Source organism: Pseudomonadota bacterium, from assembly GCA_018823135.1.
In the GTDB taxonomy this organism is placed as follows: Bacteria; Desulfobacterota; Desulfobulbia; order Desulfobulbales; family CALZHT01; genus JAHJJF01.
This window is the reverse complement of sequence record JAHJJF010000083.1, coordinates 1-57,123: the sequence shown is the minus strand read 5'-3', so window position 1 is coordinate 57,123 and position 57,123 is coordinate 1. Positions and strand designations below refer to the sequence as shown.

The 57,123-nt window shown below is 46.3% G+C and carries 64 protein-coding genes and 1 tRNA gene (1 of these 65 only partly in view); 51 read left to right on the top strand and 14 right to left on the bottom strand.

Annotation, left to right across the window (positions count from 1 at the left end; translation table 11 throughout):
* From rpoB to KKE17_08530, 42 genes are all read left to right on the top strand, one after another.
* Positions 1-3,436, top strand: the 3' portion of a protein-coding gene (rpoB, locus tag KKE17_08735) for a DNA-directed RNA polymerase subunit beta (protein ID MBU1710074.1). 644 nt of this gene lie to the left of the window's left edge; the window shows 3,436 of its 4,080 coding nt (coding positions 645-4,080); its start codon lies beyond the left edge, outside the window; the stop codon is at positions 3,434-3,436.
* An 83-nt stretch (positions 3,437-3,519) separates the two neighbouring features.
* Positions 3,520-7,584 carry a DNA-directed RNA polymerase subunit beta' gene (rpoC, locus tag KKE17_08730; protein ID MBU1710073.1) on the top strand — a complete coding sequence of 1,355 codons (4,065 nt, stop codon included), beginning with the start codon at positions 3,520-3,522 and terminating at the stop codon, positions 7,582-7,584.
* 146 nt (positions 7,585-7,730) lie between these two features.
* Positions 7,731-8,102 (top strand): 30S ribosomal protein S12, encoded by a 372-nt coding sequence (gene rpsL, locus KKE17_08725; GenBank protein MBU1710072.1) that lies wholly within the window; start codon positions 7,731-7,733, stop codon positions 8,100-8,102.
* A 32-nt stretch (positions 8,103-8,134) separates the two neighbouring features.
* Complete coding sequence (gene rpsG, locus KKE17_08720; GenBank protein ID MBU1710071.1) at positions 8,135-8,608, top strand: 30S ribosomal protein S7; 474 nt, start codon at positions 8,135-8,137, stop codon at positions 8,606-8,608.
* A 154-nt stretch (positions 8,609-8,762) separates the two neighbouring features.
* The gene (gene fusA, locus KKE17_08715) at positions 8,763-10,847 is read left to right on the top strand and encodes an elongation factor G (GenBank protein ID MBU1710070.1); all 2,085 of its coding nucleotides are present in this window, start codon (positions 8,763-8,765) and stop codon (positions 10,845-10,847) included.
* Positions 10,848-10,879: 32 nt separating this feature from the next.
* Entirely contained in the window at positions 10,880-12,070 is a 1,191-nt protein-coding gene (gene tuf, locus KKE17_08710; GenBank protein MBU1710069.1) for an elongation factor Tu, read from the top strand.
* Between the two features lie 14 nt (positions 12,071-12,084).
* Positions 12,085-12,393 (top strand): 30S ribosomal protein S10, encoded by a 309-nt coding sequence (rpsJ, locus tag KKE17_08705; GenBank protein MBU1710068.1) that lies wholly within the window; start codon positions 12,085-12,087, stop codon positions 12,391-12,393.
* Between the two features lie 98 nt (positions 12,394-12,491).
* Entirely contained in the window at positions 12,492-13,121 is a 630-nt protein-coding gene (gene rplC / locus KKE17_08700) for a 50S ribosomal protein L3 (GenBank protein ID MBU1710067.1), read from the top strand.
* A gap of 35 nt (positions 13,122-13,156) precedes the next feature.
* Positions 13,157-13,780, top strand: a complete 624-nt coding sequence (gene rplD / locus KKE17_08695) for a 50S ribosomal protein L4 (GenBank protein ID MBU1710066.1) — start codon at positions 13,157-13,159, stop codon at positions 13,778-13,780.
* Complete coding sequence (locus tag KKE17_08690) at positions 13,777-14,067, top strand: 50S ribosomal protein L23 (protein ID MBU1710065.1); 291 nt, start codon at positions 13,777-13,779, stop codon at positions 14,065-14,067. Before rplD ends, KKE17_08690 begins: the two co-directional genes overlap by 4 nt.
* 68 nt (positions 14,068-14,135) lie before the next feature.
* On the top strand, positions 14,136-14,957 hold the full coding sequence (gene rplB / locus KKE17_08685) for a 50S ribosomal protein L2 (GenBank protein ID MBU1710064.1): 822 nt from the start codon (positions 14,136-14,138) through the stop codon (positions 14,955-14,957).
* A 17-nt stretch (positions 14,958-14,974) separates the two neighbouring features.
* Positions 14,975-15,238 carry a 30S ribosomal protein S19 gene (gene rpsS, locus KKE17_08680; GenBank protein ID MBU1710063.1) on the top strand — a complete coding sequence of 88 codons (264 nt, stop codon included), beginning with the start codon at positions 14,975-14,977 and terminating at the stop codon, positions 15,236-15,238.
* 43 nt (positions 15,239-15,281) lie between these two features.
* A complete protein-coding gene (gene rplV / locus KKE17_08675) occupies positions 15,282-15,614 on the top strand; it encodes a 50S ribosomal protein L22 (GenBank protein MBU1710062.1) in 333 nt (110 codons plus the stop codon).
* A gap of 63 nt (positions 15,615-15,677) precedes the next feature.
* Entirely contained in the window at positions 15,678-16,322 is a 645-nt protein-coding gene (gene rpsC / locus KKE17_08670; protein ID MBU1710061.1) for a 30S ribosomal protein S3, read from the top strand.
* 72 nt (positions 16,323-16,394) lie between these two features.
* Positions 16,395-16,811 (top strand): 50S ribosomal protein L16, encoded by a 417-nt coding sequence (gene rplP, locus KKE17_08665; GenBank protein MBU1710060.1) that lies wholly within the window; start codon positions 16,395-16,397, stop codon positions 16,809-16,811.
* Positions 16,808-17,005, top strand: a complete 198-nt coding sequence (gene rpmC, locus KKE17_08660) for a 50S ribosomal protein L29 (GenBank protein MBU1710059.1) — start codon at positions 16,808-16,810, stop codon at positions 17,003-17,005. The genes rplP and rpmC overlap by 4 nt, the downstream gene beginning before the upstream one ends.
* 40 nt (positions 17,006-17,045) lie before the next feature.
* Positions 17,046-17,312 carry a 30S ribosomal protein S17 gene (gene rpsQ / locus KKE17_08655; GenBank protein MBU1710058.1) on the top strand — a complete coding sequence of 89 codons (267 nt, stop codon included), beginning with the start codon at positions 17,046-17,048 and terminating at the stop codon, positions 17,310-17,312.
* A 128-nt stretch (positions 17,313-17,440) separates the two neighbouring features.
* Entirely contained in the window at positions 17,441-17,809 is a 369-nt protein-coding gene (rplN, locus tag KKE17_08650; GenBank protein ID MBU1710057.1) for a 50S ribosomal protein L14, read from the top strand.
* 88 nt (positions 17,810-17,897) lie between these two features.
* Positions 17,898-18,233 carry a 50S ribosomal protein L24 gene (rplX, locus tag KKE17_08645; protein ID MBU1710056.1) on the top strand — a complete coding sequence of 112 codons (336 nt, stop codon included), beginning with the start codon at positions 17,898-17,900 and terminating at the stop codon, positions 18,231-18,233.
* Between the two features lie 28 nt (positions 18,234-18,261).
* Positions 18,262-18,801, top strand: a complete 540-nt coding sequence (rplE, locus tag KKE17_08640; GenBank protein ID MBU1710055.1) for a 50S ribosomal protein L5 — start codon at positions 18,262-18,264, stop codon at positions 18,799-18,801.
* A 30-nt stretch (positions 18,802-18,831) separates the two neighbouring features.
* A complete protein-coding gene (locus KKE17_08635; protein ID MBU1710054.1) occupies positions 18,832-19,017 on the top strand; it encodes a type Z 30S ribosomal protein S14 in 186 nt (61 codons plus the stop codon).
* A 97-nt stretch (positions 19,018-19,114) separates the two neighbouring features.
* The gene (gene rpsH, locus KKE17_08630; GenBank protein MBU1710053.1) at positions 19,115-19,513 is read left to right on the top strand and encodes a 30S ribosomal protein S8; all 399 of its coding nucleotides are present in this window, start codon (positions 19,115-19,117) and stop codon (positions 19,511-19,513) included.
* Between the two features lie 99 nt (positions 19,514-19,612).
* Entirely contained in the window at positions 19,613-20,149 is a 537-nt protein-coding gene (rplF, locus tag KKE17_08625; GenBank protein ID MBU1710052.1) for a 50S ribosomal protein L6, read from the top strand.
* A gap of 35 nt (positions 20,150-20,184) precedes the next feature.
* A complete protein-coding gene (gene rplR, locus KKE17_08620) occupies positions 20,185-20,550 on the top strand; it encodes a 50S ribosomal protein L18 (protein ID MBU1710051.1) in 366 nt (121 codons plus the stop codon).
* Between the two features lie 42 nt (positions 20,551-20,592).
* Positions 20,593-21,096, top strand: coding sequence for a 30S ribosomal protein S5 (gene rpsE, locus KKE17_08615; GenBank protein MBU1710050.1), 504 nt, complete (start codon positions 20,593-20,595; stop codon positions 21,094-21,096).
* Positions 21,097-21,156: 60 nt separating this feature from the next.
* On the top strand, positions 21,157-21,336 hold the full coding sequence (gene rpmD / locus KKE17_08610; GenBank protein MBU1710049.1) for a 50S ribosomal protein L30: 180 nt from the start codon (positions 21,157-21,159) through the stop codon (positions 21,334-21,336).
* Between the two features lie 2 nt (positions 21,337-21,338).
* Positions 21,339-21,779: a 50S ribosomal protein L15 gene (rplO, locus tag KKE17_08605; GenBank protein ID MBU1710048.1), complete on the top strand. Its 441-nt coding sequence runs from the start codon at positions 21,339-21,341 to the stop codon at positions 21,777-21,779.
* Between the two features lie 3 nt (positions 21,780-21,782).
* Positions 21,783-23,093 (top strand): preprotein translocase subunit SecY, encoded by a 1,311-nt coding sequence (secY, locus tag KKE17_08600; GenBank protein ID MBU1710047.1) that lies wholly within the window; start codon positions 21,783-21,785, stop codon positions 23,091-23,093.
* A 19-nt stretch (positions 23,094-23,112) separates the two neighbouring features.
* The gene (gene map / locus KKE17_08595; GenBank protein ID MBU1710046.1) at positions 23,113-23,874 is read left to right on the top strand and encodes a type I methionyl aminopeptidase; all 762 of its coding nucleotides are present in this window, start codon (positions 23,113-23,115) and stop codon (positions 23,872-23,874) included.
* A 147-nt stretch (positions 23,875-24,021) separates the two neighbouring features.
* A complete protein-coding gene (infA, locus tag KKE17_08590; protein ID MBU1710045.1) occupies positions 24,022-24,261 on the top strand; it encodes a translation initiation factor IF-1 in 240 nt (79 codons plus the stop codon).
* A gap of 22 nt (positions 24,262-24,283) precedes the next feature.
* Complete coding sequence (gene rpmJ, locus KKE17_08585; GenBank protein ID MBU1710044.1) at positions 24,284-24,397, top strand: 50S ribosomal protein L36; 114 nt, start codon at positions 24,284-24,286, stop codon at positions 24,395-24,397.
* A gap of 37 nt (positions 24,398-24,434) precedes the next feature.
* The gene (gene rpsM / locus KKE17_08580) at positions 24,435-24,803 is read left to right on the top strand and encodes a 30S ribosomal protein S13 (protein ID MBU1710043.1); all 369 of its coding nucleotides are present in this window, start codon (positions 24,435-24,437) and stop codon (positions 24,801-24,803) included.
* Positions 24,804-24,871: 68 nt separating this feature from the next.
* Positions 24,872-25,264 (top strand): 30S ribosomal protein S11, encoded by a 393-nt coding sequence (gene rpsK, locus KKE17_08575; GenBank protein MBU1710042.1) that lies wholly within the window; start codon positions 24,872-24,874, stop codon positions 25,262-25,264.
* A 63-nt stretch (positions 25,265-25,327) separates the two neighbouring features.
* Complete coding sequence (gene rpsD / locus KKE17_08570; GenBank protein ID MBU1710041.1) at positions 25,328-25,957, top strand: 30S ribosomal protein S4; 630 nt, start codon at positions 25,328-25,330, stop codon at positions 25,955-25,957.
* Between the two features lie 9 nt (positions 25,958-25,966).
* On the top strand, positions 25,967-27,025 hold the full coding sequence (locus KKE17_08565) for a DNA-directed RNA polymerase subunit alpha (GenBank protein ID MBU1710040.1): 1,059 nt from the start codon (positions 25,967-25,969) through the stop codon (positions 27,023-27,025).
* A 12-nt stretch (positions 27,026-27,037) separates the two neighbouring features.
* The gene (rplQ, locus tag KKE17_08560; protein ID MBU1710039.1) at positions 27,038-27,421 is read left to right on the top strand and encodes a 50S ribosomal protein L17; all 384 of its coding nucleotides are present in this window, start codon (positions 27,038-27,040) and stop codon (positions 27,419-27,421) included.
* A gap of 192 nt (positions 27,422-27,613) precedes the next feature.
* Positions 27,614-28,483, top strand: a complete 870-nt coding sequence (galU, locus tag KKE17_08555; GenBank protein MBU1710038.1) for a UTP--glucose-1-phosphate uridylyltransferase GalU — start codon at positions 27,614-27,616, stop codon at positions 28,481-28,483.
* 51 nt (positions 28,484-28,534) lie between these two features.
* Entirely contained in the window at positions 28,535-30,994 is a 2,460-nt protein-coding gene (priA, locus tag KKE17_08550) for a primosomal protein N' (GenBank protein MBU1710037.1), read from the top strand.
* A gap of 250 nt (positions 30,995-31,244) precedes the next feature.
* The gene (gene def, locus KKE17_08545) at positions 31,245-31,769 is read left to right on the top strand and encodes a peptide deformylase (protein ID MBU1710036.1); all 525 of its coding nucleotides are present in this window, start codon (positions 31,245-31,247) and stop codon (positions 31,767-31,769) included.
* Between the two features lies 1 nt (position 31,770).
* On the top strand, positions 31,771-32,718 hold the full coding sequence (gene fmt, locus KKE17_08540; protein MBU1710035.1) for a methionyl-tRNA formyltransferase: 948 nt from the start codon (positions 31,771-31,773) through the stop codon (positions 32,716-32,718).
* Positions 32,719-32,796: 78 nt separating this feature from the next.
* Entirely contained in the window at positions 32,797-33,972 is a 1,176-nt protein-coding gene (larC, locus tag KKE17_08535; protein MBU1710034.1) for a nickel pincer cofactor biosynthesis protein LarC, read from the top strand.
* A gap of 2 nt (positions 33,973-33,974) precedes the next feature.
* Positions 33,975-34,430, top strand: a complete 456-nt coding sequence (locus KKE17_08530) for a phosphatidylglycerophosphatase A (GenBank protein MBU1710033.1) — start codon at positions 33,975-33,977, stop codon at positions 34,428-34,430.
* Here KKE17_08530 and KKE17_08525 read toward each other — a convergent pair.
* Entirely contained in the window at positions 34,416-34,889 is a 474-nt protein-coding gene (locus KKE17_08525) for an alpha/beta hydrolase (protein MBU1710032.1), read from the bottom strand. The genes KKE17_08530 and KKE17_08525 overlap by 15 nt on opposite strands.
* Before the next feature lie 164 nt (positions 34,890-35,053).
* Here KKE17_08525 and KKE17_08520 point away from each other — a divergent pair, with 164 nt between their 5' ends.
* Positions 35,054-35,929, top strand: a complete 876-nt coding sequence (locus tag KKE17_08520) for a hypothetical protein (GenBank protein ID MBU1710031.1) — start codon at positions 35,054-35,056, stop codon at positions 35,927-35,929.
* A gap of 20 nt (positions 35,930-35,949) precedes the next feature.
* On the opposite strand, the gene KKE17_08515 is transcribed toward KKE17_08520, so the two are convergent.
* Both KKE17_08515 and KKE17_08510 read right to left on the bottom strand, forming a co-directional pair.
* The gene (locus KKE17_08515; GenBank protein MBU1710030.1) at positions 35,950-36,711 is read right to left on the bottom strand and encodes an SDR family oxidoreductase; all 762 of its coding nucleotides are present in this window, start codon (positions 36,709-36,711) and stop codon (positions 35,950-35,952) included.
* Positions 36,712-36,879: 168 nt separating this feature from the next.
* A complete protein-coding gene (locus KKE17_08510; protein ID MBU1710029.1) occupies positions 36,880-38,958 on the bottom strand; it encodes a cache domain-containing protein in 2,079 nt (692 codons plus the stop codon).
* A gap of 629 nt (positions 38,959-39,587) precedes the next feature.
* Here KKE17_08510 and KKE17_08505 point away from each other — a divergent pair.
* The gene (locus tag KKE17_08505; GenBank protein MBU1710028.1) at positions 39,588-40,031 is read left to right on the top strand and encodes a hypothetical protein; all 444 of its coding nucleotides are present in this window, start codon (positions 39,588-39,590) and stop codon (positions 40,029-40,031) included.
* On the opposite strand, the gene KKE17_08500 is transcribed toward KKE17_08505, so the two are convergent.
* Entirely contained in the window at positions 40,032-41,171 is a 1,140-nt protein-coding gene (locus tag KKE17_08500; GenBank protein ID MBU1710027.1) for a class I SAM-dependent RNA methyltransferase, read from the bottom strand.
* Positions 41,172-41,397: 226 nt separating this feature from the next.
* Here KKE17_08500 and KKE17_08495 point away from each other — a divergent pair, with 226 nt between their 5' ends.
* A complete protein-coding gene (locus tag KKE17_08495) occupies positions 41,398-41,733 on the top strand; it encodes a hypothetical protein (protein MBU1710026.1) in 336 nt (111 codons plus the stop codon).
* Between the two features lie 9 nt (positions 41,734-41,742).
* Here KKE17_08495 and pyrF read toward each other — a convergent pair whose 3' ends face one another.
* The 5 genes from pyrF to KKE17_08470 form a co-directional block, all read right to left on the bottom strand.
* A complete protein-coding gene (gene pyrF, locus KKE17_08490) occupies positions 41,743-42,456 on the bottom strand; it encodes an orotidine-5'-phosphate decarboxylase (protein MBU1710025.1) in 714 nt (237 codons plus the stop codon).
* 47 nt (positions 42,457-42,503) lie between these two features.
* A complete protein-coding gene (lptC, locus tag KKE17_08485) occupies positions 42,504-43,064 on the bottom strand; it encodes an LPS export ABC transporter periplasmic protein LptC (protein ID MBU1710024.1) in 561 nt (186 codons plus the stop codon).
* Positions 43,061-43,705, bottom strand: a complete 645-nt coding sequence (locus KKE17_08480; GenBank protein ID MBU1710023.1) for an HAD-IIIA family hydrolase — start codon at positions 43,703-43,705, stop codon at positions 43,061-43,063. Before KKE17_08480 ends, lptC begins: the two co-directional genes overlap by 4 nt.
* Before the next feature lie 15 nt (positions 43,706-43,720).
* On the bottom strand, positions 43,721-44,545 hold the full coding sequence (kdsA, locus tag KKE17_08475; GenBank protein MBU1710022.1) for a 3-deoxy-8-phosphooctulonate synthase: 825 nt from the start codon (positions 44,543-44,545) through the stop codon (positions 43,721-43,723).
* Between the two features lie 127 nt (positions 44,546-44,672).
* Entirely contained in the window at positions 44,673-46,328 is a 1,656-nt protein-coding gene (locus KKE17_08470) for a CTP synthase (GenBank protein MBU1710021.1), read from the bottom strand.
* Positions 46,329-46,605: 277 nt separating this feature from the next.
* Between KKE17_08470 and KKE17_08465 the strand changes: the two genes are divergently transcribed.
* From KKE17_08465 to KKE17_08455, 3 genes are all read left to right on the top strand, one after another.
* Positions 46,606-47,403, top strand: a complete 798-nt coding sequence (locus KKE17_08465) for a septal ring lytic transglycosylase RlpA family protein (protein MBU1710020.1) — start codon at positions 46,606-46,608, stop codon at positions 47,401-47,403.
* Positions 47,404-47,589: 186 nt separating this feature from the next.
* Positions 47,590-49,830, top strand: coding sequence for a response regulator (locus KKE17_08460; GenBank protein ID MBU1710019.1), 2,241 nt, complete (start codon positions 47,590-47,592; stop codon positions 49,828-49,830).
* Positions 49,802-50,020 (top strand): hypothetical protein, encoded by a 219-nt coding sequence (locus tag KKE17_08455; GenBank protein ID MBU1710018.1) that lies wholly within the window; start codon positions 49,802-49,804, stop codon positions 50,018-50,020. Before KKE17_08460 ends, KKE17_08455 begins: the two co-directional genes overlap by 29 nt.
* A 24-nt stretch (positions 50,021-50,044) precedes the next feature.
* Here KKE17_08455 and KKE17_08450 read toward each other — a convergent pair whose 3' ends face one another.
* From KKE17_08450 to thiF, 5 genes are all read right to left on the bottom strand, one after another.
* Positions 50,045-51,334, bottom strand: a complete 1,290-nt coding sequence (locus KKE17_08450; GenBank protein MBU1710017.1) for an IMP cyclohydrolase — start codon at positions 51,332-51,334, stop codon at positions 50,045-50,047.
* A gap of 93 nt (positions 51,335-51,427) precedes the next feature.
* Positions 51,428-52,579: a 2-iminoacetate synthase ThiH gene (thiH, locus tag KKE17_08445; protein ID MBU1710016.1), complete on the bottom strand. Its 1,152-nt coding sequence runs from the start codon at positions 52,577-52,579 to the stop codon at positions 51,428-51,430.
* 128 nt (positions 52,580-52,707) lie between these two features.
* Entirely contained in the window at positions 52,708-53,475 is a 768-nt protein-coding gene (locus KKE17_08440; GenBank protein MBU1710015.1) for a thiazole synthase, read from the bottom strand.
* A 2-nt stretch (positions 53,476-53,477) separates the two neighbouring features.
* Positions 53,478-53,681 carry a sulfur carrier protein ThiS gene (gene thiS / locus KKE17_08435; GenBank protein ID MBU1710014.1) on the bottom strand — a complete coding sequence of 68 codons (204 nt, stop codon included), beginning with the start codon at positions 53,679-53,681 and terminating at the stop codon, positions 53,478-53,480.
* 2 nt (positions 53,682-53,683) lie between these two features.
* Positions 53,684-54,487 (bottom strand): sulfur carrier protein ThiS adenylyltransferase ThiF, encoded by an 804-nt coding sequence (gene thiF, locus KKE17_08430; GenBank protein ID MBU1710013.1) that lies wholly within the window; start codon positions 54,485-54,487, stop codon positions 53,684-53,686.
* 386 nt (positions 54,488-54,873) lie between these two features.
* On the opposite strand from thiF, the gene KKE17_08425 reads away from it, so the two are divergent.
* The 3 genes from KKE17_08425 (at position 54,874) to KKE17_08415 (ending at position 57,029) form a co-directional block, all read left to right on the top strand.
* Positions 54,874-55,305, top strand: a complete 432-nt coding sequence (locus KKE17_08425; GenBank protein MBU1710012.1) for an ACT domain-containing protein — start codon at positions 54,874-54,876, stop codon at positions 55,303-55,305.
* A 159-nt stretch (positions 55,306-55,464) separates the two neighbouring features.
* Positions 55,465-56,898 carry a tRNA lysidine(34) synthetase TilS gene (gene tilS, locus KKE17_08420; GenBank protein MBU1710011.1) on the top strand — a complete coding sequence of 478 codons (1,434 nt, stop codon included), beginning with the start codon at positions 55,465-55,467 and terminating at the stop codon, positions 56,896-56,898.
* A 54-nt stretch (positions 56,899-56,952) separates the two neighbouring features.
* Positions 56,953-57,029: transfer RNA gene (locus KKE17_08415), tRNA-Arg, on the top strand.
* Positions 57,030-57,123: the final 94 nt, after the last annotated feature.

Sequence of the window (57,123 nt, the reverse complement as noted above, 5' to 3'; positions counted from 1 at the left end):
CCCTGAAGAATTGTTGCAATATTATTATGGGATTGAGAAGATAACCATTTCTGGAAAGAAATTTACCAAGCAGTTTGACGAGGCAACTATTGTCGGTCAAAGAGTACCCAGTGATATCATCCATCCTAAAACCGGGGAAATTCTTGCTAAAAAGAACAGAAAAATCGGCAAGACCCTTGCGAGCAAAATTATTGAGGCCGGCATTGACACATTTCAGGTCGAAATTGATGAGATTATCGGCAAGGTTGTTGTCAGGGACCTAGTTGATCCGAAAACCGGTGAAGTAATTGTTCAGTGCAATGAAAAACTTTCTGAAACCGCACTGGATGAAATTATCGCCGCAAAGGTTAAAGAGTTTGAAGTACTCTACATGGATGGTTCAAAAGTTTCCGATTCTTTCCATAAAACTCTGGCCATGGACAAGGCAAGCACTACTGAAGAGGCTTTGGTTGAAATCTATCGCCGTCTTCGTCCAAGCAGTCCTCCGACAATAGAGGTGGCCACGACATTCTTTAATAATTTATTCTTTAATCCGGACACATATGACCTTTCTATTGTTGGTCGCTTTAAGATCAATGCCAGGTTGAACGTCAATATTGATGTCGAAATTTCTACCTTGAACAAAGAAGATATCATGCTGGCCGTCAGGCAGTTGGTGCGCCTGAAAGACAGTCAGGGTCCCATTGATGATATTGACCATCTTGGAAATCGTCGTGTTCGAACAGTAGGCGAGCTCATTGAAAATCAATACAGAATGGGTCTTGTCCGGATGGAAAGAGCTATCCGTGAGCGTATGAGTCTTCAGGAAGTTGAAACCTTGATGCCTCATGACCTGATTAATCCTAAACCGATCACCGCGGCGATTAAGGAATTTTTTGGCACCAGTCAGCTTTCACAGTTTATGGATCAGACAAATCCATTGTCCGAGGTTACCCATAAACGCCGATTGAGCGCTCTTGGACCCGGCGGACTTTCCCGCGAAAGGGCCGGTTTCGAGGTTCGCGATGTTCATCCCACACATTATGGAAGAATTTGTCCGGTTGAGACACCGGAAGGGCCAAATATCGGATTGATTGTTTCGCTTGCTGCTTACGCCCGTGTCAATAAATATGGCTTTATTGAGACGCCATATAGAAAAGTTGAGAAGCGGCGGGTCACCGATAATGTTGAATTTATGACCGCCCTTGATGAAAAAGATTTTGTAATCGCTCCGGCCAAGGTCGAAACGAACAGTAAGGGAAAAATTGTTCCCGATACAATTATTGCCAGGGAAGAAGGAGAGGTCATAATTACCTCCTCTGACCGGATTACTCATCAGGATGTTTCGCCGAATCAACTGGTCAGCGTTGCCGCCTCTTTAATCCCTTTTTTGGAAAATGATGATGCCAACCGTGCATTGATGGGTTCTAACATGCAGCGTCAGGGCGTGCCGTTATTGCGGTGTTCAGCCCCTCTTGTTGGTACCGGCCTTGAGAGCGCTGTTGCCAGAGATTCCGGGGTCTGCCTTCTTGCCGGTGGTAACGGCGTAGTGGAAGAAGTGGACGCAAACCGGGTAGTAGTTCGCTACCAAGAACCTGGAACCGATGGGTTTTCTTCCGGGGTCGGAATATATCGGCTGGATAAATACCGCAAATCAAATCAGAACACTTGTTTTAACCAGAAACCGGTTGTGTTGCCTGGACAGAAAATCTCCAAAGGTCAGGTGTTGGCTGACGGTCCCGCTTGCGACCAGGGTGAACTGGCGCTGGGGAAAAATGTGACCATAGCCTTTATGCCATGGCGCGGGTTCAACTTTGAGGATTCCATTCTTGTCAGCGAACGGCTTTTGAAAAACGATACTTACACCTCGGTGCATATTGAAGTATTTGAAACTGTTGCGCGGGATACAAAGCTCGGCAAGGAAGAAATTACCAGGGATATCCCGAATGTCAGTGAAGAGTCTTTGCGTAACCTTGACGACAGTGGTGTTGTGCGTATCGGCGCAGAAGTAAATCCTGGCGATACACTGGTTGGTAAAGTTACTCCGAAGGGTGAAACACAGCTTTCGCCTGAAGAAAAACTGCTTCGAGCGATATTTGGAGAAAAAGCCGGTGATGTTAAGGATACCTCACTGAGAGTCCCTCCTGGTGTGGAAGGATTTGTCATTGACGCGAAAGTATTTTCACGCAAAGGCGTTGAAAAGGATGAACGAGCTCAAGCCATTGATAAAGTAGAAATCAAAAGGCTGCAAAGAGACCTGGATGATGAATTGAATTCCCTTAAGAAAGGTGCCCGGGCCGGTCTTTCGGATCTTCTTACTGGGAAGACAGTGAAGACGTCGGTCAATATTAAAGATGGCACTGAAATTCTGGCAAAAGGTAAAAAAATTACTACGGAAGTCCTTGATCAAATGCCTCTGCGTGATATCCGCATGCTGGATTACACGGATCGCCAGAAACTGGAAGGCGAAGTAGAGCTGTTGTTCGAGAGATATAATAGCCAGGTTCAGACTGTCAAAGACGTCTATGAAGCCAGAATTTCCCGTCTCATGAAAGGAGATGATCTGCCTCCAGGTGTCATAAAGATGGTAAAGGTTTACGTGGCAATCAAACGTAAACTGTCTGTCGGCGATAAAATGGCCGGACGTCATGGAAATAAAGGTGTTGTCTCAAGAATACTTCCTGAAGAGGATATGCCGTATTTCGCAGATGGCTCTTCAGTGGATATCGTCCTTAACCCACTCGGTGTGCCTTCACGTATGAACGTCGGCCAGGTTCTCGAAACACATTTGGGGCTGGCAGCAATGAAACTAGGCGCCCGTCTGCAGGTGTTTGCTGAAAAGAACGAGATCAAGGCATTAAAGCAGCTTTTGCAAAAACATTATTCGAAAAAAGAATATGAAAAATTGACTGATGGACTTACTGATGCCGATATCATTGATCTGGCAAGGAAGATGGGAACCGGGATTAACATGGCAACGCCGGTATTTGACGGTGCCAATGAAGCGGAAATCCGTAGCCTGCTTGTCGATTCTGGAATTGACGAAATCGGCCAGTCAACCCTTTTTGATGGGTTGACCGGTGAGAAATTCGAAAATCAGGTCACCTATGGTGTGATGTATATGATGAAATTACATCATTTGGTTGATAACAAGATTCATGCCCGTTCAACAGGTCCATACTCGCTGGTTACTCAGCAGCCCTTGGGCGGTAAGGCTCAATTCGGTGGCCAGCGCCTCGGTGAAATGGAGGTTTGGGCTATGGAAGCTTACGGTGCCGCATATACCTTGAAGGAATTCCTTACGGTTAAATCGGATGATGTAAGCGGCCGGACCAAGATGTATGAGAAAATAGTTAAAGGAAATAATTTCCTTGAAGCGGGTCTTCCCGAGTCATTCCATGTTCTTGTTAAAGAGCTGCAGGGATTATGTCTCGATATGGAGCTGATCGACGAGTAACAAATCGTTGAACAGCAAAGTGTAACTTAATTGAAGTAAATCCCATTCATTAAACGTAATGAAAGGAAATAAAAGGTGCTGCCGTGGAAGAACTTTTTAGTTTTTTTACCAAGGAAAAGAAGCCGGTAAGTTTTAAATCCGTAAGAATATCACTTGCCTCCCCGGAAAAAATCAGGGACTGGTCCCATGGAGAAGTGAAGAAGCCTGAGACCATTAACTACAGAACTTTCAAGCCTGAAAGGGAGGGGTTGTTCTGTGCCAAGATTTTTGGACCGGTTAAGGATTACGAATGTAATTGCGGAAAATACAAGCGGATGAAACACCGCGGTGTTGTCTGTGAAAAATGCGGTGTTGAAGTTATCCAGTCCAAAGTTCGTCGTGAGCGAATGGGGCATATTGAGCTTGCTGCGTCCGTAGCCCATATCTGGTTTCTGAAAAGTCTGCCGAGCAAGATTGGTAATCTGCTTGATATGACTCTCAAGGAGCTTGAGAAGGTTCTTTACTTTGATTCCTACGTTGTTGTTAAATCCCAGGGAGGTGGCGCGCCTGCAGTCGGGCAGCTGCTGAACGAAGAGAACTACCGTCAGGCTGTGGAAGAGTTTCCAGGTAAGTTTGTTGTTGGTATCGGTGCAGCGTCTATCAAGGAAATGCTGAAAAATATTGAACTTGCCGAACTTTCGGTTCAGCTCCGCGACGAAATGCGCAAAACCGGATCCATGGCCAAACGTACAAAACTCGGGAAACGTCTGAATGTTGTTGAAGCGTTCAAAGATTCCGGGAACAGGCCAGAGTGGATGGTGCTCGATGTCATTCCGGTTTTACCTCCGGATCTCCGTCCCCTTGTCCCGCTTGAAGGGGGTCGTTTTGCAACCTCTGATCTCAATGATCTGTATCGAAGGGTTATAAACAGAAACAACAGGCTTAAAAGACTTCTTGAGTTGGATGCTCCCGAGATTATTATCCGCAACGAGAAACGGATGCTCCAGGAAGCCGTTGACGTGCTTTTTGATAACGGCCGCCGGGGAAAAGTCATTACCGGGCCAAATAAACGTCCTCTGAAATCGCTGAGTGACATGCTGAAAGGCAAGCAGGGGCGTTTCAGGCAGAATCTGCTTGGCAAGCGTGTTGATTATTCCGGGCGTACGGTTATCGTCGTCGGCCCCCATCTCAGGCTTCACCAGTGCGGATTGCCAAAGAAAATGGCTCTCGAGCTGTTCAAACCTTTCATCTACAATAAGCTCGAGTTGCATGGATATGTCACAACAATTAAAAGCGCCAGAAAGATGGTTGAAAGCGGCACCAAGGAAGTGTGGGATGTGCTTGATGAGGTGGTTCAGGAATATCCGATTATTCTGAACCGCGCACCTACTCTGCATCGACTAGGTATGCAAGCGTTTGAGCCAGTTCTCATTGAAGGAAAAGCCATTCAGCTGCATCCGTTGGTCTGTTCGGCTTTTAACGCTGACTTTGACGGCGACCAGATGGCCGTGCATATTCCTTTAACCGTTGAGGCGCAGATTGAAGCTCGCGTCCTGATGATGTCAACCAATAATATACTTTCACCTGCAAACGGTGAACCGATTATTATTCCATCTCAGGATATTGTTCTGGGGCTTTATTATATGTCTCGCGAACGTTTTATGGCCCAGGGTGAAGGTAAGATTTTTTCATCTCCGGATGAAGCCAGGATCGCTTATGATTACGGCGAGATTCATTTACAGGCCAAAATCATTGTGCGTATTGACGGAAAGCGTATAGAAACCACCGTCGGAAGAATTTTGTTAGGCGAACTTCTGCCTCCAAAAGTTCCTTTCAAACTGGTCAATAGAGCACTTAACAAAAAAGAACTTGCAAAGCTGATCGACTATGCCTATCGCTATGCAGGGACCAAAGAAACTGTAATTCTCGCTGACCGCCTTAAGGATATAGGCTACGAGTATGCCACCAGAGCGGCGATTTCCATATCCATAAATGATATGAAGATCCCTGTAAATAAGGAGAATATTCTTGCGACCTCCGAGAATGAAGTGCTTGAGGTTGAAAAACAATATACCGATGGTCTCATTACCTCCGGTGAGAAGTATAATAAGGTTGTTGACATCTGGTCTCGCGCAACGGATAAAGTTGCCCAGGAAATGATGCAGGAGATGAGTGTCGAATACGTTCGAGATAAGAATAAAAAACTCGTTGAAACGCCGAGTTTCAACCCCATATTTATTATGGCTGACTCCGGCGCGAGGGGTAGTAAGGACCAGATCAGACAGCTTGCTGGAATGCGTGGGTTGATGGCTAAGCCTTCCGGGGCAATTATTGAGTCGCCGATTAAGGCCAATTTCCGCGAGGGCTTGAGCGTTCTTGAATATTTCATTTCCACCCACGGCGCTCGAAAAGGTCTGGCTGATACTGCATTAAAGACAGCAAACTCAGGGTATCTTACCCGGCGGCTTGTGGATGTTGCCCAGGATTCAACTATTGTGGACAGGGATTGCGAAACCCTCGACGGAATCGTTGCCGAACCTTTGATGGAAGGCGGTGAAGTAATTCAACCGGTTGGCGAGCGGATTCTTGGGCGCGTTGCTCTTGAGGATATTGTTGATCCCTTTACCGGTGAAATTCTGCTGGCTGCAAATGAACAGATTACTGAGGATATCGTCAGCGTTATCGATAACGCCGGCATTGACCGGGTACTAATCCGTTCTGTTTTGACATGCAGATCACAAAGAGGTGTCTGTGCCATGTGTTACGGTCGAGATCTTGGCCGCGGGCACATGGTTAATATCGGTGAAGCGGTCGGTATCATTGCCGCTCAGTCGATTGGTGAGCCCGGCACCCAGTTGACCATGAGAACATTTCATATAGGCGGTACAGCCAGCCGTAGCGTTGAAACTGCGGAAGTTCGTATAAATCATGGCGGTGCCGTCAAGTATCAAAATCTTCACACTGTCCAAAACTCCGAGGGTAAGAGAGTTGTAATGAACCGGAATGGTGAAGTCTGCATAGTCGGCGCCAAAGGTCGCGAGCTTGAACGGCATTCAGTGAATTACGGCGCACTCCTCTATGTTGATGACGGAGATAAAGTTGATCCGGGCGCGCTGGTTGCGAACTGGGATCCGTATACGATTCCCATTGTCAGTGAAACAGGCGGTTATATTAAGTTTGGAGATATTGTCGAAGGTATGACTATGCAGGAGCGAGTCGATCCGATTACCGGAAAGTCAAGCTCGGTCATCATGCAGCCCAGAGCAGGACAATTGAATCCCCGGATTTCTTTGAAAGATGATAAAGGCAAGGCGGTAAAATTGCCAAAGACAGGCTCTCCTGCGCGTTATTCATTGCCGGTCGGGGCGATTATTTCCGTTACCGAAGGTGATCTGATTGAACCGGGAACCGTTATTGGAAAGATTCCTCGTGAAACCACAAAAACAAAGGATATTACCGGTGGTCTGCCGCGGGTAGCCGAACTTTTTGAAGTACGGAAACCCAAGGAATACGCAATCATTACCGAAATCGACGGCCAGGTCAGTTACGGTAAAGACCTGAAAGGTAAAAAAAGGGTTATTGTTACTCCGGAAATCGGTGAAGCAAAGGAATATTTGATTCCTAAAGGGAAGCATGTCAGCGTTCATGAGGGAGATTATGTCAAGGCAGGAGAGCCTTTGATGGATGGTTCTCCTGATCCCAATGATATTCTCCGGGTTCTCGGTGTTAAAGAGCTTGCGAAATTCCTTGTCAATGAAATTCAGGAAGTCTATCGCCTCCAGGGTGTTAAAATTAATGATAAACACATCGAGGTAATAGTCCGACAGATGTTGAGGCGTGTACAGATCACCAAAGTTGGAGACAGTACCTTCATGCTGGGCGAGCAGGTTGAATGGTGGAGATTTGCCGAACAGAATGAAAAAATCATTAAGGCAGGTGGTAAGCCGGCCGTTGCTGAACCGTTGCTCCTGGGGGTCACTAAGGCTTCGCTGAGTACCGACAGCTTTATATCTGCGGCGTCGTTTCAAGAAACAACCAAGGTTCTCACTAATGCTGCGATAGCAGGTAAAATAGATGATCTCAGCGGTCTAAAAGAAAATGTTATTATGGGCCGTCTGGTGCCTGCGGGCACCGGCCTTGACCGGTATTCGAAGATGCTGAACAGATAAATAAGTTTGTTCTTGACAAGCGAATACGCTTCGATTAAATATTCCGGTTTCGTTTTGTGGAGTTGGACAGTTTCAGAATTTGTTTCTCAAAAAAATGAGAACGTCTTGAGACGATAATTAATATAGTATAACAGGAGTTAATATTCATGCCCACCATTAATCAATTGGTACGGCAAGGGCGTAAGAAGGCGGTTAAAAGAACAAATACCCCTGCCCTCCAAGGTTCCCCTCAGAAGCGCGGTGTTTGCGTTCGTGTATACACAACGACACCCAAGAAGCCTAACTCTGCGCTTCGTAAAGTAGCCAGGGTTCGATTGACTAACGGGATAGAGGTTACTTCCTATATTCCAGGTGTTGGCCACAATCTCCAGGAGCATTCCGTTGTGTTGATCAGGGGCGGCAGGGTAAAAGACCTTCCTGGTGTTCGATATCACATTATTCGCGGAACCCTTGATACTCTCGGAGTATCTGATCGGAGACAAGGGCGTTCTAAATATGGAGCAAAACGTCCTAAATAATAGCGACGTTTGTAAGATAAGGAGCAGATTCAATGCCAAGACGTAAACTTGTAGCAAAGCGACCAACAGTTCCTGATCCCCGGTTTAATAGCGTACTTGTTTCAAAATTTGTTAACGGGCTCATGGAAAGAGGCAAGAAAAGCGTCGCGCGTAGTATTTTTTATGGCGCAATGGATATTATTGAAGAACGTGTATCGGAAGCTGATCCGTTGGCGGTCTTTGAAAAGGCCATGGACAAGGTCAGGCCGAGAGTTGAGGTGAAATCCAGGCGTGTGGGTGGTGCAACGTATCAGGTGCCCGTGGAAGTCCGTCCGGAAAGAAGAAATGCACTTGCCATACGATGGATTGTCGGATTTTCCCTGAAAAGATCGGGTCGATCCATGGCTGAGAAACTTGCTGCTGAGTTATCCGATGCTTTTAACAATCGAGGCGGTGCCGTTAAGAAACGTGAGGATACTCACAAGATGGCAGATGCCAACAAGGCATTCGCCCATTATCGCTGGTAAATAAACGGGTGATTGTTGATTTCCTCAATTGACAAATTGGTTGAGGTAGTTTATGTATGCGTGGTTCGTTTTCGGGGGCAGAAGTAACTCAATAGGATCTGCCGGGAGAATCATTTGGTGATGACAACAGTTTTGTTGAGGAAAGAAATCAGTCGTGGCATCAAATGTACCGCTCAAGCGGTTACGCAATATAGGCATTATGGCCCACATAGATGCGGGCAAGACGACAACCACCGAAAGGATACTTTTTTATACTGGTCGTTCTCATAAAATCGGTGAGGTTCATGACGGTGCCGCAGTCATGGACTGGATGGAACAAGAACAGGAGCGCGGCATTACCATCACCTCCGCTGCCACCACATGTGAATGGCACGAACACAAGATTAATATAATTGACACACCCGGGCATGTTGATTTCACCATTGAAGTGGAACGCTGTCTCAGGGTTTTAGACGGCGCAATAGCCGTTTTCTGTGCGGTCGGAGGAGTTGAACCTCAGTCCGAAACAGTTTGGCATCAAGCGGATCATTATTCGATTCCCCGCATTGCCTTTATAAATAAGATGGATCGTATTGGCGCTGATTTTGAGCGCTGTATAAATATGATTGGCGAACGTCTGGGAGCCAATCCTCTCCCCATTCAGTTACCCGTGGGTTCCGAGGATAAATTTCAGGGAGTCATTGACCTCATTACACAAAAAATGCTGGTCTTTGACCAAGAGTCTCAGGGATTGCTGGTGATTGAAAAAGAAATCCCGGGCGAAATCATAGAAAAATCTACGGCTGCACGTATGGCCCTCATCGAGAAGCTGGCCGACTTTGATGAGGGGGTCATGGAAAAATTTCTCGAAGAGCAACCAGTTGCCGTTGAAGAGATTTACCGGGCCATTAGGAAAGCTACCTTGAGTTTAGAGGTGGTGCCGGTACTCTGCGGAAGTGCATTTAAGAATAAAGGTGTCCAACCTTTGTTGGATGCTGTGGTCGCCTATTTACCTTCACCCCTTGATGTTCCTCCCATACATGGCGAGAACAGCAAGGGAGAGGTTGAGACCAGAAAAGCCAGCGATAAAGAAAAGTTTGCTGCTTTAGCTTTTAAACTTGCAACAGACCCTTTTGTTGGTAACCTTGCATATATACGTGTTTATTCTGGCATTTTAAAACTCGGTGACAAAGTTTATAATTCGGCCAAGCACAAGCAGGAAAAGATTGGCCGGATAGTAAATATGCATGCCAACAAACGGCATGAAGTCAAAGAGATTGGGCCGGGCGACATAGCAGCGATTGTTGGGTTACGATTTACTACTACCGGCGACACTTTATGTGCGGCGGGCGATACGATTCGCCTCGAGACCATCGATTTCCCTGAGCCGGTTATAAGTATTGCAATAGAACCAAAGGGCAAGGCCGACGAAGAAAAGCTTAATGACAGTCTGGCCAAGATTGCCATGGAAGACCCTTCTTTTCGGGTATCCAGCAATGCTGATACCGGTCAGACTATTATTTCCGGGATGGGTGAATTACATCTCGAGATAATCATTGACCGCCTCATGAGAGAATTTAAAGTGGGGGCCAATGTCGGCAAGCCGCAGGTTGCTTATAAAGAAACGGTAAATCAACTTGCCAGGGCCGAAGGTAAATTTGTTCAGCAGGCAACAGGCAAGACTCAATACGGTCATGTCTGGCTTGAAGTTGAACCCCTTGAAAGAGGGGATGGATTTAAATTTGAAAACCGGATTGCAGAAGGGACCATCCCAAAGGGTTTTATCGCTGCTATTCAGAAAGCGATCGAAGGAAATCTCGATTCAGGCGCTTTAATAGGCTTCCCGGTTATTGATATCAAGGTAAGTCTCATTGATGGATCTTACCATGAAGTAGATTCTACGGAACAGGCATTTGGAATTGCATCTGCCATGGCGTTCCGGAAAGCGCTTACCGAAGCGAAACCGGCTCTTCTCGAGCCGATTATGGAATTGGAAGTACTTGTTCCTGAATCCTTTCTTGGGGATGTCATTGCTGACTTAAACAGCAAAAGAGCCAAGATAATGGGCATGGACAGTCAGAGCAATATACTTCAAAAGGTTAAGGCCCATGTGCCGCTTTCGGAAATGTTCGGATATTCAACGGACTTACGATCCGCAACTCAGGGAAGGGCCAGTTTTACAATGCAGTACATTACTTATGATAGAGTGCCAGAAAATATAGCTGAGCATATCGTTCAAAAGGTTAGAGGGCTAATCTGAACAATTCTTAATAGAACGAACGAGGAAGGACAATGGCAAAAGAAAAATTTCAACGCACAAAACCCCATGTAAACATCGGAACCATTGGTCATATTGATCACGGCAAGACCACCCTGACGGCAGCAATAACTACTGTATTGTCTTATAAGGGACTGGCAAAGAGCACCGCCTTTGATGAGATCGATAAAGCGCCGGAAGAAAAAGAGCGCGGTATCACCATAGCCACGGCACATGTCGAATACGAGACCTTAAACCGTCATTATGCTCATGTGGACTGTCCGGGACATGCCGACTACATTAAGAATATGATTACCGGTGCAGCGCAGATGGACGGCGCAATTCTGGTAGTAGGCGCCGACGACGGCCCCATGCCCCAGACCCGTGAGCATATCCTGCTCGCCCGTCAGGTTGGTGTGCCGTCCATCGTAATTTTCTTGAATAAATGTGACATGGTAGACGATGAAGAACTGATCGAACTCGTTGACATGGAACTTCGCGAGCTTTTGACCAAGTATGAATTTCCCGGCGACGATACTCCGATTATCCAGGGAAGCGCCTTGAAAGCACTTGAGAATCCCACGGATGAAGCGGCCACCAAATGTATTTTTGATTTGATGGATGCTGTTGACGCATTTATTCCCGAGCCACCGCGAGACATAGACAAGCCATTTTTGATGCCGGTGGAGGATGTCTTTTCGATATCCGGACGCGGTACAGTTGCAACGGGTCGTATCGAACGCGGCATAGTAAAGGTCGGCGAAGAGATTTCGATCATCGGTATTCGTGATACAGCAAAGACTACGGTAACCGGAGTTGAGATGTTCCGGAAAATCCTTGATGAAGGTCGAGCCGGCGATAATGTCGGTATCCTTCTTCGCGGCACCAAACGAGAAGACATCGAGCGCGGTCAGGTATTGGCCAAACCCGGCAGCATCACTCCACATACCAAGTTCATGGCTGAGTGTTACATTCTGAGCAAGGAAGAGGGTGGTCGTCATACGCCGTTTTTTAACGGGTATCGTCCGCAGTTTTATTTCCGGACCACCGACGTAACGGGAATTGTGACCTTGCCAGAGGGCGTCGAGATGGTAATGCCGGGGGATAACGTCACAGTAGAAGGGGCGCTGATCACCCCGATCGCCATGGAAGATGGTCTTCGTTTTGCAATCCGCGAGGGTGGCAGAACCGTTGGTGCCGGCGTTATCAATAAGATTATTGAATAGGTGAAACGAATATGATGCCCACACAAAAAATACGTATCCGGCTGAAAGGATATGATCATAAATTACTTGATCAGTCGACAATTGAGATTGTAGAAACAGCAAAACGGACTGGTGCGACAATTGCTGGGCCGATTCCTCTGCCGACTTCAATTAATAAGCATTGTGTATTGCGTTCACCCCATGTGGATAAGAAATCAAGAGAACAATTCGAAATGCGGACTCATCGCAGATTGCTTGATATCCTTGAGCCGACGCAACAGACAATTGATGCCCTTATGAAGCTCGAACTTTCCGCCGGTGTTGATGTGGAAATTAAGCTGTAAATTGAGTTTGATCAGGGCGCTGATAGTTTTTTTCTTAGGTACATGCACGTTGATGTGTGATGTGAATTAATATTAAAGACTGGAAATGGGTAAATACAATGCCTAAGACGGTAGGAATGTTAGGTAAAAAACTTGGGATGACCCGGATTTATTCAGAAGAAGGATCCGCGCAGGGTGTTACTGTTATCGAGGCAGGCCCTTGTGTAGTGCTTCAGAAAAAGACTGTGGCAAAGGACGGCTATAATGCCATCCAGGTCGGTTTCGGGAGTAAAAAGGAATCACGGATGAATAAACCCGAGGCAGGTCATGTGAAGCGAGCCGGCAAAGGCGGATTCTATCATATAAAAGAATTTCGCGTCAATGATGTTGATCTATATGAAACAGGCCAGGAGATAAAAATTTCTGACCTTTTTAAGGTAGGCGACATTATAGATATAAGCGGTGTTACAAAAGGTCGTGGATTTCAGGGAGTTATAAAACGTCATGGTTTTAGTGGCGGCAATAAGACCCATGGCTCCATGTTTCATAGAGCCCCTGGTTCAATTGGCTGCAGTGCATGGCCGAGCCGTGTAATTCCAGGGAAAAAAATGCCTGGCCGTATGGGCAACCAGTTGGTCACTAAGAAGAACGTTATTATTCTGGATGTCAGACCTGAAGATAACGTATTGGTCCTTAAGGGACCGGTTCCCGGCAGTGACGAGAGTGTTGTGCATATATTTACTAAATAAACGGATTTGATGACCATTCTTTAGGGAGCGGTACCATGGCTGTAGCTGAAGTGTTGAACATAGAAAATAAAAAGGTTGGCGAGATTGAGTTGAATGATTCGATCTTTGGGGTTGAAGTTGATACTCATATAATTCACGATGTTGTTCGTATGCAGCTTGCCAACCGTAGAGCAGGGACGGCTTGTACCAAAACAAGAGCTGAGGTACAAGGCGGTGGTGCAAAGCCCTGGAAGCAAAAAGGTACAGGAAGAGCACGGGCGGGAAGTCGACGGTCGCCTCTTTGGCGCGGTGGTGGTACGACTTTCGGTCCGAAACCCAAAAGTTATTCATACAAATTGCCCAAGAGAGTCAGAAGACTTGGAATTCGTATGGCTCTAAGCGCCAAATATGCTGAAAGCAATATGATCGTGCTTGATGATTTCCAGCTCGATGAAATAAAAACCAAGAAATTTCTGAATGTCATGAATGCATTCAGTCTGGAAGGCGCATTGATTGTCACCCCTGATCGCAATGAAAACCTTGAGAGATCATCAAGAAATGTCCATGGGTTCAAGGTCATGCCGATTTCCGGACTCAATGTTTTTGACATTCTTCTTTATAAGCATATAATTTTACTTCAACCCTGTCTGGGGCAACTTGAAAAGAGGTTGCTGTCATGAAGAACGTATATCAAGTAATCAAGAAGGCCTGTCTCACTGAAAAGGGAATGGGGCTTCAGGAAGAGAACAATCAGATTGTCATTAAAGTTGATCGTCGTGCAAATAAGATCGAAATAAAATCTGCTGTTGAGAAAATGTTTAATGTGAAAGTCTCACAGGTTCGGACGGCGAACATGCACGGTAAGATGAAACGGGTCGGCAAGAAAATCGGTTACACTGGAGACTGGAAAAAAGCGTATGTCTCTCTGATGGAAGGGAACAAGGTCGATTTTCTTGAAGGACTTTGATACCCTGTTTGATCGGCCTATTTAAATAAAAATGCTGGTTTTTAATTACAAATAATTTGGGGTTTCAAATGGCTACAAAAACCTATAATCCGACATCACCGGGAAGGCGTTCACTTGTTTCGATCGTTAATCCCGATTTGTCCAAAAAACGGCCTGAAAAAAGCTTGGTCCAACCACTGAGCAAATCCGGCGGAAGAAATAATAACGGCAGAATTACGGCCAGACACATTGGTGGCGGCCATAAGAGAAAGTACCGTGTTATCGATTTCAAACGTGATAAGGTAGACGTTCCTGCCAAGGTAGCTGAAATTGAATATGACCCGAATCGGTCGGCCAACATTGCCCTTCTTTTTTATAACGACGGTGAGAAACGATATATTCTCTCACCGCACGGAATTAAACTCGGGGATATTGTTGAGGCTGGAGAAACAGTTGATATACGTATTGGTAATTGCATGCCGATGGGTAATATGCCGTTAGGCAGTGTTATTCATAATATCGAGATGCGAATCGGCAAAGGCGCCCAGATGGTTCGAAGTGCCGGGGTTTCAGCGCAGTTGATGGCCAAGGAAGGAGATCATGTCCTTGTCAAATTGCCCTCCGGCGAAGTGAGGCGTTTTCATAAGAAATGTAGAGCCTGTATCGGTCAGATTGGAAATATTGAGCATGAAAGTGCAAAAATGGGCAAAGCCGGCCGTAATCGCTGGAAAGGCCGTAGACCGAAAGTCAGGGGTGTTGCGATGAACCCGCATGACCATCCGATGGGCGGTGGTGAAGGAAAGAGCTCCGGCGGTCGACATCCATGTACTCCATGGGGTGTTCCGACAAAAGGTTATAAGACCAGAAAAAGAAAAAGCTCTGATAACGATATCATCAAGAAAAGGTCATAACTAGGAGAATAGAAACCATGGGACGTTCAGTTAAAAAAGGTCCATTTATTGATGACCATTTGATGAAAAAAGTTATACAGGCCAAAGAAACAGGATCACGGAAAGTTATAAAAACCTGGTCCAGGCGCTCAGATGTAACTCCTGATATGGTCGGTTTGACTTTAGCCGTGCACAACGGCAAAAAATTTATACCTGTTTTTGTTACTGAGAATATGGTTGGTCATAAGCTTGGAGAATTTTCCCCGACCCGGACCTTCTATGGTCATGCTAACAGGAAATAAGGTTAATTACTTTTTTAGTAACGCGATAAGGAGTTAAGACAAAATGGAAGCAAAAGCTCTTGCTCGGCATATAAGAATTTCTCCACAGAAGGCACGCCTGATCGCTGATCTGGTTCGGGGTAAGGATATTGAAACCGCTATTAACACATTACGTTTCATGCCCAAGAAAGGTGCTCGAATTTTACGGAAAGTTGTTGAATCCGCTGTAGCTAATGCCAGTCAGAATGAGGCAATAGATGTGGATACCCTCTATATTAAGATCATCCATATTGACGGCGGTCCGATGCTGAAAAGGATAAGACCACGAGCAATGGGAAGGGCAACAAAAATTTTAAAAAGATCCAGCCATATTACAGTTATACTGGACGAGCAATAAAAAACGTCCTTTATAGGTGCTGAAGTTAACGCTATAAGTTTAATTTGATCATGGAGGAAGATTTTGGGCCAGAAAGTTAATCCAATCGGTATGCGGCTAAATATTGTGCGCACCTGGGAGTCCACCTGGTATGCCGACCGGGACTATGCGAAATTCTTACTGGAAGACCAGAAGATCCGGAAATACATCAAAAAAAGATTGTATCATGCTGGCGTTTCCAAAATGAAAATAGCCCGTACCGGAGAAAAACTGAAAATAAAATTACATACTGCTCGACCTGGTATTGTAATCGGTAAGAAGGGTGCTGAGATTGAAGCACTGAAAGCGGATCTTGATAAACTTACAAATCGTCAATGCCATGTTGATATTCAGGAAATAAGAAGGCCTGAAGCGGATGCTCAGTTAGTGGCAGAAAATATTGCGCTCCAGCTTGAACGACGGGTTGCTTTTCGACGGGCGATGAAGAAGGCTGTAAATGTTGCCTTGAAGTTTGGCGCTAAAGGTATTAAGATATCCTGTTCCGGTCGTCTGGGTGGTGCTGAAATGTCCAGAACAGAATGGTATCGTGAGGGTCGTGTCCCTCTCCACACCCTGAGAGCGGATATTGATTATGGGGTTGCTGAGGCACACACTACATATGGCCTCATCGGTGTGAAGGTTTGGATATTCAAAGGCGAAGTGTTTAGCGACACAGAACTTCAGGAATAATAGACAACCCCCATTACATCTAAAGAATATTTTTAGTTGAAAAATAAGAAATTTAAATAATTAGGTTGCAAAATGCTTAGTCCAAAAAAAGTAAAACACAGAAAGCAGTTTAAGGGCCGCCTGAAAGGCAGTGCAAATCGTGGTTCTACTATAGCATTTGGTAAGTATGCCCTTAAAGCTGTTGAGCCCGGAAAGATGACCGCGCAACAAATTGAGGCTGCACGTATTGCTATTAATAGAAAGGTAAAGCGTGGCGGGAAAATGTGGATTCGTGTTTTTCCTGATAAACCTATTACCTCAAAGCCTGCTGAAACTCGTATGGGTAAAGGAAAAGGAGCCCATGATTCTTGGGTCGCACCTATTCATGCAGGTCGTATCCTCTATGAACTGGACGGTGTCGATGAAAGTCTTGCCGTAATAGCCCTCACACTGGCTGGCAATAAGCTTCCTTTTGCAACCAAGGTGATTATGTTGGAGTCGACTCTATGAAAATGAAAGAAATACGGGAATTGACTGAAGATGCTCTTGCCGTCAAACTTGCTGATGTATCAGAAGAGCTTTTTAAGCTCAAATTTCAGCACAGCATCAGACCGCTTGAAAATCCTGCGAATTTACGTGAACTTCGTAAAAATATCGCCAGGATCAAGACAGTAATGATTGAAAAGCGAGCAGACGAAAATTAATCGGGACTTCTTTTAGACAGACACCCATGATTATCAGGGAATGGAAATGAGTGATATTAAAAAAGCACGTAAAACAAGAGTTGGTTTAGTTATCAGTAATAAAATGGGCAGTAGCATTGTTGTCCGTACTGAGCAGGTTACTCGTCATAAGCTGTATGGTAAGATTATGCGCAGACATGTTAAATACATGGCTGATGATCCAGAAAACACCTGTAATATTGGAGATCGTGTGCTTATTGAAGAATGCAGACCTTTAAGCAAAATGAAGCACTGGCGACTTCGTGAAATTATTGAAAAAGCTGTCTAAAGAAAGAATATTCGATTCCAGATCGTCGAAAACAACAACCTGACTGTATTGAATGATTTAGAATTTTTTACATGCATGTTTGTTAATTCGAGAGATTTCATGAAGCAATCAGATAATTTGGTGAAGTTATGATACAGACCGAAAGTACACTTAATGTCGCAGACAATTCTGGAGCCAAAAAAGTTTTGTGCATCCGGGTCCTGGGTGGAACGAGACGTCGTTATGCAAAAGTCGGCGACGTTATAGTTGTGACTGTGAAAGAAGCCATACCCAACGGCAAGGTAAAGAAAGGCGATGTCATGAGAGCTGTTATTGTGCGGACTTCAAAAGAAATTCGCCGAATGGATGACACCTCCGTTAAGTTTGATGATAATTCTGCCGTTTTGTTGAGTAGCAACGGTGAACCGATCGGAACCAGAATTTTTGGGCCGGTCGCCAGAGAATTAAGGGCCAAAGGGTACATGAAGATAATATCTCTTGCCCCAGAAGTATTATAAATAGCTCGAAGTTTTAAGTGGTTGCCTTGGTAAATTTATAATAGCAATTATAAGGTATCCATTATTTAGGTCATATGAGGCGGATAAAATGCAGACTGGATTGAGTAAAATAAAGTTAAATGATCAGGTAGAAGTAATCGCCGGCAAAGATAAGGGTAGAGTCGGCAAAGTGATCAAGATTGTTAGCAATTCGAATAAAGCCCTGGTTGAAAAGGTTAATATGATCAAGCGTCATACCAAACCAAACATGGCAAGCCAGCAAGGCGGCATCATAGACAAGGAAGCGCCGATTCATGTTTCCAACCTCAAGATAATCTGCCCTAAATGTTCGAAAACTGCCCGTGTTGGGAAGAAGATTTTGGAAGATGGGTCAAAGGTTCGTGTTTGCAAAAAATGTGGAGAATCAGTAGAAGCCAAGGCCTGATAAGGGTCGGAGGTTTTTGGAGACGATAATGGCCGGATTGAAAGAATATTATGAAAAAGAATGTGTGCCGCAGCTCATGAACGAGTTCGGGTACAAAAGTATTATGCAGGTGCCTAAGATTACCAAGATTGTATTGAATATGGGTCTTGGTGAGGCGGTGCAAAATTCAAAAATTATTGATAGCGCCTCTGAAGAACTTACTCGAATCGCCGGTCAAAGGGCTGTTGTAACCCGGGCAAAAAAATCTATTGCAACCTTTAAACTGCGGGAGGGAATGCCTATCGGCTGTAGGGTCACCTTGCGTAGCGACAGGATGTATAATTTTTTAAGCAAACTTGTGCATATAGCATTACCGCGTGTACGTGATTTTCGTGGTATATCCCCTAAAGGATTTGATGGTCGTGGTAATTTCGCCATGGGTATCAAGGAACACATTATTTTCCCTGAAATCGATTACGATAAGATCGATAAGATTAAGGGGTTGAATATCTGTATTAATACAGATGCCAAAACAGATAATGAAGGGCGTTTTCTCCTGCGATTACTTGGGATGCCTTTCCGTAAATAATTTTGAAAAACAAAGTTCGGGAGGAAGAGGTTGGCTAAGAAATCATTAATAGCAAAGAGTGAGCGCAAGCCCAAGTTCAACGTGAGGGCTTATAACAGATGTCCGCTATGTGGCAGACCGCGTGCATTTATTAGAAAATTCGGTATATGCAGAATATGTTTCCGAAATATGGCACTCAGAGGTGAAGTTACCGGTGTTACGAAATCTAGCTGGTAAGTAACCTTGCATAGGCGAATGTAAGTCTGTTGCTTGAGAACATTAATTGGTCTTTGCCTGAGATCAATTTTTAATTGTACCTTAAGGAGTAGTTTCGATGTCAATGAGCGATCCTCTGGCAGATATGCTGACCAGGATAAGAAATGCCGGAATGGTGAAGTTTGAAAGTGTGGATATTCCATATTCTAACTTGAAAGCTGGTGTGGCCGAGATTTTAAAACAGGAAGGCTATATCAATGACTACCAGGTTATTAAAGGCGACAAGCAAGGTGTTTTAAAGGTCAACCTTAAATATGACCAAGATGATGTGAGAGTCATAACCGGCCTTAAGAGAGTCAGTTCACCTGGTCGGCGTGTCTATGTTAAGTCAGATAAAATTCCAAAAGTTATGAGTGGTCTCGGTATTGCCATTATTTCAACTTCAAAAGGGCTTATAACTGATCGAGAAGCCAAAAAAACTGGTATCGGCGGTGAGTTGCTCTGCGAAGTCTGGTAAGTGTTGACTGTCTATTTGATAAGCGATAATCAGGTCTTAGATTTTTTTGCTGTAAGATATAGAGACCATCATTTTTTGTTAAACGAGTGGAGATAAGCCATGTCAAGGATTGGTAGTAAACCTATTCCTGTTCCAAAAGGGGTCAAGGTTGATTTAAACGGATTGCATGTCAAGGTCACCGGCCCGAAAGGAACCTTGGAAAGAGATATCCGCCCTGAAATTGAACTTGTTGCATCAGAAGGGAATATACTTGTGAAGACCAAGGATATTAGCAAGAGGACCGTTGCTTTTTCCGGGTTGACCAGGACTCTTGTGGATAACATGGTTCAGGGCGTTGAGCATGGGTTTAAGAAGAATCTGCTTATTGAAGGAGTTGGATACCGGGCTGAGGCTTCGGGAAAAGATTTAATCCTCCATGTCGGTTATTCAAATCCGGTTCAGTTTAAAATGCCCGAGGGCGTGAGTGTATTAGTTGAAAAAAATAAAGTTACCCTTGAATCAATTGATAAAGAATTACTAGGACTTACAGCGGCACGTATCCGTGAAGTGCGTAAACCCGAGCCCTATAAAGGCAAGGGGATACGTTACGCAGATGAACATGTTGTACGAAAAGTCGGTAAGTCTGCAGGTAAATAGTTATTTATAAAGTTAGATAAATCGGAAGGCAGGATATGGCAAAGACAAACCCGAAAGCTGTAGCACGTACAAAACGTGTAAAGCGTATCAGAAAGAAAATTATAGGAACCCCTGAGCGGCCTCGTCTTAGAGTATTTAAGACCGCAAAGCATATATATGCTCAGGTTATAGATGACACGGCAGGAGCCACATTGGCAGCAATGTCAACGATAAACAAAAAATTCGTTCCTGAGGATAGTAAGGGTAAAACTGCTTTGGCACGTAGAGTGGGATTACTCCTGGCAGGTCTTGCAAAAGAAAAGGGAATTGAAACGGTTGTTTTTGATCGTGGTGGGTACATTTATCATGGAAGGATAAAGGCCCTGTCTGAAGGGGCAAGAGAAGGTGGGTTAGTTTTTTAGCGCCGCATAAAAGAATGAACGAAGCACATTGGGGGTAATACCTTGGCTAATTTCAGAAATGATAATGCTGATGATCAGCTGATCGAAAAAATAGTCTATATCAACCGGACCGCAAAGGTTGTTAAAGGCGGCAGACGTTTTAGTTTCAGTGCGATTTGTGTTGTTGGAGATGGCAAGGGAAGGGTCGGGTATGGTTTGGGTAAAGCGAACCAAGTTCCCGATGCCATTAAGAAAGGAGTAGAAAAGGCGCGCCGGGACATGAAAAAGGTGTCTATAACCGCGGCAAGCATCCCACATGAGATTAAAGGGAAGTTCGGAGCCGGAAAAGTCATGTTGAAACCTGCTTCTGAGGGTACTGGAGTTATTGCCGGTGGTGCAGTACGTGCTGTACTTGAGGCGGCCGGTGTTCAGAATATTTTGACAAAATGTTTAGGATCCCATAATCCGCATAATCTTGTGAAAGCGACACTTGATGGATTACTCAGGTTGAGAACTCCTGAACATATTGCTGCAATCAGAAATAAATCAGTTGAAGAGATAATGTAAAACCATTCTTTTGATATTCCATTTTGATGGAAATGAAGGATACGTAAAATAGGTAAGAAAATGGCCAATGAACTCAAGATGACCTTGAAGAAAAGTAAAATTGGAAGCACCAAGAAGATCCACGCAACATTGACAGGACTGGGTCTTACTCGTACCAATAAAACTGTAATACGCAAAGATACGCCTGAAATCCGTGGCATGTTGAGAAAGGTTCAACATCTTGTGGTAGTGGAGGAATAATAATGTTGACTTTAAGTAATCTTTCGCCGCATCCTGGTTCCAGGAAACAGAGGAAACGCATAGGTCGCGGACCAGGTTCCGGCCACGGGAAGACATCTACCAAAGGGCATAAGGGTGCAAGAGCTCGTTCCGGATATACTGCAAAACTCGGTTTCGAAGGTGGACAGATGCCTTTGCATCGAAGACTGCCTAAACGCGGATTTACAAATAATTTCAAGAAACTCTTTGCCGTTGTAAACGTTAAGGATCTTGAACGATTTGAGGCTGGAACCAGAATTGACCGACAGGTTTTGGTTGACGCCGGACTTGTAGCAAAAAAATATCCACAGGTAAAAATACTTGGTGACGGCGAACTTACCAAATCTGTGAAGGTTGCTGTTGATAAAGTGAGTGTTTCCGCAAGCGAAAAAATCAAGGCTGCTGGCGGTAGCATTGAGGAATAGTATATGAAAAGCGGGTTCCAGAGCGCAGCAAATATACCCGAGCTCAGGCGGCGAATTCTTTTTACGCTCATGATGCTCGCAGTTTACCGTGTTGGCGTTCAGATTCCCACCCCTGGCATCAATGGCGAAGCTTTAAGTAGTTTTTTTACACAGAAAGCCGGAACTATTTTTGACATGTTCAACATGTTCTCCGGTGGGGCTTTGGAGAATTTTTCTATCTTTGCATTGGGTATAATGCCCTATATCAGTGCATCTATTATATTTCAGTTGTTAACTGTGGTTGTCCCCCAGCTTGAGGCTTTGTCTAAAGAAGGGGAGGCGGGCCGCAGAAAAATTACTCAGTATACCCGCTATGCCACTGTTGCATTGAGTCTGGTTCAGGGCATGTTTATAAGCATTGGTCTTGAAAGCATGGCGGCTCCTTCGGGCAGTGAAATGATTGTTATAAGTCCGGGATGGCATTTTCGGATTATGACGATCATAACGCTTACGTCAGGCACTGCTTTTATCATGTGGCTTGGTGAGCAGATGAGTGAAAGAGGGATTGGCAATGGGATATCACTGATAATTTTTGCAGGAATTGTTGCGAGAATGCCTGCCGCCATTGTTAATACGGGTCAGATGATTGGTACCGATCAGATGCCTCTTATTCTGGTACCCCTCTTATTGGCGATGATGGCTGGAGTTATTGCAATTATAATTTTCTTTGAAACAGCACAACGCAGGATACCCATTCAGTATGCAAAGCGGATGGTGGGACGAAAGATGTATGGTGGTCAACAATCGCATCTGCCTCTCAAGATTAATATGGCAGGAGTAATACCACCCATTTTTGCTTCATCGATTATGATGTTTCCTGCAACCATCGGCCAGTTTATTCAAGTTGAGTGGGTGCAGCAAGCCTCTGCTTATATGCAATGGGGAAGCCTTACGCATACTATTTTTTATGTCGGGATGATCATCTTTTTCTGCTTTTTTTATACCGCAGTTACATTTAATCCTGTTGATGTTGCAGAAAATTTAAAGAAAAACGGTGGATTTATACCAGGTGTCAGACCAGGGAAAAAATCTGCGGAATTTATCGATAAAATAATGGTCCGAATCACAGTAATCGGCGCAATTTATGTGAGTGCTGTTTGTGTTTTGCCCACAATATTAATATCAAAAATTAATGTTCCGTTTTACTTTGGTGGCACTGCTTTGCTAATTGTTGTGGGAGTTGCTATTGATACATTGGCGCAGATTGAATCTCATACCGTGATGCGCAATTACGATGGCTTTTTAAAGACAGGCAGAATTAAAGGGCGCCGTTAAATTTCGGGTTAAGTTTTAAATGGGTAAGGCAATAATCCTGAAATCTCCTGCAGAGATTGAGATAATGCAGGAAGCAAATCAAATTGTTGCTGAAACTCTTGAGATGCTCCGAGAGCATATTTATCCAGGACAATCGACTTTACAACTTGATCATCTTGCAGAAAAGTTTTCCATCCAGCTGGGAGGAATTCCTGCATTCAAGGGATATCGCGGGTTTCCAGCAAGTTTATGCGTATCGATTAATGAACAGGTTGTTCACGGGATACCTTCAAAAAAAGTTTTGTTAAAAGAAGGTGACATAATCAGCATAGACTTCGGGATTAAATATCGAGGCTTTTATGGTGACGCTGCGGTTACCATCCCGGTAGGCACAATTAACCCTGAAAAGGCGAGACTTCTCAAAGTAACTGAGGAGTCATTATATATAGGGATTGAAAAAGCGCGTTCAGGAAACAGAGTAAACGATATTTCAAAGGCTGTACAACAGCACGTTGAGAAACATAATTTTTCCGTTGTGAGACAGTTTGTCGGACATGGTATAGGGTCGAATTTACATGAGGCCCCGGAAATTCCAAATTATAGCAGGAAAGAAAGAACGCCGAAATTATTGCCAGGAATGGTTCTTGCCATAGAGCCTATGGTTAATATTGGAACTCATGAAGTAACCGTATTGCGAGACGGGTGGACGGTGATAACTTCTGATAAATCGTCATCAGCGCATTTTGAACACTCCGTTGCAATTACTGAAGATGAGCCTATTATATTGAGTAAGAAATCTTAGCTTTACTTTTTTTATTTCAAGAAATATATAAAAAAGTGTTGAGCAAAGTATGCTAAATAGGTTAAAGTTTTTAGCTTTGCTGAAATGCACTCGTTCCGGGATTAATTTTCCGAATATAAATACTTAAGAGATGTTAAGGAAGATTTTATGCCGAAGGAAGAGGCTATACAGGTTGAGGGTACAATTATAGAGCCGCTTCCCAATGCGATGTTTCGCGTCGAACTTGATAATGGGCATAGGGTTCTAGCTCATATATCCGGAAAGATGCGGATGCATTTTATAAAGATTCTCCCGGGTGACCGTGTAACCGTTGAACTTTCTCCCTATGATCTGACAAGGGGGCGGGTAACATTCCGGGCAAGGAACCAGCGCGGAGATAAAAAATAAAGCCTTTTATAGGATATACGTTATGAAAGTCAGAGCTTCAGTCAAAAAAATGTGTAGTGATTGCCGTGTTTTTAAACGGAAAGGTGTAGTTCGTGTTTCTTGTAAAACTAAAAAACACAAGCAACGGCAAGGTTAGTAGTTAAATAAATATATTGATCAAGGGGAGGAAAGCCTTGGCACGCATAGCTGGTGTAGATTTACCAAAAAATAAACATATGGAAATTGCTCTTACCTATATTCATGGTATAGGGCGGACTTCTGCAAGAAAGATCCTTGATAAAGTCAAGCTTGCTTACGATAGCAGCAGCGACGCTATAACGGACGCAGATGTTGCCGGCATTAGAAAGATCCTCGACGATGAATACCCGGTTGAAGGTGATCGGCGTCGAGAAGTTGCCATGGATATCAAGAGACTCATGGATCTGGGTTGTTATCGGGGTCTCAGGCATCGCAAGGGATTACCTTGCAGAGGGCAACGGACCAAAACCAATGCGCGGACCCGAAAAGGACCGCGACGTGGGCCGGGAGCCAAGAAGAAATAATCTTTAGCGTTGCTTTGGGATATTCCCAATGAAAAGATTAGCATAATATTATATTTCAGGAGTTATGAATGGCCAGTCCGAAAGTCAAGCGTGTAAAGCGCAAAGAGAAAAAGAGCGTACCTGAAGGGATAGTCAGTATTAAATCCACATTCAATAATACGATAGTTACCATTGCAGATAAACAGGGAAATGTTATTGCGTGGTGCAGTTCCGGTTGCCTTGGGTTTAAAGGATCACGAAAAAGCACACCATTTGCGGCACAAAATGCTGTGGATAATGCGGCGAAAAAGGCAATTGAGCAAGGAATGAGACGTGTTGAAGTCAATGTGAAAGGGCCCGGACCCGGGCGTGATGCAGCGATCAGAGCTCTTCAGGTTGCCGGTTTTGATGTAAGTTCAATTTCAGACATTACTCCGATTCCGCATAACGGCTGCAAACCACCCAAGAGAAGGCGAGTTTGATAATTTATTACGGTTTACTAAAAGCCGGCAGGGATTTTTTATTACAGGATATGGAGGTTAACCTTGGCCAGATATAGAGGTGCTGTCTGTCGTCAGTGCAGACGGGAAAAGTTGAAACTGTTTCTCAAGGGAGACAGATGCTATTCTGATAAATGTGCATTTGAAAGGCGTGCCTTTCCACCAGGACAACATGGACAGGCACGTATGCGCAAAGTTTCAGACTATGCGATACAGTTGAGAGAGAAACAAAAGGTACGCAGAATTTACGGTATGCTTGAGGGCCAGTTCAGGAAGAATTTTCAGATTGCTGAAAGAGCCAAAGGCGTTACAGGTGAAAACCTTTTGGGCCAGCTTGAGAGAAGGCTTGACAATACGATTTTCCGTTTGGGTTTTGCCAGCTCCAGAAGTCAGGCAAGGCAGGTAGTTCGTCATAATCATATTATGGTTAACGGCAGAAAGGTAAATATTCCTTCGTTTATTGTTTCTGTTAATGATGAAGTCACCATAAAGGAAAAAAGTCGTAAGAATGAAGCTATCAATGACAGTCTTGAGGCAGTAGTTCGTCGCGGTGTGCCGAGCTGGCTTAATCTTGATAAAGATAATTATAAAGGAACCGTCAAGGCGTTACCTGATAGAGCTGAGATTACAATGCCGATTCAGGAACAGTTGATTGTTGAACTTTACTCAAAATAAAAGGCAAAAATGGATACCGAGCAAAACAAGTCCCTAGAGACAGATCCGTTTTACAGAAACTGGCATGAACTGATTGTTCCTGAGAAAGTTGAAGTTGATCGAGAGACACTTACAGGCAATTACGGTAAGTTTGTCTGCCAGCCACTTGAACGCGGCTTTGCCACAACAATCGGTAATAGTTTGCGCCGCATTTTACTCTCTTCTATCCAGGGAGCGGCAATAACTTCGGTGAAAATCGAAGGTGGAATGCATGAATTTTCCACAATTCCTGGAATGCTTGAGGATGTTACTGAAATTATTCTGAACCTCAAGGAAGTTCGTTTGAAGTTAAATTCAACCGAGTCGAAAATTGTCAGAATAGAGAAAAAACATGTCGGACCAGTAACAGCCGGGGACATTATTTCCGATGGCAGTGTTGAAGTGATGAATCCTGATAAGCAGATTTGCACGATCACCGGAGATGAAGGCAAATTTATAGCTGAACTCGAAGTGAAATGGGGTAAAGGCTATTCTCCTGCAGAAAAAAATAAGACCGATGATCAGGTAATCGGCGTATTACCCATTGACGCAATTTTTACCCCAATCAAGAAAGTTACGTCGATTGTCAGCCAGGCACGTGTTGGTCAGCAGACCGATTACGATAAGTTGACCCTTGAGATTGAAACAGATGGAAGTGTAAAACCTGAAGATGCCCTCGCTTATTCAGCAAAAATTCTTAAAGAGCAGATGGCGGTTTTTATTAATTTTGATGAAGAAAAAGTTGAACCTGCAATTGAACAGGCGGAAGAAAAAGATCATGCGCCGATAAATGATAATCTCCATCGCAGTGTTGAAGATCTGGAACTCTCTGTTCGTTCGGCAAATTGTCTTCGAAATGCAAATATCAGATTCATTGGTGAACTGGTTCAGAAAACAGAGGCTGAAATGCTTAAAACAAAAAATTTCGGGCGTAAGTCGTTGAATGAGATTAAACAACTCCTTTCGGAAATGGAACTTTCCTTAGGCATGAAGCTTGATGCCTGGGAGCCTCCGACTGCTACCGAGTCGACAGACGAAAACGAATTATAAGAGGTTTGAGATATGAGGCATAGAAAGGCCGGGAAAAGGCTTGGCAGGACTACATCACACCGACTTGCAATGGTCCGGAACATGGTAACATCTTTGCTTGACCATGAAAGGATTGTTACGACTACCACAAAAGCAAAAGAGGTTCGGAAGGTTGCTGACCAGATGATTACTCTTGCCAAGCGTGGCGATCTTCATGCAAGAAGGCAGGCTTTATCATTTATTCGCGATAAGAAAATTGTCGCTAAACTTTTTGATACATTGAAAAATGATTATAAGGATCGGAATGGTGGCTACACCCGCATTATCAAGACAGGAACCAGATTGGGTGATGCAGCTTCCATGTCAATTCTTGAATTAGTAAACTATCAGGAAGTTAAAGCTGCAGAAAGTAATTAATAAAGGTTTGTTCATATAAAATAAAAAAGGCCTGTGTGGGGATGTCACACAGGCCTTTTTTTATTGGTCTGATCCCGTGGTTTGAAGAATATTTCGTGCTTGCCTCAAAGCGGCATACTCTATTATGTTTAAGGACATGTTCTAATCACCGAATTGTTAAGCAGATTTCAACTTTAATCCACAGGATAAATTATGAAAGTAAGAAAAGCCGTTATTCCGGTTGCCGGGATGGGAACACGTTTCCTCCCTGCCAGCAAGGCAATACCCAAGGAAATGCTCACAATAGTTGATCGACCGACGATCCAGTATATAGTGGAAGAGGTCGTTGCTTCAGGCATTGACGAGGTGATTTTGATCACCAGTGAAGGTAAATCAGCCATTGAAAATCATTTTGATTATGATTTTCAACTTGATACGGTTCTGATGCAAAAAAAGAATATTGCATTATGCGAGGAAATTTCTCACATCTCAAATCTCATTGATATAGTTTCAGTTCGCCAGAAAAAACCCCTTGGACTTGGGCATGCAATCTGGTCGGCCCGAAAAGTGATTGGCAATGAGCCTTTTATGGTCGTTTTAGGCGATGATCTTGTTTTGAGTGATAAGCCTTGTTGCAGTCAAATGCTGTCATTGTTTGACGAGTTTCAGGAGTCGATTGTCGCTATCCAGCGCGTTCCTCAAAACCAGACACATCAGTACGGTATAGTCGAAGGGCAAATGGTTCGTGAACATGTTTACCAGGTCGAAAGAATGGTGGAAAAGCCCCCTCCCGGTACAACTAAATCTGATCTTGCAATAATTGGCCGCTATATCCTGCAACCGGATATTTTCGATCTTCTTGAAAAAACAACCCCCGGGCATGGAGGCGAGATCCAACTTACCGACGCTCTGCTTGCTCTTGCATATAAAAGAACCATGTACGCTTATGAATTTGAGGGAACACGTTTTGATGCAGGCGATAAGCTTGGTTCACTCAAAGCCATACTTGCTTATGCGTTGCGTCATCCTGTCGTCGGTAAAGATTTTAGAGCCCATGTTAAGGAAGTCGCAAAGGATTTCTGATCTGCAGGCGATGTTACTGGCCATAAATGTGATTATGGAGAAGCCGGTCCAATGAAGCTTGTGGAAGTGGCCGTTGCCGCCCCGATCCATTCGACACTTACCTATTCTGTTCCAGAAAAGTTATCCAGTAAACTGTGTCCCGGAGTACGTCTTCTCGTCCCTTTGAGCGGCCGCATTGTTACGGGGTATGCCCTCGGTCCCGTAGTTCAAACATCAGAAAAATATCAAATCAAACCTGTTATTGACGTTCTTGATGCACTGCCACTTTTCCCGGAAAGCATGATTCCTTTTTACCGGTGGGTGGCATCCTATTATCTGCATCCTATTGGGGAAGTTATTAAAAGCGGATTGCCGGCGGGTCTGTCACCTCAAAGTAAGAGAAATATTTTACTCACATCCAAAGGCGAGGAGCATTTTCAAGATGTTCAAGCCAGCAGCGAAATTGCCGAGGCCTCATGGCTTAACAGCTTAATCGCCAAAAAGAAACTCGCAGCAGCAGAAGTGCGAAAACTTTGGCGCAGCAAAGCCCGTAATACGCTTGAACAAATGGCGGCAGAAGGGTTGATAAGCATAAATGATGATTTGTCGGGGGATGCGACCAAAATAAAAAAGGAGGTCTGTGTCTGCCTGGCTGAAAATCATTTGGCGATCATTAACAGCTCCAATCTGTTGGTATCTGAGAATAAAACCTTGGGGCTTATTAATGAACTAGGTCGAGAAACCAGTCTTGACTGGATACCCCGCAAAGATATTAGCAGGAAGTACAGCGGAGCCCGGAGTGCTATTAAAAAACTCGCCGATCGGGGGATACTAATAATTAAAGATCGACAGATTTATCGTGATCCCTTCGGAGATCCACCTCATTTTTATCCAGCCCCTGAATATCTGAGCAATGAACAGGAAATTGCTCTTGAAGCAATAAGTAATACCTTGTCAAAGAGGAAGTTCCAGCCTTTTTTGCTACATGGAGTTACTGGCAGCGGTAAAACAGAAGTATATCTTAAAGCGGCGGAAAGAGTGCTCAAGCAGGGTCGCAGCGTCCTGGTGCTTGTACCTGAGATTGCTCTGGCCAGCCAATTGGAAGCGCATTTCTTTTCCCGGTTCGGTGATAATATTGCGGTGCTCCACAGCGGGTTATCTCAAGGTGAGAGATTTGATCAGTGGATGCGTCTTGTCAAGGGGGATGCAAAGATTGTCATTGGCGCGCGGTCGGCAATTTTTGCACCGCTGGGTGATGTCGGGCTCATTGTGGTTGATGAAGAGCATGATGGATCATATAAGCAGGAAGACGGTCTTCGTTACCAGGCCAGGGATCTGGCGGTATTAAGAGGCAGTATGCAGCAGGCGGTTGTAATTCTTGGCAGCGCAACTCCCGCAGTAACCAGTTTTTATAATGCCCGGAAGGGAAAATACAAACTTCTTGAACTTCAGAAACGGATTGCTGACAGGCAGTTACCCAAGGTGCAAAGTATCGATTTGAAGGGGATAAAAACAGTATCAGGGCGGCCGCCGCTGTTTTCAAATGAATTAATTACCTCCCTGAAAAAAACCTATGAATCCGGTGACCAGAGTCTTATTTTTTTAAACAGAAGGGGATTTTCCAACCTCATGCTTTGCCGGGATTGCGGCAGGACTCTGCAATGCGATCAATGCAATATAACCATGACCCTGCATAAAGGGAGAAAAGAACTTATCTGCCACTATTGCGGCTCAACCAGTCGGAGTGATATTATTTGCCCCAGTTGTCATTCGACGCAACTTGTCGGGGTGGGGTTCGGTACTGAGCGGATTGAATCGGAATTGAAAGATATTTTGCCGGGCGCAACAATAGCGCGACTTGACAGGGATACGGCGGTAAAACGCAAAGATTATCTGGATATTCTGAAAGCGGTTCGTGACCGAACAATCGACGTTTTGATCGGAACTCAGATGATTACCAAGGGGCATCATTTTCCCCATGTAACCCTTGTCGGGGTTGTCTGGGGTGATTCTGGACTGGGCCTGCCGGATTTTAAGGCAGGGGAACGAACATTCCAACTCCTATCGCAGGTGACCGGTCGGGCAGGCCGCGGCGACAAACCTGGAAGGGTAATCATCCAGACCCATCAACCCCATCACTACAGCATTGTTTCGGCGCAATCCCATGATTATAATTCAATGTATGAAAAGGAAATAGATCAGCGGCAGAAGCTTGGATTCCCGCCATTTTCAAGACTTGTGAATTTTCGTATTTCAGGGGAACACGAGGAAGAGGTCAAAAAAACTGTGTTAGCCCTTTCCCAGACCGTCAAAAAAATGATTGTCAAACTGAAAAATATGGTCCTGCTGGGTCCGGCACCGGCTCCGTTGTCAAGACTCAGGGGGCAATACAGATGGCAATTCCTTCTCAAGGGGGTGGAAATTGATAAAATTCAGGCGGTTTGCCGTGGGGTTTATGATCAACTTCCACCGGCGATCCGCTCGGGAAAGCTTAAATTGGCGGTGGACGTTGATCCGGAGAGTATGTTATAACTTGTTGATTCAATAGACGATCTAGCCAAATCTGTTGAGGGGGCGGATATTTCATATACTCGTTTTAGTGCATCACCCGACTCCTTGTATATTCAGCCATCTCTTGTTTTACATTTCAGGCTATGGATTTTGAGGGTCTAGATTTTAAATTTCAAGCAACTATTCTCATTTAGTTTGCAAGAGCAAATTATCAAAGTTAAACCAGACACCTGAAATAACGTAATTGGTCTACAGGGCACAAGGGTTTGTAATGGCCGTAAGAAAAATAATCACATATCCTGATCCGGTATTAAGAAACGAAACAAAACCGGTTACTGAGTTTGGCGAGGATCTGAAGCAACTTGTGGAGGACATGGCTGAAACCATGTATCACGCACCAGGGGTCGGCCTTGCCGCAAATCAGATTGGCGTCTGTGAAAAGGTCGTAGTAATCGATATCGCTCCCCATGAAGAAAAAAATCAATTTATTGTGCTGGTTAATCCAACGATTATTGCTCAGGAAGGTGAGGAAATCGACGAAGAAGGATGCTTAAGTGTCATAGATTATGCGGCCAAGGTGAAACGGTTTACCAGAATAACCGTTAAGGCGCAGGATATTGAAGGCGATCTTCTGGAGTTTGATGCCCAGGATTTTTTCGCGCGGGTTATTCAGCACGAGTTGGACCATCTGGATGGCAAACTGTTTATCGACAGGATAAGTTCAATCAAGCGGGCATTGTACAAGAAGAAATTAAAGAAAATTATTCAAAAACGAGAAGAGGATTCCGATGATTGACATGGGTGAGACCATCAACCGCATAATTTTCATGGGCACACCTGATCTTGCTGTCGCATCGCTTCAATCCCTCATTACAAATAAAGAAAACATCGTTGCAGTAATTACTCAACCGGACAGGCCCAAAGGGCGAGGCCGACATCTTGCTCCTCCACCAGTGAAGGTTCTTGCCGAGGACGCAGGGATTCCTGTGCTCCAGCCGGAAAAAATAAAGACTGAAGCCTTTCTGAATGAGATAAGAGCCCTGGCCCCGGATATGATCATTGTTGCGGCATATGGCCGCATCCTTCCTGAAGCATTATTGTCTCTCCCTCCCCTTGGCACCATCAATGTCCACGGCTCACTCCTGCCGAAATATCGCGGTGCGGCACCGATTCAGTGGGCCGTGTTGAACGGCGAAAAAGAAACCGGCGTGACCATCATGCAGATGGATGCCGGTATGGATACCGGCGATATTCTGCTTCCGGCAAGGATACCTATTGAAGCTGAGGATACTTCTGGCACCTTGTTTGAAAAGCTGGCCTTGCTTGGAGGGAAGACGCTGGTCAGAGCCCTTGAGGGAATGAGGAAGGGCGAGATCCGGCCAATGAAACAGGATGATTCCCAGTCGACCCTGGCCCCGCCTTTAACCAAGGAACAGGCCCGGATTGACTGGCAGCAATCCGCCTGGAAGATAAGTTGTCAGATACGCGGTCTCGACCCATGGCCCAAAGCATATACCGAATTATCCGGTGGGCGGGTCCGGCTTTTTTCGCCAACGGTGCAGAGTCAACAAGTGCATGAAAAGCCAGGCACTATCTGTGTGGCTGACAAGGAGGGGCTTCTGGTTGCAACCGGAGACGGATATCTCCTGGCCAGAGAAGTTCAGCGCGACGGATCAAATCGCATGCCGGTTGAAGCGTTCCTGCAGGGTCAGAAAATAGATGTCGGCGCCTGTTTTGGGAATTGATCCGGTTATTAAAGATAAGGCGCTAAACTGTTTTCAGTTTGAGCCTTCCAACAGCGCGTAAAAAAGCAGGATAAGACCATGAAGACCGCCTATATAGATTGTTTTTCCGGGGTAAGCGGCGATATGTTTTTAGGCGCCTTGCTTGATCTCGGCCTTTCAGAAGCCGCGCTGCAGGCGGACTTGGCATCTCTTGGCATCAACGGTTTCACCCTTGAGAAATTCGTGGAAAGGGATACGGTCATTCGTGCGACACGGTTACATGTCAGGGTTCAAAAGGATCAATCGCATCGATCCTTAAGTGATATTCAGCAAATTATTACATCAAGCAGTCTTGATGATGCCATCAAGAATAAATCACTTCAGGTTTTTCAGATACTTGCCGAAGCCGAGGCCAAGGTGCATGGCTGTGCTGTCCAGGAAGTGCATTTCCATGAAGTGGGGGCAATAGACGCCATAGTCGATATTGTCGGCAGTGTCGCCGGGCTCAATCGTCTCGGCGTTGACCAGCTTATCTGTTCGCCCCTGCCGATGCCGAGAGGTTGGGTCGACTGCGCCCATGGAAGGCTTCCGGTGCCGGCGCCGGCAGTATTTGAAATTCTGCGGGATGTTGCCGTCTATGGTGTTGACCTTGATCAGGAACTTGTGACTCCTACGGGAGCTGCCCTGGTAAAGGGTTTGTGTAGCTCTTTTGAAAAGATGCCACCCATGATCATTGATCAGGTAGGATACGGGGCAGGCAGCAGGAAATTGCCGAATCAACCGAATCTGCTGCGCATTATTCTCGGGCGTTCGGTTGAGGTCACAGAAGCCCAGGTTGTGGAAGTTATCGAGACCCATCTTGATGACTGGTCGCCGGAAGGCTTCCCCTATCTCAGCGGCAAGCTTTTTGAGGCCGGTGCTCTGGATGTGGCGTTGGTGCCGATCCAGATGAAAAAAGGCCGTCCCGGTTTCCTCCTGCGGGTTATTGGAGATCTGGCAAAATCTTTTGACCTCCGGGCGATTATTTTTTCTGAAACCACTGCCATCGGCCTCAGGTACAGAAGAGAAAATCGTGTAACCCTGCCAAGAGAATCAGGGAGAGTTGATACGATCTACGGGCCGGTGCAGGTGAAAAAGGTCGAAACCCCCGTGGGCATCAAGATGTATCCTGAATATGAGGACTGCAGGCGTGTAGCTTCAGAGCGGAATATTCCGCTCAATGAAGTGTATAGAGCGGTTGGCAGCAGTCCTGCAGGCAGTTTCAGGAAAGAATGATTATGGATAGAATTTTCATGGCTATTGCAACCGGATTCGGCCTGGGGTATCTGCCAAAAGCTCCCGGGACCTGGGGGACTTTGCTTGCTCTCCCCATTCATGCGGTTATTGTCCGATTACCCCTTGAACAGTACTGGATCGCTCTGGGGGCAATCTTTGTTGTGGCGGTGATAACTGCGGGTTCCGCTGAAAAAATTATCGACCACAAGGATCCTGCTGTGGTGGTTATTGATGAAATAATCGGTATGCTGGTCGCCCTTTACCTGGTTCCGGCAAAGCCTCTGTATATGATTCTAGGTTTCGGGTTGTTCAGACTCTTTGACATTACCAAGCCCTTTCCCATCAACTGGGTGGACCGCCGCATCAACGGCGGCCTTGGAATCGTCATGGACGATGTGATTGCCGGAATCTTTGCCTGTGTCGTCCTTCAAGGTATAATCCGGTTATTGATCTTGTAACAATAAGTCCTGCCAGTCGATCTTCTCAAAGGTATTTCTTAAGAGATGGTCGTCGTCTGATTCGTTGATGATGAGGTTTGAAAATGTTTGCCGGGCCGCCGGAATGACGATATCAGACGGCGTTACCTTGTCTTTTTTACCGATAAAGAGCCAGGCCGGAATTGCGGTTTTTCTGCCTTTATACTCGCTAAACTCCGGGAAATTCAAGGCCGGTGCCAACAGGATAACCCTGCTGACGGCGGCCTCGTTTTCCAGGGCAAAGATGGTTGCCATCAATCCTCCGAAGCTTGAGCCGATCAACGTTACATTCTGTCTGTACGCAAGGATGCTTTCGAGTTTTTTCATCCTCTGGGAAAGATCCCCTTCAAAATCAGCAATGACCATCTCCGGAAAATGCCTTCCAAACCATGCGGCCTTGGTTCCTTTGCTGCTGCTGTCAAGTCCGTGAATAAAGACCACCCGGTTCATTTTTATATTCATGAGGTTCATAAAAAATTCCGATAGATACTATACTCGTCCTGCACTTTGTTTCATAAACTAGAGCATGAATGCTTCATAGAGAAGTTTCAGGGAAAGCATAATTCCCCAGCGATAATTGTCCATCAATCCACGGAGACAAAACTATGACCACCTCCATTGAAAACAAGCCGGTATCCGCCTCGATTCAACAAATGTACCAGCCGATACGCGAAAGAGGGTTCGAATCATTGGAGCAAGTGTCTTCGCGAACTGATTCAGCCCAGATATCCATTGTTACGGATGAAGGCGATATTGTAACACTTTCCCGGGCAATTTCCACGGCCCAGTCTTTTTCTTCGGAAAACTCCTATTCCCCGCAGACCCAGAGTCAGCAATATACCCTTGCCATCCTGGAGACCGACAGCTTTGATTATTCTGTCCAAGGAGACCTCAATGAAGAGGAGTTGGCCGATATCAAGGCGCTGATGAAGGATCTGAGTAAAATAGCCGATGATTTTTTCCGTGGCGATCTGGAGCATGCCATGAAAAGGGCGATGAATCTAGGTGAAATGGGCTCAACTCTTGACAAACTATCAGCAACTTTCAGCCGCACAGCCGCAGTTACGACAAACTATATCCGGGAGTCACACCCCATCCCGCAGATGAAGCCTTTTCCCTATGGAGAGGATCAGGAATTATCAGCAAAAAGTGATTATGCCGACATGCTGCGGGCGCAATGGCAACAGATTAAAGAGATGCTTGAAGGCGAAGAAAGTGAAATCAGGCCCGATGACCGGATTCAGAAACAGCAAAAAAACAAAATGGATGCTGCGGATCAAATGATGCAAAGAGCAGAAGAAACTATTTCCAGGCATCCGCGTCTCAGTCCGTTCATGATGCCATTGGCGAACCGCGCAATTGACACGGCGGTTCCGGTTCATCCGGATAGAGGGCACTCTCTGGATACCCAAATGGCACATCTGTTAAAAGGGGAGATGTTCAAGCATTTTGATGATTGGCTGAATTCTGTTGCAGCCTGAGCATATTGTAATCAGGAGATTTATTCCGTTTTTTTGTGCACCGCAAAGAAATTCCAGGACTGGCAGGTGGGCATGACTTCCATTGAGTTGATGTTGACGTGGGGCGGCAGCGTCGCAACCCAGTAAACAATTCCGGCAATATCTATTGCAGTGAGCGGTTCGGTGCCTTCATAAAATTTCCCTGCCTTTTCTGTATCCCCCTTGAATCTGACAACGGAGAATTCTGTCTCGGCAAAGCCGGGCTCAATGCTTGTGGTGCGAACGGCGGTTCCCAGGAGATCGGCCTTGAGGTTATTGGTGAATTGTTTGACAAAGGCTTTGGTGGCGCCGTAGACGTTGCCGCCGGGATAGGGCCAGCTGCCGGCAACCGAGCCGATATTGATGATATGGCCGCAATTCCTTGCAACCATGCCGGGCAGAATAAAACGGCTGCAGTACACCAGGCCCTTGATATTGGTATCGATCATTGTCTCCCAATCATCCAGATCGACTCTATGTGCGGGTTCAAGGCCAAGGGCCAGACCGGCATTATTGATCAACAGGTCGATGTCTTTGAATTTCTCAGGGATGCCGGATAAATTTTCATCAACGGCATCGCGGTGGCGGACATCGAAACAAAGGGCGAGCACCTCCGTCAGATTGGATAATTCTTTTGCTAATGAATCCAGCCGGTTTTTCCTGCGTCCGGTAATAATGATTCTCCAGCCTTTTTCGGCAAAAAGCCTGGCGCATGCTTCGCCAAAACCGGCGGTAGCTCCAGTGATCAGAACAGTTTGTGGCATGGATGGTTCTCCTTGGAATTGATGCTGCGGCTGAGTTAATAAATGTACACTACTCTTGATTCGGATGGAAGATAGCAAGGCGGAATAGGGAAGGAGGGTGAAAAAAAGCGCCCTGAGATAATATCCCAAGGCGCCGGAAATACAGCGTATTATAAAAAAATCTCCTGCCTAAGTTAAAAGGCGTGTTGTTCTTTTTGTCTCATCGCGTTCGGCGAAACTGGCATCGCCGCTTCCCATGAATTTGTCCGAGGCTTCGACAAGCTCCTGAACATGAAGCATGTTTTCCTGGGTAACCCTGTTTATGTTTAAGACCGCCGAGTTTACCTGCTCAATGCCGTTTGCCTGTTCTTTGGATGCCTGAGCAATTTCCCCCATCAGGTTTTTTACCCGGTCGATATTGTCTGCAACTCGAGTGAAGGCTTCATTTGTTGACATTGCAACATTGTCACCTTCTTTGATTTTTTTAGCTGTTTCTTCAATAAGTCCGGCAGTATCCTTGGCCGCCCCTGCAGCTCGCAAGGCAAGGTTTCTGACCTCGTCGGCTACAACGGCAAAACCGGCTCCTGCTTCACCGGCTCTTGCAGCTTCAACTGCGGCATTGAGAGCCAGAAGATTTGTCTGAAAGGCAATTTCATCGATGGTTTTAACTATTTTTTGGGTTTCAATGCTTGATTTGGAAATCTCTTTCATGGATGATGTGAGTTTGGCCATGTCATGATTTGCTTCCTGAACAACCTGATGTGTTTCGCTTATCAGGCGATCACTTTCCCCTGCTCCTTCGGCATTCCGTCTGGTCATAGCTGACAATTCTTCAAGGGATGAAGATATCTCTTCCAATGATGAGGCCTGATCTGAAGCGCCGTCTGACAGAGAGCCGGCGGTTGAGAAAACACCTTCCATTGCTGTTTTAAGGCTCGTTCCCATTTCACGCATGGATGTGGCAAGTTGACCGATTTCATCCTTGTTGTGGATATCTATGCTGGCGTTCAAATTTCCTGATCCCAGTTCTTTGGCAAACGCCGAACAGTCATCCAGAGGATTGGTAATTCTTTTCGCCATGTACCACAGACCGAAGAAGGCGAGCACCGATATTGTCAGTACAATTGCGAAGATATTTATCAGAAGCAGTTTTATTCTGCTGTTAACTTCTGCGGTTTTTTCGGAAACAACGGCCTCAATAGTATCAATATAGGCGCCGGTTCCAATAATCCAGCTGAGAGGTTTATAGAGTTTGACATACGAAAGTTTCGGCTGCTCAGCGGTAAGGCCGTCCTTGGTGGGTTTGGGCCAGAGATAGTCAACAAAACCTTCACCATTGGCAAGGCAGACATCAACCATGGCTTTAAACAGATTTTCTTTTTTGCCGAGGGCGCAATTGTATTGGGGATTGTCAAGTACTTTGCCGTTAAGCGCCGGGGCGGTTGGGTGCATAACCATTTTAGGATACGGCGCACCGGTATCATTGATCCAGAAATACCCGGTGCTGTTGTCGTAACGCATTTTGCTGAGATCAGACTTTGTTTTTTCAATAGCATCCGGGATCGCATCATCGACATAAATTCCGGTCCCAATGATCCATCCCCACGCAGGGACCTGTCTAACATACGAAAGTTTGGGCTGCTCTTGGGTTAATCCCTCTTTGGTGGGTTTAGGCCAGAGATAGTCAACAAAGCCTTCACCATTGGCAAGGCAGACATCAACCATTGCCTTAAACAGATTTTCTTTTTTTCCTAAGGCGCAGTTATATTTCGAATCATCCAGCAATTTGCCGTTGAGCGCCGGTACAGTCGGGTGCATGACCATTTTGGGATAGGGAGTGCCAATGTCGTTGATCCATACATATCCGGTGCCGTTGTCAAAGCGTATTGTCTGAATGGCATCTATGGCTTGTTGTTTGGCATCTTCCTCAGAAATAGTTCCTTTTTTTGCGGCTTCCATAGCTTTAAGCGTTATGGATTCTGCAACATCGACAATATTTTTCAGGCGATTGCCGTAACGCTTTTTCAGATATTCATTATCCTGGGCATCTTTATAATTTGAATCAATGGTCTCGTAGGCGATATCAACATAGTTTTTAAGACTGGTTTGGACTTTATTTATTTCCTCGGTGCGGAATACCAGGATGTCGGCAGCGGCATTTTTCTTGATACTGACAACCATGAAGACTGTAATCAGTGCCGCAGAGGACAACAATACAGCAAAGGAACTGAGTAAAAATTTCCAGCGGATTTTGAGATTTTTAAACATTGTTTGTTTCCTTTAGTAAAGACTGTTTACTAATTTTGTGTTGGATGAAGGATAAGATTGCCTGACCGAAGAATGGCGAAAAAGGTATGGTCAACGAATTGGTAATAATTTGGATAAATCCTGACATGTAACTTGTCATTTTTTTAATTCTTACCGGGTATATTTTCGCAAAAAAAAAGGCTCAGGTCAATGAATAATGAAGGCTGCAGAGTTTTAGATAGAATTTTCCTATGGATTAGCTTCAATTGATAGATATGGTTGTGGTGTTGACTCGAAAGAGATGCAGGAGAATGGATTTTATGAAAATGTTTCGCTGGTTTGAATAGAACAACCCGGAGACATTATAGATAATTATTTCTGCAAATAAGTAGGCTATTAGTTTATTATCAGTTTTTTTCAAAACTGCGGGCATCTCAGCAACTCTTTTTGTTGTGTTTTCCAGACGGGGGCTTGCGGGCACAGTGAAGCCATCAGGCGCGATGAGTGTACGACAGGAAGTCAGGCAAAACCAAAGTACCAAAATTACGGGCACAAAACTTTGAGCTTGAAAGAAATCATCAAATAACAAAACTTGCTATGGTTCACCCGGAAAATAATGGGGAGGCATAAAAACACTAATAGGTGATTAAATGTGTATAGACGTCAGAAAACAATGTCAGTGCGGTAGGGCAAAGGTTCAGTTTTTTCTGAAAGATAATGTGATGCTTCCTGAAGTTCTTTCCCGGCTTTTCTGCCCGAAGTGTCCGGGGGATGAGCCTTTTGATGAAGAAGCGATGCTTGCGGATAACGGTTGGGTTATTGAATATGATATCCCTTTAGCCAAGATGCTCGCAGCAACCAAGATGATTGACGATCCAGAGAATATCAATCCCGGGTATTTATTTGATAAAGGCCTTGCCTGCTGGCAGGAGTTGTATCCGGGGGAACAGGAAGACATTAAAGAGGAACGGGCAGGGATGGTCGCCCTCAGCAAGGAGGACCAGAAAAAATATCTCGAGACGATTCAAAGGTGGAATATCCACCGGGTGCAGAAATTAAAACAAGCAGGCTGGCGTAAAGTTCAGACCATATAATTAATACATTTCGTATTTGGCCAGCACCCCGTCAAGCTTACCGGCAGCCATGGGTTTTTTAAAAGAAGTTTTGAGGCCGATTTTTTTCAGAAGGGCTCGATCTCCGAAGTAGAGAAAGGCGGTTGACCCTTTGCACTTGTGTTTGAGAAAATCCCCAAAGTCACCGATGAGTTGTCCTGCCTCTTCTTTCTGGCCCAGTCGTATACCGTAGGGCGGGTTTGTGATGATCACCCGGTTTTCGACCTTGTCGATATCCTGAAATCGGCATTTTGTCAGTTCAATGTCCGAGCCGCCAGGCAGGAGATTGAGATTCGCCCGTGCCGAATCAATTGCTATTTTAGAAATATCGCTTCCCTGGATTAAGCCTTGGGGGAGTGGCTGAATATTTTCGTCAGCTTCTTTTGTTACCGCATCCCAAATTTTTTCATCAAAATCCGGCATGTTTTCAAACCCGAAGCGTTCGCGAAAATAGCCCGCCGGAATTCGGCAAAATTTCATTAATGCTTCGGCAAGCAGAGTGCCGGAACCGCACATCGGGTCAAGAAGAGGTTGTTGCCCATTCCATTTGGATTCAGCAACAATTGCTGCGGCCAGGGTCTCCTGCATCGGGGCTTCGACGCTTTCCTGCCGATAACCGCGGCGATGCAGTGAACCTCCTGAGGTATCAAGGGAAATTGTTGCCTTATTGTTTCCTATGTGAAGGTGAATGGACACATCCGGGTTAATTTTTTCCACATTCGGCCTTGAGCCATGAAGTTCCCTGAACTGATCGACGATGGCGTCCTTCAGGCACAGGGATGCATATTGGGAGTGGGTGATTGCGCTCGATTCACAGTGAGCGGAGATCGCAAAGGTTTGTTCAAGCTTGAGAATTGCCGGCCAATCAATTTTGATTGCTGTTTGATAGAGATACTTGGTGCTGTGGCAGTCAAATGTAAGGAGCGGCGCCAGAATCCGCGAACAGAGACGAGACTGGTAATTCACCCGGTACAGTGTGTTCCGGTCCCCTTCAAAAACAATTCCCCGGAAAACAGGGGTCACATTCAGGGCGCCAAGGGATGCGAGTTCTTCAGCGCCCAACTCCTCAAGCCCATTAGCAATCTGGGCAAAAAAACGGTCGGTTTTTTCATAGTTGAACATGCGAATTACAGTACACCAACTGGGGCGTTTGAAAAAGAGCAGATATTCTGCAATGAAAATTTCTTTACTAATGCAAATTTTGTTGTCAGGTTATCTTGATAATTATAAGTTGTATTGTTAGTGTTTTTATGATTAAAAATAAGGAGATACATTTTTATTGCAGGGAGGCGCCGGCCAAATTGGGGATCGAACGAGGTTTTTGTGCAATTTTTCGGGGAGGTTGCCAATGAGTTGTCCTCAAAATGAAGAGGCAGTAAAGCTGAATTGCTGGGAGTTCAAGAATTGCGGACGAATCGAAGGGGGAGCCAGGGAAGCTGAATGCGGTATTTGCCCGGCTTATGGTGAGATTCGGCTGGATGGGTTAAATGCCGGGAAAAATGGCGGCCGGGTTTGTTGGTTTGTTGAAGGAACTCTCTGTGATAACTGTGTACGAAAAGAGGCTGACGGAACGTATCTTGACAAGTATAAAAGATGCCTGAAATGCAATTTCTATAAATATGTTGAAGAACAGCAAGGCGAAAATCTTGCAATTTTGCAGGAAGTGTTTGATCGATTGCGCTGATTTGAAATGTTACAGCAGGATGCCGGATATTTCTTTCTGCATCCCTTCAATTACCGATATGGGATCGGCGGCCTTGGTGATCGGCCGCCCGACTACCACATGATCTGCGCCGTTTTGAATGGCTTTCTGAGCAGTCATTATCCTTTTCTGGTCATCCATGTTTTCCGATATATTCGCCCCAGGCCTGATTCCTGGGGTTACCAGCAGCAGTTTGTCGCCTAAGCCGCTTCTTAGCTTTTGAGCCTCGAGCCCTGAAGATACAACGCCGTCGCAGCCAAGTTCAAGGGCTCTTTTTGCACGGAAATAGACGAGATCCTCTATACTCTGAGTCATGCCCATGGCCCGCAGATCTTCTTCGCCGAAACTTGTGAGAACGGTGACCGCAAGAAGTTTCAGGTCGCCTTTCGCTTCAATTGCCGCCCGGATTATCGGGTCATTGCCATGAATGGTGGCAAAGGTGACACCGCGGTTGTTGAGTTGATTGACCGCGAGCTTTACGGTTTCGGGAATATCAAAGAATTTAAGGTCAACCATGACCTTATGTCCCCGGTCAACCAGCCAATCAATGATATCAAAATAACTGGCCATGAAGAGCTGGAGCCCGACCTTGTAAAAACCAATATGGGATTCGGTTCTTGTAACCCATTGCCTTGCCGTGTCGGCATCGTCAACATCAAGGGCGAGAATTATTCTATCATTTAAGGGAATATTTTTATTGTTCATTTGTTATTCCTTAATTTGTAAATGTATGTCAGCAAAGACCGAAGGGTTTACCAGGTGTCGAAAAATACTCTTCCGCCGACCCTGAATGCCCCGGTATCCAAATCATAAAAAAGGCCTTGCCCTTTCACCTTGATATTTTTCCCTTCTAATTCAACCAGCTCAGCGGACTTGATTGTTCTGTCTTTGACCATATATCGCAAGGCGTCGGTCCGGACCTCATAGCCGTCTCGCCCGGCGACCTGGACATTATCGAGCATGGTGAGAATCTGTTTACTGGTGTCATAAAAGGCTACGCCGCCGTCAATTTCTAGGGGATCTCCGGCGGTGTTGTAGAGTGTTGCCCGGACTTCTTCCATGGCAAGTTGCGTTTCATCGGCCAAAGTGGAGATTTTTCTGGTGATAAGGCGTAATTCCTCTTTGCCGCCTGTGGTTTGAATGTAATTGACCCCTTCCAAGGTAAATGTCCTGGGTGGGGGAGGCAACATATTCGTTTTACTGGTGAAATCCCCCCGGGGTTTCAGGAAAGACCCCGCCAGCGGCCACCAGATCGGCGAGGCTGCGACAAGGATTAAAGGCAGGATCCAGAGAAGGTTTCGCGGCCCGCTCATGGGTGGGTGTATTTTTCAAGGAGGGTTTGAGTCATATCCTTTGCTTCGATGATCAGATCGCAGACCTCGCGCACCGCACCTTTGCCCCCTGGGCTTGAGGTTATGAAATGAGCAACATTTCTGACTTCTGCTGCGCCGTCGGCAACAGTTATTGCAAATCCAACCCGGGTGAGAATCGGCAGATCCAGCCAGTCATCTCCCATATAGGCTATTTCTTCAGGTTTGACCTTGAGTTCGGAAATTATTGTATCATACGCCTCGATTTTATTTCTGGATCCCTGAAAGACGTATTTAAGGGAAAGATCTCTGGCGCGTCGGGTCACAGCCTCAGAAGTCCGGGCGGTAATGATCCCTACTTCCACTCCGGCCTCCTGGAGGAGTCTGAGGCCAAGGCCGTCTCTGGTGTGAAAGGATTTTATCTCATCGCCTCCATGGGTATAGGTGATGGTGCCGTCGGTCAAAACTCCGTCAACGTCAAGGAGCAGCAGTTTGATCTGTTTGGCCCTTGGCAGGCAGGAGCGCCACAGGTAGCTCCGCTCGTCAGAATGTTTTCGTGAGAACGCTTTTTCCCGCAGTCCTTGGGTGATATCACAATCCGAAGGATAGGAGGTTCCTGATGGGGAGCAGGTGTCGTCCGGCATTATTTGTCCTGGAAGTTAAGATTTGGAAACAATGGAGTGGATTTCAATTAAATGTTTGAGCAATTGTTCCATCTGGTCCAGTGGCATGGAATTAGGCCCGTCGCAGAGTGCTTTTTCGGGATTCGGGTGAACTTCCATGAACATGCCGTCAATGCCTGCTGCAACAGCGGCGCGGGCAAGGGGTGGAATAAATTCCCGTTGGCCGCCTGAAGAACCACCAGCACCTCCCGGTAATTGGACACTGTGGGTTGCATCGTAAATTACCGGGCATCCCAGTGAGCGCATCACCGGAAATGAACGCATATCAACAACAAGATTGTTATATCCAAGGGTATACCCTCTTTCGGTGAGCAGGAGATTATTGTTGCCGGTTGATTTGATTTTACTCACGGCGTATTTCATGTCCCAGGGCGAGAGAAACTGGCCCTTTTTAAGGTTGACCGCTTTGCCGGTTTCAGCTGCGGCCAGCAGCAGGTCGGTCTGTCTGCACAAAAAGGCAGGTATCTGCAGAATGTCTAAAACTTCAGCGGCCTGGCGGGCCTGGGAGGGGCTGTGGATGTCAGAGACCACCGGGATTTTGTATTTTTCCTTTATATCGCCTAAAATCTTAAGTCCTTTTTCTATCCCAGGGCCACGGAAAGAATCAAGGGATGTCCTGTTCGCCTTATCAAATGATGCTTTGAAGGCATAAGAAATCCCGAGTTGCCGGGTGATGGGCAGCAGTGTTTCGATTACCTGATGGGCAATGTCCTCCGACTCGAGAACACAGGGGCCGGCAATCAACAAAAAAGGCCGGCCTGGGCCGACCTCAAAATGATTCTGTATCGAGACGGTATTCATGTTAATTGATTATTCTCCATAAGTTTAACTCAAACAGAAACTGCCAGAGATTATCCCCCGCAAGGGGCGGGAAAAGTGCTATTTTGGGGTGCATTCCCCGTAGCGATTCTGCCGCGGCGAGCTTAAATCATGCCCCGGAAAAGGTGAGCGACGCTCTAATGAATTCCCTGAAGAGCGGATGGGGTTTCATTGGGCCTGATTTGAATTCAGGATGAAACTGGCAGCCCAGAAACCATGGGTGGTCGGCCAACTCGACAATTTCGACAAGATTGTTGTCAGGGGACGCACCACTGATAATCAGCCCTTTTTCGGTCAATTCATCACGAAACTGGGGATTGAACTCAAAACGATGGCGATGGCGTTCTTCGATACTTTCTACCTGATAAGCCTTTCGTGCAAAAGTAGATTCAAACAGATTACAGGGGTAGCTTCCCAGGCGAAGGGTGCCGCCCATATTCGAGGTCTCATCCCTGATTTGAACCTTTCCGGTCCGGTAATCATACCATTCCTTCATAAGGTAGATGACCGGAGTTTTGGTGTCAGGGGTGAATTCCATGCTGTCGGCGTCTTTCATGCCGGCGATGTTTCGGGCAAATTCAATAACCGCAAGCTGCATGCCCAGGCAAATCCCGAAAAATGGAATTTTATTTTCCCGGGCATAGGTGATAGCATTGATTTTTCCCTGTACGCCGCGTTTACCAAACCCGCCCGGAACAAGTATTCCGTGACAGCCTTCCAGAAGCTCCGCTGGTTGTTTTTCTTCCAGGTCTTCGGCGCTCACGTATCGGAGCTCGACTTTTGCATCATTGGCAACGCCACCGTGAACCAGGGCCTCATGGAGGCTTTTGTAGGATTCGGTCAGATCGACGTATTTGCCGATGATTGCAATCAAAACTTTTTTGGACGGATGCCGTATTTTTTCAACCAGGTTCTCCCAGGGTTCAATGCGGGGGGCGCCGGTCCAGATGTTAAGATGCTCAAGTATTTTCCGGTCAAGGCCTTCTTTGTGAAAGCAGAGGGGGACTTCGTAGATATTGTCTACATCCTGGGCGGTAATGACTTCATCAATGGCAACATTACAGAAAAGAGAGATTTTTGCCTTCAGTTCTTTGCTGAGCGGCGCTTGCGTTCGGCAGAGCAGAATGTCGGGCTGGATGCCGATGGCCCGGAGTTCCTTGACGCTGTGCTGGGTGGGTTTGGTTTTGAACTCCCCGGCGGTCTTGATATAGGGCACCCAGGTCACATGAATGAACAGGGAATCCTGTTTGCCGACATCCAGGCGGAATTGCCGGATGGCCTCAAGAAAAGGCAACCCTTCGATATCACCGATGGTGCCGCCGATCTCGATGATCGCGACATCCACATCACCGTTTAATTGCAGGATGGCGCTTTTAATCTCATCGGTAATATGGGGGATTACCTGGACCGTGCCGCCAAGATATTCGCCGCGTCGTTCCTTGGAAATAACCGAGTGATAGATCCGGCCGGAGGTGTAATTGTTGCGCTGGCCAAGAACGGCGGAAGTATACCGTTCGTAATGGCCGAGATCCAGATCGGTTTCAGCGCCGTCGTCGGTTACGTACACCTCGCCGTGCTGGAATGGGTTCATCGTGCCGGGGTCAACGTTGATGTAAGGATCAAGTTTCTGGAAAGTGATGGAAAGACCACGACTTTCGAGAAGGGCGCCGATGGCCGCCGCCGCGAGTCCTTTGCCAAGAGAGGAAAGGACGCCGCCGGTGATAAATATAAATTTTGTTTTGTGTTTGGATGTTTGAGTTTTCATGGCAACTACTATAAAGCAAGAGAGGAGGATTTGTCAAAGCAATGGAGGGTGATTTATCTAAAATAAATGAACAGGATCTGCAATGGATATTTGTTGTATCCTTCAACAACTTACCAGGGGTTGGCGAGGTCCCGAAAAGGATGGCTTTTGCGGGTTGAGATTCCATTGCCGGTTCGGTCTCATTATGTTAAACAATTCTGATAAAAAGTTTGAGAAAAGGTCGATTTCTTCCAAATAAATTTATTCTTATTGTTCTATTTTCCATAATCCAAAAATTATGCGTCTTGCATATATTGTCATATTAATCAACGCTGTATTTCTCCTTTCTTCGTGCATCGGTTCAAAACCTTTGACTCAAAGAGCGCCGGAGGAGCCTGCCACGTCTTTCCCTGCCAAGCAGGTGCCGCCTTCCGGAAAAATTCCGCCCACCCAGCGACCCTACAAAATCGATGGCAAAAAATATTATCCCTTGCCGTCATCCCAGGGGTATGCGGAAACCGGCATCGCCTCCTGGTATGGCAAGCAGTTTCACGGCAGGTTGACTTCAAACGGCGAGCGCTATGACATGCACGGCATGACTGCTGCCCACAAGACCCTGCCGATGCATACCTGGCTTGTTGTAAAGAATCTGGAAAACGATAAGGAAATAGTCGTGCGGATCAATGATCGCGGTCCTTTTGTCAAGGGGCGCATAGTTGATTTGACCCTTACCGGCGCTAAAAAACTGGAAATGGACCAGCAGGGAACGGCCCGGGTGGAGATACTTGCCCTTGGAGAAACCGGGGAGTTTCAGCAGGGAAACCGTAAGGTTGAGCGGTTCCTGCCGCATCAGGATTTTGCAAAAGGTGAATTTTACGTACAGATCGGTTCCTTTGAGAGTCTTGATAATGCCGAGCGTCAGAAGGAGCAGTTGCTTTCATGGGGCAGAAAAACAGTGATCCAGGTCTTTGATAACGGCGAAAAAACCTTCTATCGGGTGCAGGTCCGGGCCGGGACAAATCTTTCCGAAGCCAGAAGGGCCGAGAGGGTGCTTGAAAGATCAGGATTTAGCGGCGCTTTTGTCGTGGCGCGGTGAGATCTTGATATTCAGTAAAAAAGTTTCCTGGTCAGGGTGGTAGCCGCAGCCAGGATGAATTGTCCATTCCTTGCGTATCCTTTGTTTTTTCTTTTGACTTGTTATGCGGTTATTTTATTCATGTTACATTCAGCTGATTTGTTCTATTGTTTATTATAGATATTCCGTCTTTTATGCTGGAGCATTATGAAAGCTAAGTATTTGTCGATCATTATTAGCCTCGCCTTCCTCCTGGTGGTTTTTCTGCCGGTTTACACCATTTTTTATATTGCCCCGTCCTTCAGCGACCTTCTGGCCCAGCAGACCGAGGATGAAGCTGTCCGGGTCGCGGATCATATGGCTGAATCGACATTCAAGGGGGATCATGCTCTCAAGGATATGCTTGAAGACGATGACCGCCTCGCTGATCTGAAGAACCTGATAGTTGAATTTAAATTAATGAAACTGAAAGTTTTTGCGCCAAACGGTGAAATTGTTTTTTCAACGGATGATAAGGATATCGGAACGATAAACACCCATGACTATTTCCATGAAATTGTCGCCAAAGGCGGGGCGTATACAAAGATTGTACAAAAGGATGAAATTTCACTTGAGGGCCAGAAGGTTTCAATGGATGTGGTGGAAACTTATGTGCCGATTATGCGTAATGGCCGATTTTACGGGGCCTTTGAAATCTACTACGATATAACTGCACGCAAGAAACAACAGGGAAAGCTTGTTCGGCAGTTGACGATTATTTCTTCGGCTCTTGCTTTTTGTCTTCTGCTTGCGGTTGTTTTCAGTTCAATGAAGGCGATTTCATCTTTTCAGCAATTGATTAAAACCCAGAAGGATCTCAAAATAGAAAGGGACAGGGCGGAAGAGGCCAGCCGGGTTAAAAGCAGCTTTCTGGCCAGCATGAGCCATGAAATCAGGACGCCGATGAACGGCATACTCGGCATGGTTGAGTTGACCCTTGGCACCGAGCTTTCACACGAACAGCGGGATTTTCTCGAGGCGGCATACGGGTCCGGAGAAGCGTTGCTTACGATAATAAATGATATCCTTGATTTTTCCAAGATTGAAGCCGGTAAAATGGAGCTTGAAACAGTTTGTTTTGATCTTGATGAGCTGCTTAAAAATATTGTCAAGCCCATGGGCCTTTTGGCGGAAGCAAAGAATCTTTCCCTGAGCTTTAGCAGGGATCAAAGGGTTTCGAGATACCTCAAGGGTGATCCCGGAAGGCTTCGTCAGGTGCTGGTCAATCTCACCGGCAATGCAATCAAATTTACCGAACAGGGCAGGATTGTCATATCGGTGAGTCCGGTGACTGGTGGCAGTGCGGATCTGGGAAACGGCATTGAGAAGATATTGTTTTCCGTGATCGACACCGGGATAGGCATTCCCAGAGAAAAGCTTGAATCGATTTTTGAAAGCTTCACCCAGGCTGACGGTTCAACAACCAGAAAATACGGCGGTACCGGTCTGGGACTGACTATTTCAAAACGAATAACCGAGATCATGGGCGGTGATATCGGCGTGAAAAGTGAGCCGGGAAAGGGCAGCACGTTTTATTTTACAGCCTGCCTTGAGACGGGAGAGCCCATAGTTGTGGATACAAAGCCAGTGGATGCGAAGATACTTGTCGGCAGGTTGGTATTGATTGTCGATGATAACGTTGACCACCGGACGATATTGAAGGGTATACTTCAGCGGAACAAGATGATTATTGTCGAGGCCTCAAGTGCAGATGAGGCATTGGACGTTTTGACCGGGCAGAAAAATTTTGATTTGATGCTCGTTGATATCGACATGCCTGAAAAAGACGGTTTTGAACTGGTGCGGCAGATTCGTGAGGAGCGTCGACTGAATCAGATCCATATTGTAATGGTGACCGGCATCGGCTTCCGCGGCGATGTGGCACATGCCTCAAAATTAGGTATTGAGGGATATTTGACCAAGCCCGTCAAGGGTGATGAATTGCTCAAAGTGTTGACCATGTTGCTTGCTCTGGAGCACCCCAAAGATGGCCGGGTTCTCACAAAACATAGCGAACATCCCCTTGATGCCAAGAAATTCAAGATATTGCTTGCCGAAGATAATGCGGTAAACAGTAAGCTTGCCTGCCATCTGTTAAAAAGGCAGGGGTATGATTATGTTGCGGTTGAAAACGGTATTGAGGCCCTTGAGGCGCTTAAGAAAGATTCATTTGACTTGATCCTCATGGACGTGCAGATGCCCGAGATGGACGGCCTGCAAGCTACCCGCAGAATCAGAGAGGCGGGGGAGACGGCAGGGTTTAATCCGAAGATTCCGATTATCGCGCTTACCGCCCATGCAATGCAGGGCGACAAGGAGCGTTTCATCGAAGCCGGTATGGATGATTATCTGGCTAAGCCCATGAAGGTGGAAGGTCTGGTTGATATTATCGAGAAATATCGGCGATAAAAAAGCCCTGCACAGGGATACGATGATCACCAGGCAGGGCTTAAGTTATTCAGCAATTTTAAGGATTTCTTTTAGGCTCGAATGCTTTGGCTTTTCCGAACTTCTTCGCCGGACGATGAAATTCCGCTTGCTCCTGGCCGGATCGCTTCGCAGTTCGGGCCAGGCGCAAGCCGCCATCAGGAAATCCTGAAATTGAAAATTGTTAAGATGCTCGTTAATGCTTAAAAGAGCGTTGTCCGGTGTACTTCATTGCCACCTGCGGATCAGCTTCGTTGCACGCCAGAATCGTCTCAAAGTCTCTTGCTGAACCGCCTGCCTGCAGAACGGCTGTTACACCTTGGCGGATCCCGACATCAGCACCATCCCTGAACGGAAAGAAAGCATCGGAAATCATCACCGAACCCGGTAATCCAGCCTTGTCTGCTTTGGTCCTTGCATCGATGGCTTCCTTGTCAGCGATATCCCGCTCACCTTTTTCGATTTCAAGCGCCATGTCTGAGTATGGAATTCCGTAGGTGTCAAAGCACAGGATGTCCGCATACTTGATGTAGGCCTTATGGACGGCGATTTCAGCAACGCCGACCCGGTCCTGTTCGCCGGTGCCGATGCCCACGGTGCAGCCGTCTTTTACATAGATCACCGAGTTTGAAGTTACCCCGTGTTCAACTGCCCAGCCGAAGAGCATGTCGTCGATTTCTCTCTGGGTCGGCTCGCGATCCACTTTATAGGTTTCGCCTTTGTATTCAGTGATTGCCGGCTTGAGATTTTTAACGCTGCGGATGGAATTCACCGCTGACTGTTGAATAATAATGCCGCCGTCGATCAAGCTTTTAAAGTCGACATAGCGGAATTTTTCAAAGTCGGCCAGACGGTCGATTCGTGCAATCTTTATTACCCGGAGATTTTTTCTGGCTTTGAGAATATCCAGGGTTCCGGCGTCAAAGTCCGGAGCGCAGACAACTTCAAGATAATTCCGGCTCAATGCCTCGGCGGTTGCCTTGTCAACGGACCTGCTCATGATCACTGCGCCGCCGAAGGCGGCAATTCTGTCGGATCTGTTCGCCTTGTCATAGGCTTCGGCAAGGGATGCGCCGTATGCGGCGCCACAGGGGTTATTGTGTTTAAGAATGACTGCCGCCGGTCGGTCCACCAGATATTTGAGGATATTGAGTCCGTTGTCGATATCAGTAAGATTGATCTTGCCGGGATGTTTGCCAACCTGCAGCATGTCCTCGACATTGATGCCGCTCACCAGGGCATTTCCCGGTTCGATGAATTTGCAGTCTCCCAGCATCAGGTTGCCGTTGGTTAATTCATACAGCGCTGCCTCCTGGTCCGGATTTTCTCCATATCTAACGCCCCGTTCGTCAAAAGTCCCGTCCTCCTGGGGTATCTTCCAGGTTTTTTTCCGGTAAACCAGGGTCTGGTCGCCGAATGAGATTTTCATTTCCAGGGGGAAATGGTCGCCAAGTATGGTTGTGTACATTTTTTTAAGATTCTGCATGGTTCAGCTTCTCCTTTACTCAAGTATTATCATTTACTTAATATTCATAATCAGGAGACCAATCCTGATTCTACATTCTCAAGGCTCAATGGCTCATGCCGCCTGCTGTTTTGTTCCAGTTTCTGTCTTCTGGTTTCTGGCTCCTGATTTCTGAAACACCGCGTCCCAATCTTTCAGCACTGGATCGTGTCCCTTATTTCTGATTGCCTGGCTTACCTCATCAAGGGATCGCTGATCGCCGATGGCGAACTGTTCCCCGGTATTTTCCTGAGGATTTCCATAGCCTCCCGGCGCGGTGCAGGAACCGGCTGAATAACGGGTCGGTCCCAGGCCGATCATGCCATCGCGGAAACGGGCATGTTCCCTGGTGGAGACCACAAGGCCGACGTCGTGATCAAATATCCGCAGGGCAAAGATCATTTGTGTGAGTTCTTTTTCAGAAACCGGGGCCGGGGCGATGAAATTACCTTCCGCCGGTCGCAGCCTGGGAAATGAAACGGTCAACGCCGTGCGCCAGAATTTTTTCCGGAGGAATTGTAGGTGCAATCCCATGGCAAGACTTTCGGCCCGCCAGTCTGAAAGACCGAGAAGGAATCCGATTCCCAGTTCGCGCATGCCGGCCTGTGCGACCCGGGCAGGAGTTTCCAGCCGAAAATCGTAATCCTTTTTGGGGCCTGACAGGTGGACCTGATCATAGGTTTTGCGGTCATAGGTTTCCTGATAGATCGCCACAGCGGTGATGCCTGCAGCAAAAAGTCCGGCATATTCTTCCGTTGTAAGCGGCTGCACTTCAATGGAAATGGCGGCGAATCTGTTTTTTAATCGCAGGGTCAGTGCTTTAAGATACTCAAATCCGAGCACTCCGGGCGCTTCGCCTGAAACCAGCAGGATGTGATTGAAGCCGCGCCCATGGAGGATCATTGCCTCCTCTTCGGCTTCATCAAGGGTCAGTGTCCGGCGGGGGATACTGTTGTCTGCGGAAAAACCGCAATAGGCGCAACGGTTGCTGCAGAGATTCGAGAGATAGACCGGCGCGTAAAGCTGGATGGTTCTGCCGAAACGCCTGGCGGTTATTTCGGCTGATTTTTCAGCCATCTGTTCAATATATTCTTCGGCCGCCGGGGAAAGCAGCGCCGCCAGATCCTCAATGGAAGGACGGACTGAGGCAAGTGCATTCTCAACCTGCTGTGCGGTTTTCGAGGCGATGCGTTTCGCCAGGGTTTGTGTTGAAGGTAATTCAATCATTAATCAGTTGCCTGTGGATATTATGACATCACTTAAAGTGAGGAGTGAGGGGTGAGGGGTAAGAACAAACATGGTGATATTCAACATATACACCTCACTCTTCACACCTCACTCCTCACGTAATTAGTTTACCGTAAAAAATCCAGCCCTGTTTCCGGGGAGGAGGCTGAGGCTTTTCTGTCCGAAACTCCGAGCCCTGCCTCAAAGGCCTCTCTGCCTGCATGAACAGCATCGGCAAAGGCCCTGGCCATTCTGACAGGATCTGCAGCAACCGCGATGGCCGTGTTGACAAGAACTGCGTCAGCGCCCATTTCCATAGCTTCGGCAGCATGGGAAGGGGCCCCGAGGCCTGCATCCACCACAACCGGCACCCGCGCCTGCTCAATGATAATTTCAATCTGAAATCTGGTCAGAATACCTTGATTGGTGCCGATGGGAGATCCCAGGGGCATGACCGCGGCAGCACCGACATCCTGAAGGCGAAGCGCCAGGATGGGGTCGGCGTTCATATAGGGAAGAACGATGAACCCCTCTTTGACAAGGATTTCGGTTGCTTTCAACGTCTCAATAGGATCAGGAAGCAGGGTTCTTGGGTCAGGGGTTACTTCAAGCTTCAGCCATTCTCCACCCCCTGAAGCCCTGGCAAGCATGGCAAGACGGATTGCCTCTGCCGCGTCCCGTGCTCCTGATGTGTTGGGCAGAAAGAGATATTTTTTTCTGTCCAGCACCGCCATGATGTCATCTCCTGGGTCATTGAGGTCTACACGGCGCAGGGCAACGGTGACCACTTCTGATCCGGAAGCCTCGATGGCCTGGTTCATTACGGCCGCTGAAGCGAATTTGCCGGTTCCGGTGAAAAGACGGGACTGAAAAGTTCTGCCGGCGATAGTCAGCATTATCATCCTCCCCCGACAAAGCGGATCAACTCAAGAACCGCTCCGGTGTTGAGTGTAATTGCATCATAGTCGTTTCTTTTGAGGATTTTGCCGTCAAGTTCGGCAACAACTGTGTCAGGGTCGAGTTCCAGTTGGATGATGAGATCTATAAGTTTTGTTTCGGGCGGTATTACTTTTCTTTCGCCGTTTACAGTAATTGCATTCATGGTCAAGCTCGTCCTTTTTTCAGAAGTATCTGAAGAATTTTATTGGCCTGGTGGTGGGCGGCGATGCCAACGCGTGGTGCCATGAGGCCTTGTCCTTCGCAGGCGGCAGAAGTTCCGTCGCCGACAATGTATACATTAGGATACAGTTTCCTCGTGGTAATAGTGTTATTCGCCCCGTGCCCGGCCAGACCCGATGATCCCACATAGCCAACCCCGTTAAGACCGGTAAGCGCCGCCCGAAAAGCAGCGGCCTTCATGTCGGGCACATCAAAACATTCCGCCAGGGCATCAACGGATTTGAATAGTTCCGGGATCGAATCCTCGGTAAGTTTCTGGTCAATCGTCTCAATTACTACATACGGATTGATTCGTGCAAGGTTGGCCTTGAGCGCCACGGTTTTTTTCTGGCCGATCTGGTCCATGAAGTACTGTTGGCGGTTCAGATTGGTCGGTTCGACAACATCATAATCAGCAAGAAGCAGCCTGCCTACACCGATTCTTGCCAAAGCGATGGCAACAACCGAGCCGAGTCCCCCAAGACCCATAATGCCGACCACGGCATTTTTTACTTTATCCTGGACCCCCGGGGTGTGCCGCGCATAGAGCAGATGATTAATCTCGTCTTTTCCGGGGATCTCGCCTTTTTTGATGATCCAGCACTTGTCGCCGTCTTTCAGCACTGTGTTGGCTGAGGCCGGAAACCCGTTGATAATAAAGAGATCAGCACCGGGCTTGATGTCGTCGGCCAGGTCTGCCAAACGCATTCCCTTTTTATAATTAAACTTGCGTTCATTAATAAAAAGCATTTATGGATTCCCGGAAAGGCGTATTGCAAAAGAGTAGGACAAAACACTCTCTATACTCATCATAAATTTGTAAAAAATAAAAAAGTAAACATACCTTACCTTCAACCACGATGGTATATCTTTTTGAGGAGGCAGGGCCTTTCTTCCAATAAAAAGCAAGGGCAGGAAACAAGGCAATTCATGCCGGATGCCGGCATATCCGGGATAAGCGGATGACGAGGCGTTCATCCATGAATTACTGCAACTTGAAGATTATTGCAATTCATGGTAAAAACGCCGCCTATGATTGGAGTTGTGTTTTTCAGCAGTGGATGTTGCATCTCTGAACCAACTGCTGCATGTTGAAAATATGGCCGGTATTTGCCAGATAAACAGAAGAGGAACACATGAAGGTTGAACAACTTTCCATAGCCCTTGATAGTGCATCAGGATGCCTGGTTGATATTACCAATCTTCTTGCCGGGAACGGCATCAATATCCGCACGCTCTCTCTGGCTGATTCAGGTCCTTACGGCATACTGCGGTTGATTGTCAACGATACTGAAAAAGCCAGGCAGCTCTTTTTGGAAAACGGCTTTAAGGTTCATTCCGATGTGGTGCTGGTCCTTGAGGTTCCGGACAAGCCGGGCGGTCTGGCAAGTGTGCTGAAAACCATTACCGATGTTGGTCTCAGTGTTGAATATCTTTACGCTTTTACGCAGAAAAGCGGTGAAAGCGGTTTGATTATTTTCCGGATCAATGCCGATGAAAAAGCCGCAAAAGCTCTTGCAAAAGCAGGGATAAGGGTATTAAGCGACGAAGAAGTAAGCACTATTTGATGGGGTTGTAGATAAGCGTAAGTAGCGAGACTTCGAAAAGTCGCTGCAGCAAAAGGTTCAACACTCAACATCAACAGGTTACAATGCAAGTCGATGAAATCGGTCTTCTTACGATTTCATCACCATTTGACTTCCTTTATATAAGGTTGGCACGATTCCATGCATCCCCTTCTGAAAGAGACGCGGCTCTTTATCAAGAACCATGGGCTTGTAACTCCCGGAGATCGTGTTGTTATCGGCGTCTCTGGAGGTCCGGATTCCCTTGCGCTCCTGCATGTGCTTGCGGCCCTCGCCCCTGAATTGTCCTTTTTTGTTGTAGCTGCCTACGCAAACCACGGTTTGCGGCCCCAGGAAGCGACAGATGAACAAGAAGCGGTTTCAGCGGCCGCAGCCCGTCTCAATATTCCCTTTGTATCAAAACAAATTAATGTACAGGCTTACTCAAAGGAACACGGTCTCTCCATTGAGCATGCGGCACGTATTCTGCGATACAGCTTCTTTAATGATGTGTTGAGTGAGTATGCTGCGCACAAAATTGCTGTTGCGCATACTGCCGACGATCAGGCCGAAGAGCTGTTGCTCCGCCTGATCAGGGGAACCGGCAGAAAGGGTTTGTCCGGCATGGATTATCTGCGCGATGGTTTGGTTATCCGCCCTTTCTTAAGGATTACCAAGGATCGGCTTATCGCCTATCTGGATGAGATGGATATTGGTTATTCTGTGGATTCTTCTAATTTTGATCGTAACTATTTACGAAACAGGGTTCGCCATGAACTCCTGCCTTTTCTGGAAAATGAATTTAATCCGGGCATCAGGGAAACCCTGGTTCGCACTGCGGAAATTTTACGCTCCGAGGAAGAGTTTTTAGATGACCTGGCGATAAAGGCTTTTAATACTGTTGTCACAGTAAATGAAGAGTCGAACCAATTGCCACGTGCTGAAATTGATGGAGTTGGTCTTTCTGGTCTGCATCCAGCGCTTCAGCGAAGAGTGCTGGAATTGTTGTTGTGGAAGATGGACAACAGGCCGGGAAGCAGGCAGATTAAGCAGATCTTGAATCTTTCCAAAACACCAGGCTTTGGAGAAGTGCATCTGGCGCAGGGCCTGCGTGTTCAGAAAAACGGCGATAAAATTATTTTCACCTATCCTCATGGACGTCTTGCGGTTCGCGGCAGTTTGAGGGGTGAGAAGCAGGATTATCAAGTGGAGATCAACAGTGCAGGGATTTATGCGGTTTCTGAGATCGGCATCGAGATCACCTGCGAATTGATCGATGCTCTGCCCTCGGAAGAGGAGATGGCTGCGGCCGGGATTGATTATTTCGATGCCGGAGACATCTCTTTTCCGCTGCAATTGCGCGCTGTAAAGTCTGGTGACCGGTTTCGTCCTCTGGGTGCTCCGGGGACGAAGAAGATAAATGATTTCTTTATTGATCAAAAGGTGCCGAAACAAGACAGGCATCTGTATCCTCTGCTCGTGGCCGAAGACCGAATAATGGGTATTCTCGGGTTGCGGGCTTCGCATGCTTTTCGGGTAAACACCAAGACCCAAAAGGTTTTGCGGGTGTCCCGCATTTGCACTGAGGTGAAATAGCTTTACGAAAAATCGTTAAAATGGTATTTACGGTTCTCCATTACGCATTTTCATGGGCTGGTAGCTCAGATGGATAGAGCGTTAGCCTCCGGAGCTAAAGGTCGTGGGTTCGAATCCCGCTCAGCTCACCATGAAAGATAAAAAGGAAATCAGGCGAATCTGCCCGGTTTCCTTTTTTTTTACCCTGTTTTAACGGAATAAAGATTGAACTCCGGTGTCATGCCG

Bases quoted from the DNA above. Each gene is read 5' to 3' on its own strand.
- rpsL (MBU1710072.1), top strand. From the start codon at position 7,731: ATGCCCACCATTAATCAATTGGTACGGCAAGGGCGTAAGAAGGCGGTT.
- rpsG (MBU1710071.1), top strand. From the start codon at position 8,135: ATGCCAAGACGTAAACTTGTAGCAAAGCGACCAACAGTTCCTGATCCC.
- tuf (MBU1710069.1), top strand. From the start codon at position 10,880: ATGGCAAAAGAAAAATTTCAACGCACAAAACCCCATGTAAACATCGGA.
- rpsJ (MBU1710068.1), top strand. From the start codon at position 12,085: ATGCCCACACAAAAAATACGTATCCGGCTGAAAGGATATGATCATAAA.
- rplC (MBU1710067.1), top strand. From the start codon at position 12,492: ATGCCTAAGACGGTAGGAATGTTAGGTAAAAAACTTGGGATGACCCGG.
- rplD (MBU1710066.1), top strand. From the start codon at position 13,157: ATGGCTGTAGCTGAAGTGTTGAACATAGAAAATAAAAAGGTTGGCGAG.
- KKE17_08690 (MBU1710065.1), top strand. From the start codon at position 13,777: ATGAAGAACGTATATCAAGTAATCAAGAAGGCCTGTCTCACTGAAAAG.
- rplB (MBU1710064.1), top strand. From the start codon at position 14,136: ATGGCTACAAAAACCTATAATCCGACATCACCGGGAAGGCGTTCACTT.
- rpsS (MBU1710063.1), top strand. From the start codon at position 14,975: ATGGGACGTTCAGTTAAAAAAGGTCCATTTATTGATGACCATTTGATG.
- rplV (MBU1710062.1), top strand. From the start codon at position 15,282: ATGGAAGCAAAAGCTCTTGCTCGGCATATAAGAATTTCTCCACAGAAG.
- rplP (MBU1710060.1), top strand. From the start codon at position 16,395: ATGCTTAGTCCAAAAAAAGTAAAACACAGAAAGCAGTTTAAGGGCCGC.
- rpmC (MBU1710059.1), top strand. From the start codon at position 16,808: ATGAAAATGAAAGAAATACGGGAATTGACTGAAGATGCTCTTGCCGTC.
- rpsQ (MBU1710058.1), top strand. From the start codon at position 17,046: ATGGAAATGAGTGATATTAAAAAAGCACGTAAAACAAGAGTTGGTTTA.
- rplN (MBU1710057.1), top strand. From the start codon at position 17,441: ATGATACAGACCGAAAGTACACTTAATGTCGCAGACAATTCTGGAGCC.
- rplX (MBU1710056.1), top strand. From the start codon at position 17,898: ATGCAGACTGGATTGAGTAAAATAAAGTTAAATGATCAGGTAGAAGTA.
- rplE (MBU1710055.1), top strand. From the start codon at position 18,262: ATGGCCGGATTGAAAGAATATTATGAAAAAGAATGTGTGCCGCAGCTC.
- rpsH (MBU1710053.1), top strand. From the start codon at position 19,115: ATGTCAATGAGCGATCCTCTGGCAGATATGCTGACCAGGATAAGAAAT.
- rplF (MBU1710052.1), top strand. From the start codon at position 19,613: ATGTCAAGGATTGGTAGTAAACCTATTCCTGTTCCAAAAGGGGTCAAG.
- rplR (MBU1710051.1), top strand. From the start codon at position 20,185: ATGGCAAAGACAAACCCGAAAGCTGTAGCACGTACAAAACGTGTAAAG.
- rpmD (MBU1710049.1), top strand. From the start codon at position 21,157: ATGGCCAATGAACTCAAGATGACCTTGAAGAAAAGTAAAATTGGAAGC.
- rplO (MBU1710048.1), top strand. From the start codon at position 21,339: ATGTTGACTTTAAGTAATCTTTCGCCGCATCCTGGTTCCAGGAAACAG.
- secY (MBU1710047.1), top strand. From the start codon at position 21,783: ATGAAAAGCGGGTTCCAGAGCGCAGCAAATATACCCGAGCTCAGGCGG.
- map (MBU1710046.1), top strand. From the start codon at position 23,113: ATGGGTAAGGCAATAATCCTGAAATCTCCTGCAGAGATTGAGATAATG.
- infA (MBU1710045.1), top strand. From the start codon at position 24,022: ATGCCGAAGGAAGAGGCTATACAGGTTGAGGGTACAATTATAGAGCCG.
- rpmJ (MBU1710044.1), top strand. From the start codon at position 24,284: ATGAAAGTCAGAGCTTCAGTCAAAAAAATGTGTAGTGATTGCCGTGTT.
- rpsK (MBU1710042.1), top strand. From the start codon at position 24,872: ATGGCCAGTCCGAAAGTCAAGCGTGTAAAGCGCAAAGAGAAAAAGAGC.
- KKE17_08565 (MBU1710040.1), top strand. From the start codon at position 25,967: ATGGATACCGAGCAAAACAAGTCCCTAGAGACAGATCCGTTTTACAGA.
- rplQ (MBU1710039.1), top strand. From the start codon at position 27,038: ATGAGGCATAGAAAGGCCGGGAAAAGGCTTGGCAGGACTACATCACAC.
- galU (MBU1710038.1), top strand. From the start codon at position 27,614: ATGAAAGTAAGAAAAGCCGTTATTCCGGTTGCCGGGATGGGAACACGT.
- priA (MBU1710037.1), top strand. From the start codon at position 28,535: ATGAAGCTTGTGGAAGTGGCCGTTGCCGCCCCGATCCATTCGACACTT.
- def (MBU1710036.1), top strand. From the start codon at position 31,245: ATGGCCGTAAGAAAAATAATCACATATCCTGATCCGGTATTAAGAAAC.
- fmt (MBU1710035.1), top strand. From the start codon at position 31,771: ATGGGTGAGACCATCAACCGCATAATTTTCATGGGCACACCTGATCTT.
- larC (MBU1710034.1), top strand. From the start codon at position 32,797: ATGAAGACCGCCTATATAGATTGTTTTTCCGGGGTAAGCGGCGATATG.
- KKE17_08530 (MBU1710033.1), top strand. From the start codon at position 33,975: ATGGATAGAATTTTCATGGCTATTGCAACCGGATTCGGCCTGGGGTAT.
- KKE17_08520 (MBU1710031.1), top strand. From the start codon at position 35,054: ATGACCACCTCCATTGAAAACAAGCCGGTATCCGCCTCGATTCAACAA.
- KKE17_08515 (MBU1710030.1), bottom strand. From the start codon at position 36,711: ATGCCACAAACTGTTCTGATCACTGGAGCTACCGCCGGTTTTGGCGAA.
- KKE17_08510 (MBU1710029.1), bottom strand. From the start codon at position 38,958: ATGTTTAAAAATCTCAAAATCCGCTGGAAATTTTTACTCAGTTCCTTT.
- KKE17_08505 (MBU1710028.1), top strand. From the start codon at position 39,588: ATGTGTATAGACGTCAGAAAACAATGTCAGTGCGGTAGGGCAAAGGTT.
- KKE17_08500 (MBU1710027.1), bottom strand. From the start codon at position 41,171: ATGTTCAACTATGAAAAAACCGACCGTTTTTTTGCCCAGATTGCTAAT.
- KKE17_08495 (MBU1710026.1), top strand. From the start codon at position 41,398: ATGAGTTGTCCTCAAAATGAAGAGGCAGTAAAGCTGAATTGCTGGGAG.
- pyrF (MBU1710025.1), bottom strand. From the start codon at position 42,456: ATGAACAATAAAAATATTCCCTTAAATGATAGAATAATTCTCGCCCTT.
- lptC (MBU1710024.1), bottom strand. From the start codon at position 43,064: ATGAGCGGGCCGCGAAACCTTCTCTGGATCCTGCCTTTAATCCTTGTC.
- KKE17_08480 (MBU1710023.1), bottom strand. From the start codon at position 43,705: ATGCCGGACGACACCTGCTCCCCATCAGGAACCTCCTATCCTTCGGAT.
- kdsA (MBU1710022.1), bottom strand. From the start codon at position 44,545: ATGAATACCGTCTCGATACAGAATCATTTTGAGGTCGGCCCAGGCCGG.
- KKE17_08470 (MBU1710021.1), bottom strand. From the start codon at position 46,328: ATGAAAACTCAAACATCCAAACACAAAACAAAATTTATATTTATCACC.
- KKE17_08465 (MBU1710020.1), top strand. From the start codon at position 46,606: ATGCGTCTTGCATATATTGTCATATTAATCAACGCTGTATTTCTCCTT.
- KKE17_08460 (MBU1710019.1), top strand. From the start codon at position 47,590: ATGAAAGCTAAGTATTTGTCGATCATTATTAGCCTCGCCTTCCTCCTG.
- KKE17_08450 (MBU1710017.1), bottom strand. From the start codon at position 51,334: ATGCAGAATCTTAAAAAAATGTACACAACCATACTTGGCGACCATTTC.
- thiH (MBU1710016.1), bottom strand. From the start codon at position 52,579: ATGATTGAATTACCTTCAACACAAACCCTGGCGAAACGCATCGCCTCG.
- KKE17_08440 (MBU1710015.1), bottom strand. From the start codon at position 53,475: ATGCTGACTATCGCCGGCAGAACTTTTCAGTCCCGTCTTTTCACCGGA.
- thiS (MBU1710014.1), bottom strand. From the start codon at position 53,681: ATGAATGCAATTACTGTAAACGGCGAAAGAAAAGTAATACCGCCCGAA.
- thiF (MBU1710013.1), bottom strand. From the start codon at position 54,487: ATGCTTTTTATTAATGAACGCAAGTTTAATTATAAAAAGGGAATGCGT.
- KKE17_08425 (MBU1710012.1), top strand. From the start codon at position 54,874: ATGAAGGTTGAACAACTTTCCATAGCCCTTGATAGTGCATCAGGATGC.
- tilS (MBU1710011.1), top strand. From the start codon at position 55,465: ATGCATCCCCTTCTGAAAGAGACGCGGCTCTTTATCAAGAACCATGGG.